Raw genomic sequence first — 55,046 nt, 5'->3', positions numbered from 1 at the left:
GTATTGAGCAGCTGGCGGGTGCTTTGGTCGAGTCTTGCGCCGGCGTTGGCCGGGCGGAAGTCATCGATGGTGGGCTGATCCAGGTAAAAGCCCTGCTTGGCGGTGTCGTAGCGCAGTGCGCTGGTCAAGGTCACATTGCCGACCGGTGCGGGCGCGCCGCCGGCGGTGGCCAGCGCCAGATCGAATGCCATCTTGAGCCGGTCGCCCGGCGGCAGCGACAGCGCCGGATTGCTGAACGTCATCTCGACCAGGCCGCCCAGCGCATCATGCGTCTGCGGGAAGCGACCACCCAGGAACTGCTGCAGGTCGCTGCCCTGCACGCTGATCTGGTGCCCCTGGATCTGCGGCGTCGCCCACGCGCCGGTCGTCGGTAGCGCCAGAGCCAGGGCAAGCAGGGATCCGGCAAGCGAACGCAGTTTCATCGGGTGACTCCGGCAACAGGTGGAGATCACCTTAGTCGGTGCCGGTGAACCGTGGGTTAGCGCAACACCGGATGCAGGGTGGCCGAATAGATCTCACAGTCGTCGCTGCCGCTGCGCGGCTGCAGCCGGTAGGCGCCGGCCAGGCGTTGGGTGCCGGCCTCGGTGCGCACGATCAGCCGCACCGGCACCTCGATCAGGCGCGTGGGCTGCGCGTGGTCCAGTGCGATGGGCGGGTCGTTGTCGATGCGCATCGACTGGATGTTGGTGATGCTGCGCAGCGCCGCATCGTCCGGTACCGGCGCAGGGCGACCACCGCTCCACAGTGCATCGGCATCGCCGCGCGCCGCGCCGGGCAAGGCGCCCAGATACCGCTGCACGGTTGCGCTTGCTTTGGCGAAGCTGGCGCGCGCGGCGGCATCGTCAGGGCTGGCATCGGTTGCGGGTCGTGCGGGCGCATCGCCCTCAGTGGCGACCCCTGGCGTCTTGGTTGCCGCCATGACTTGCGAGGACGCTGCCGCGGCGGTTTCTTCGTCAGCGCTGCGATGACAACTGCAACCGGCGATGGCCGCTGCAAACATGACGATCCCCAACCCACGCATGGCGCATCTCCCGTCCCCGATGTGCGCAGTGTAGCGATCACCGCGGCGTCGGTCTCAGCTGCCGGGAGCCGGCTGCACGCGCTGCAGGCGCTCCAGCAACAACTGCAGTTTTGGCCGCAAGGCCTCCAGCGCATCGCTTGGCTGCGCGCGCGGGCGGGCGGCCAGGTCTTCCAGCAGCTGCGAACCGACGGTCAGTGCGGCACATTCGTCGCTGCTCAGATCGCGTCGCAGGTGCAGTTCCTCGAGCAACCGCATCCAGTCGGCACGCGAGCGCTGTTCGAATTCGATGGTGCAGCGATCGCTGCAGGGGCGGCCATCGCTCTCGATGGGCGTGACCGTAATGCGATAGCGTTTTCGGGACATGGAAAGGGCGTCGTTCCTTGGGCTGACTCCACCATAGGCGCAGCCAGCAACGGCCTCGATAGCGCGGGCCATGACGCAGTGTTCCAGCATGCTCACTGTGCCGGCTGTGGCACGGGTTTGCGCAGCAGCGGCAGCGGATCGTACGCACCGTTGCGCCCATAGACACCATAGTGCAGATGCGGCGGCGTGCCGCGCGCGTTGCCGGTGGTGCCAACCATGCCGAGCCGTGTGCCGGGCTCGACGACATCGCCAACGGCCAGGCCGGCGGCCCAATCGTCCAGGTGCGCATAGTAATGGCGTTCCATCGCCGGCCCGAGCACCCAGACCTGTTTGCCGCCCAGGCCTTGATCGCGGATGGCACTGACCACCCCGCGTGTTGCGGACAGCACCGGCGTGCCGCGCGGCGCGAAGATATCCACGCCGGCATGGCGTCGGTCGCGACCGCGCGGTGCGCCGAAGGTATCGGCGATGCGGCGCGCCTGCACCCCTTCGACCGGTACCGATAACTGCGCCGGTGGCGGCATACGCGACAGCTCCCAGCTGGTGCGCAGTTGTTCGGCAATCGGCAATTGCCATGCCCAGCGCGCCGCCACACCCAGGACGCACAGCAGTGCAATCGACACCAGCAGGCGGCGCAGGCGACGTGCAGGGCTGCGGGCTGCCGATGGCATCGGTGTGGATGGGCGGGGAGACGATGGATCGGTCACATGCACCTGCTGCGTTGCGAATCAGCGTGCAGGGTAGGCAAGTGCCGATGAGCGGCATGTGGGTAGTGAGGCGGGCGGTCACGTGCGCAAAAAAAAGACGGCCCGCAGGCCGCCTTCGTGGCACCGGAGGCATGCTCGATTAGAGCGCGGCGTCCTTCAACTTCTTCAGCAGGCGCGCCTTGACCTTGAAGCTGGCCGGCTTCGCTGCAAAGGTCTGCTCTTCCTTGGTGAACGGGTTGATGCCCTTGCGCTTCGGCTTGGCCGGCACGTGGACGCTGGTCAGCTTCAGCATGCCCGGCAGGGTGAACGAGCCGGCGCCCTTCTTGTTCAGCGACGAATGGGCGGCCGTTTCCAGCGACGCCAGAACAGCGCGAACGTCCTTCGGAGCCAGCTGGGTGGATTCGGCAATGTGCGCGACCAGGCCGGTCTTGCTCAGCGCTTCCTTGATCGGCTTCGGCGCAGCGGACTTGGCAGCAGCGGCCTTGGCCGGCTTTGCGGTCTTGGTCGCGGCGACCTTTTTCACTGCCTTCTTGGGGGCAGCCTTCTTAGCGGCGGTTTTTGCCATGAGTTATGTGTTCCGTGATCGTTGGTGGTGTTGGGTCTGCCGACCCGGTCGGCAACGCGAAATGTAGGGCAACTGCTGCGCGCCGCCAATAGGCAAACGATGAAACAACCGAAAAAAAGCGTCTTTTGACGGGGATTCGTTCACCGCTGGCAGAAAACCCCCGCCAAAGCGCTGTCGAAGCGGCTGCAATGCGCATGGCGATGCGGTGTCTGACGCACAGCAGCAGGTCCTTTGCGCGAAGGCATGTGTGCTTTTTTGCAGCGCGCTCGGTGCCGAGCGTCGCTCACGGTGTGCTGCCGGCGGTGGCGTTCGCTGCCGCGATCAGCGTTGCTGCGTGGCTACGCCTTGCAGGAGACGTCTGGCGTTGCCGGCGGTTGGTACGCGTACCCGAGGCCTTGTTCGATCCGTCGATCCGCTGCGTTCGCGCTGTTGCTGCCATGTGCGCCAGTCACGTGCGCCGGGTTTTTTCCTGCACCTGGCAGGCGCCGATGCGCGACGCGTCGTGACGGTTCCACCGCACAGTCGCCTTGGCACTCCCGCGCGCGGCACGGCCGGCCGCTGCGAGACATTCCTGCTTTGGATGATGTCCCGTCACCGGCCGACTAATCATTGGCCGCCGACAAGCTGCGGCCGCGTTCGGTCGCTGCGGCAATCGCCTGGGCGGTGAGCGCTTCGAACTGGCCGGCCTGAAAAGTCTCGATTGCCGCCTGCGTGGTGCCGTTGGGCGAGGTCACCCGGCGGCGGAGCAGCTCCGGTGCTTCGCCCGATTCGGTCAGCATGCGCGAGGCACCGAGCAGGGTCTGCAGCACCAGTGTGCGTGCGGTCTCGGCTGGCAGGCCTTGCGCACGCGCGGCGGCTTCCATCGCTTCGGCCAGCAGGAACACATAGGCCGGACCGCTGCCGGAGACCGCGGTCACCGCGTCCATCTGCGCTTCGTCGTCGATCCAGACGGTGACACCGGCGCTCTCCAGCAAGCCGGTTGCCTGCGCGCGTTGCTCGTCGGACACGCGGGAATTGGCATACAGCCCGGTGACGCCGGCACCGAGCAGCGCGGGCGTATTGGGCATCGCGCGCACCACCGCAAGGTTGCCGCCGGACCAGCGCTCCAGCTGCGGCGCGGTGATGCCGGCGGCGATGGACAGCAGCAACGGCTGTTGCGCCTGCGCAAGATCGGCCAGCTGCGCGCATACCGCCGGCAGCACCTGCGGCTTGACCGCCAGCACCCAGACGGCTGCGCCCTCCACCGCGCTGCGTGCCTGCTCCACGGCATGCACGCCGAAATCGCGCGCCAGCGCATCGCGCAGTTCGGCCACCGGCTCGGCGACGCGGATGCTGGCAGCGGGGACGCCTTGCCGGATCAGCCCGGCAATCAGGCTGCGCGCCATGTTGCCGCCACCGACGAATGCGGTGAGCGCAGCGGCAGCAGGCAAGGGCGCGGGGGCGGAGGGCAGAGTCATTGCGACACCTTAAATAAGAGGGAGCAGGATAAGAGGGCGCAGCGACGCTGCGCGCGGCTGACCGGAAGGAATGCTCAGGACGCTGCGGCAGCCGATGAAGCGCGTTCGCCGAACAAGGCAGTTCCCACCCGCACCATGGTCGCGCCAGCTGCGATCGCTTCGGCAAAGTCCGAGCTCATGCCCATCGACAATGTATCCACCTGCGGATACCGGCGCTTGAGGTCTTCGAACAGGTTCTGCATGCGGGTAAACGCCGCCGTGCGGCGCGCCTGCTCGGGAAACGGCGCGGGGATCGCCATCAGGCCGCGCAATTGCAGCTGCGGTTGCAGCGCGATGGCCGCGGCCAGGCCGTCGACCGCCTCCGGCGCGCAGCCGTGCTTGCTGTCCTCGTCGTCGATATTGACCTGGATCAGCACATTCAACGGTGCGCGATCGGCCGGCCGGTGCCTGGCCAGCGGCGCGATCAGCTTGGCGCGGTCCACGGTCTGCACCCAGTCGAACCACTGGCTGGCCAGTTCGGCCTTGTTGGATTGCAGGTGGCCGATCAGGTGCCACTCCAGGCCCAGCGCCTGCAGTTGGGCGATCTTGGTTTGCGCTTCCTGCACGTAGTTTTCGCCGAACGCCCGCTGGCCCTGCGCCGCCAGCGCGGCAACCGCATCCGCCGGCCGGGTCTTGGACACTGCCAGCAGGCGCACATCGGCGCGCGCGTGCCGAGCCGCGGCGGCGTGGATGGCATCGAGAATCTGCTGCAGCGACGAAGCCGGCACGTGGCAATCCAGGCGGGAAAGGAACGCTATAGTGCCGCCCCCGGCAGCGTCCTTCCAGCCGGGTTGCCGAATCGGGCCGGCCAATGACGCTGCACTGGCGCGCGGCGGTGCCGGGACCGGCCGTAGGCGTGGCGAGCCGGCAGTCGATGCCCGAGCCGGGCCAGGCAAGGAGCGTGCCCGCACCGTAGCCCCAAACCAACGCCTTCAGGCCCGCCCGATGGTGCCGGCCTGAACCGGGCGCGCGCCGCTTCCCGCCGGCAGCCAGAACGCTATACTGCCGCTTGGGGAGTAACTTCCAATCGCAGCCTAGGGGAAAAGCAGCGCATGGATATCGCTGAACTATTGGCGTTTTCTGTCAAGAACAAGGCATCGGACCTGCATCTGTCGGCTGGCTTGCCGCCGATGATCCGTGTCGATGGCGATGTCCGTCGCATCAATATTCCGGCCCTGGACCACAAGCAGGTGCACGCGCTGGTCTACGACATCATGTCGGACAAGCAGCGTCGCGATTACGAGGAATTCCTCGAGGTCGACTTCTCGTTCGAGATCACGTCGCTGGCGCGCTTCCGCGTCAATGCCTTCAACCAGAACCGCGGCGCCGGTGCGGTGTTCCGTACCATTCCGTCCGAAGTGCTGACGCTGGAGGACCTGGGCTGCCCGCCGATCTTCCGCCAGCTGATCGACCAGCCGCAGGGCCTGATCCTGGTCACCGGCCCGACCGGTTCGGGCAAGTCGACCACGCTCGCCGGCATGATCGACTACATCAACAAGAACGAATACGGCCACATCCTCACCGTCGAGGATCCGATCGAATTCGTGCATACCTCGCAGAAGTGCCTGATCAACCAGCGCGAAGTGCACCGCGACACGCACGGCTTCAACGAGGCGCTGCGCTCGGCGCTGCGCGAAGACCCGGACATCATCCTGGTCGGCGAATTGCGCGACCTGGAAACCATCCGCCTGGCGTTGACCGCCGCCGAAACCGGCCACCTGGTGTTCGGCACCCTGCACACCAGCTCGGCGGCCAAGACCATCGACCGCATCATCGACGTGTTCCCGGCCGGCGAAAAGCCGATGGTGCGCTCGATGCTGTCCGAATCGCTGCGTGCGGTGATTTCGCAGGCGTTGCTCAAGAAAGTGGGCGGCGGGCGCACCGCCGCCTGGGAAATCATGGTCGGCACCCCGGCCATCCGTAACCTGATCCGCGAGGACAAGGTGGCGCAGATGTATTCCTCGATCCAGACCGGCCAGCAATACGGCATGCAGACGCTTGACCAGCATCTGCAGGACCTGGTCAAGCGCAGCCTGATCACGCGCAACCAGGCACGCGAATACGCCAAGGACAAGCGGATCTTCGAGTGATTCGGGAATAGGGAGTCGGGAATGGGGAATCGCAACAGCAGGTTTCCTGACCGGTCCCGGCTCCCGGTTGCTGGCTTTCCCGATTCCCGATTCTCGATTTCCCATTCCCGGCTCCGAAGGAGCACGCCATGAGCACCATCGACTTCACCTCCTTCCTCAAGCTGATGGCGCACCAGAAGGCGTCGGATCTGTTCATCACCTCGGGGATGCCGCCGGCGATCAAGGTGCACGGCAAGATCAGTCCGATCACCCAGACGCCGCTGACCGCGCAACAGAGTCGCGACCTGGTGCTGAACGTGATGACGCCGTCGCAGCGCGAAGAATTCGAAAAGACCCACGAGTGCAATTTCGCCATCGGCGTGTCCGGGGTCGGGCGCTTTCGCGTGAGCTGCTTCTACCAGCGCAACCAGGTCGGCATGGTGCTGCGCCGGATCGAAACGCGCATCCCCACGGTGGAGGAGTTGAGCCTGCCGCCGGTGATCAAGACGCTGGCGATGACCAAGCGCGGGATCATCATCTTCGTCGGTGCCACCGGTACCGGCAAGTCGACCTCGCTGGCGGCGATGATCGGTTACCGCAACCAGAATTCCACCGGGCACATCATCACCATCGAAGACCCGATCGAATTCGTGCACAAGCACGAGGGCTGCATCATCACCCAGCGCGAAGTCGGCATCGATACCGACAGCTGGGAGAACGCGCTGAAAAACACGCTGCGCCAGGCGCCGGACGTGATCATGATCGGCGAGGTGCGCACCCGCGAGGGCATGGATCACGCCGTGGCCTTTGCCGAAACCGGCCACCTGGTGCTGTGCACCCTGCACGCCAACAACGCCAACCAGGCGATGGACCGCATCATCAACTTCTTCCCGGAAGACCGGCGCAACCAGCTGTTGATGGATCTGTCGCTCAATCTCAAGGGCGTGGTCGCGCAGCAGCTGATTCCGACCCCGGATGGTCGCGGCCGGCGTGTGGCGATGGAGATCATGCTGGGCACGCCGCTGGTGCAGGACTACATCCGCGACGGCGAGATCCACAAGCTCAAGGAGATCATGAAAGAGTCCACCAACCTGGGCATGCGCACCTTCGATCAGAGCCTGTTCGAGCTGTACCAGGCCGGCGAAATCAGCTACGAAGACGCGCTGCGCTACGCCGACTCGCAGAACGAGGTGCGCCTGCGCATCAAGCTCTCGCAGGGCGGCGACGCCAAGACCCTTGCCCAGGGCCTGGATGGCGTGGAGATCGCCGAGGTTCGTTGAGCGATTGCAGGTGTGCTGCCGTGGCCGGTGGGAAGCAGGATGGCCTGCGCCGGGCGCGGCGTGTTGCTGACTGCAGCTGTCCGGTGCGCGATGCCAGCGGCGGATGGCGCCGCAGCGACACGGGCGCAGCGGACGGCGCGGACGGTGTGATGTTTCAGATGTAACCAGGTGCGCCGATAGTGTCTAATATCCGCACCCCACCGCAGTGCCCAGCCCGTGAGCCTTCCCGATTCCGATCTCCGTCCGGAGCAAGAGCCGTTGCCCGACGACGGCACAGTGATGACGTCCGGTCCGTTGACGCCGCCACCGGATTCAGCCGGCACCTCGGCCGACGACCACGCATTTCACCACTCGGTGGCAGAGGACGTGCAGGGCATGGTGCTGGCCACACTGGTGGCCTCGCTGGGCCTGGCGATCTTCGCCAAGGGCGGCCTGATGATCGGTGGCATGGCCGGGGTGGCGTTCCTGCTGCACTACGCGCTGCACTGGAATTTCGGCCTGGTGTTCGTGCTGGTCAACCTGCCGTTCTATTGGCTGAGCGTGCGCCGCATGGGCTGGGAGTTCACCTTGAAGACCTTTGCCGCAGTCGGCGCCTGCGGTGCGCTCACCGACCTGCTGCCGCGCTGGGCCGATTACGCACACATCAGCACGCTGTTTTCGGCGATCGTCGGCGGCGCGTTGGCGGGCCTGGGCATCCTGTTCTTCATCCGCCACCGCGGCAGCCTGGGCGGCATCGGCATCCTGGCGGTGTACCTGCAGCGCGAGCGTGGCTGGAGTGCGGGCAAGGTGCAGATGAGTTTCGATGCGATACTCATGCTAGTCGCGTTCTTCGTGCTGACGCCGGACAAGGTACTGTATTCGGCCATTGGCGCGCTGATGCTGAGCCTGGTGCTGATGTTCAACCACCGGCCGCACCGCTACATGGGCGTGTGAGCGCGCAGCGGAATTACACGACCTCCTCGCGCGCCGGGCAGTCTGTGGGCAGGTCCAGTCGCTGCATCAGGCCGCGCGCATCGAACGGTGCGTGCACCTTCATGTCGTTGTCGAAATAGCAGTACACGTCGCGCCGCGCGCGCTTGCTGGCACGCGGTCCGACACGCTGCGCATCGGAGGGCTCACCGCCTGCGGCCCAGGCCGCGATCCGCTCGCCCCAGCGGTCCAGAGCGTGGTCGCTGTAGCCGCTGGCATACAGCTGCGCGTCGCCATGCAGCCGCAGGTAGACAAAGTCGGCAGTGACATCCTCCAGGTACGGAAACTTGCCTGCAGTGTCGGCCACCACCACGCCCACCTTGTGCTTGCGCAGCAGCTTCATGCAGGACGGGTCGCAGAAGCTGGAATGGCGCATTTCCAGCGCATGCCGTAGCGGGCGCTTGCGATCGACGCTCAAGGCCGTGCGCCCATGCATCAAGGTGGTGTCGCGTTTGCGCGCCAGGGCGAGTGCCGCCTCGGTGTCGTGCGGCAGGTTGGAGAGAAATGCATCCAGCACCGCTGCGTCAAAGCGCAGGCTTGGCGGCAATTGCCACAGGATCGGCCCTAGCTTTGGCCCCAGCCGCAGTACGCCGGATGCAAAGAAGTTGGCCAGCGCCTGTTCGCAATCGCGCAGCCGCTTCATATGCGTGACAAACCGCGGTCCTTTGACCGCGAAGACGAAGTCGTCCGGCGTCTCGTCATGCCAGCTCTGGTAGCTCTCCGGCCGCTGCAGCGAATAGAACGAGCCATTGATTTCCACACTGGGAAAACAGCGCCCGGCGTAGGCCAACTCGCGCCGCTGGGCCAGGCCAGTCGGGTAGAACGTGCCGCGCCAGCGTGCATAACGCCAGCCTGAAATGCCGATGCGGATGCTCATGTGCCGACCATGCCGCGACGGGTGTGCAGTGATCGTGGATGCTGCGGCAAGGCCGCGTCATCTAGTGCGCCGCCACCACGCTGGCGCTGTAGCAGTCGCTGCCGTGGCGCACGCCAAGATCGGCGACAAAGTCGAACGTGTAATGCCCGGCGTCATGCCATGGCCATTGCGCCTGCAGCTCGGGGTCGCTGCTCTCGGCGGGCGTCGGGCAGCGTGCATCTGGATCAGGCGAGCGTTGCCGGCCTTGCGCATCCAGGCGCAGGTGCTGCAACTGGGTGTCTACCGCGGCACGCATCGCCGGGTGTTGCGCCAGCCAGTCGTCCGCTTGGCATTCCTCGGGCAAGCGCTCGGCAGCAGCCTTGTGCGGCGCCGCCAGCGTGTGCTGGTAGCGATAGCGGATCTGCAGTACCTGGGTTGGGTGGCGCTCGGCGGGCAGCGGCGACAACGGGCGCGACAGGGCCAACGTGTCCTGGAAATAATCGCCGTCGCGGTAGGCCGCATAGCTGCGTCCATCAATGCGTAGCCAGTACAGCGCTTGGTCGCCACCGCGGCCGTTGATGCTGAATCCAGCGTCCGCTCCTATATCCGCTGGCGTACCTGTGGGCGTGGGGTCGCTGGCCGGCACGGCGGCAATGTCACGGCGCAACTGGTCCAGCACCTGCGTCAGCGAAAGCCCAGGCACCTTGTGCGCGTCTGCCTGCGGCACTGCCGCGGCGAAGGCAATCAGCAACCCGCCAATGCTCAGCGAGCAGCGCAGGCGAGAGGTGTGATGCGGTGTGGCCGCGGCACGGAATGCTGGCGCCTCGCACGCGGCACGCAGGGTGTCGCTCACGCGCTGCGCATCCAGGGCGGCGACAGTGCCTGAATGTCCGCAAATACCGGGCACTCGGGATGGTGCGCGCCGGGCAGGTAGCCCAGGCTCATCAGGAATTCGCCAGTGATCTCGCCGCCGGTGAAGCGGAAGGTCTTCTTGAACAGCTTGACCCAGGCGGCTTTGTCGAGCGGGTGCTGCGCGTCCAGCCATTGCGCGAAGCTGCCGTGCGTGGTGCGCAGCTGCTGGATGACCTGCGCGTTGTGGATGGCCGCCAGCACCTTCAAGCGGTTGCGGATGATGCCGGCATCGCCGAGCAGCCGTGCGATGTCGCTCTCGCCATAGGCCGCCACCGTGTCCACGTCGAAGCCGCCGTAGGCGCGCTGGAAGTTGCCGCGCTTGCGCAGGATGGTTTCCCAGCTCAGCCCGGCCTGATTGATCTCCAGCACCAGGCGCTCGAACAGCTCGGACTCCTCGCGTTGCGGAAAGCCGTACTCGTGATCGTGGTAATGGCCATGGACCGGATGGCCTGGGGCGATGCTGCAATAACCGCTCATGAGATGCCTGTTGTTGATGGACCGGTTGTAGGTGGACCGGCTGTGAGTGGACCAAGGGCCGGCGCTGTGGCCGGGAATCCGATGCACGGCCACAGCGACCGAACAGCGACGCGTGGGTGAATAGATCGACTGCCGTACCGGAGCAGATCGATCGCGGTAAGGCACAGCCTGTAGGGCCGCTGCGCAGCCGCCACCAATCTGAATGGGCCGGCCTTGCCTGCCGGACCATCGGTGGCGTCTGCAAGGTCCAAGTCCATCGGTCACATCGGCAGTCCAATGACGTCCGCGTGCAGCAAGTATGGCAGCGGCTCTGCGCGCGGCGAAGCGAACGGCTAGAATGCGGCCATGTCCGTTTTGCCCACGCCTCTGGCCAACCAACTGCTGATCGCGCTTCCGGCGCTGTCCGATCCCACTTTTTCGCGTAGCGTCGCGCTGATCTGCCAGCACGACGAGAACGGCGCCATGGGCGTGCTGGTCAACCGGCCCTCCGAATACACCCTGGGCGAGGTCCTGTCGCAGATGGGCATCGATACCGTCGACGACCACCTGCGTGAGCAGGTCGTGCTCAGCGGCGGGCCGGTGCACCCGGAACGCGGTTTCGTCATCCACGACGATGCGCGCGACTGGGATTCCAGCCTGGAAGTGGGGCAGGGCGTGTACCTGACCACCTCGCGCGACATTCTCGAAGCCATGGCGGCCGGCGAAGGCCCGCGCAATGCGCTGGTGGCGCTGGGCTGTGCCGGCTGGGGCGCGGGGCAACTGGAATTCGAACTGGGCGAGAACAGCTGGCTGACCGCGCCGTCGGATGCCAATGTGCTGTTCGCCACCGCGCTGGAAGATCGCTGGCAGACCGCTGCCGGGCGCATCGGCGTGGATCTGTTCCGGCTGACGGATTATTCCGGGCATGCCTGAGGCGGGCGCGATCCGCCCCGATGGCACGGTGCTGGGCTTCGACGTGGGGTCGCGCCGGATCGGCGTGGCGGTCGGTACTGCATTGGGCGCCGGTGCGCGTGCAGTGGCGGTCATCCCTGTGCATGCGAATGGCCCGGACTGGGTCGCGCTGGACCGCGTGCACAAGGAATGGCGCCCCGACGGCCTGGTGGTCGGCGACCCGCTGACCCTGGACGACAAGGATCAACCGGCACGCAAGCGCGCACATGCGTTCGCCCGCCAACTGCGCGAGCGCTATGCGCTGCCGGTGGTACTGATCGACGAGCGCTCCAGTTCGGTCGAAGCCGCGCAGCGCTTCGCGCGCGAGCGCGCCGACGGGCGCAAGCGCCGCCGCGATGCCGAGGCGCTGGACGCGATGGCGGCCGCGGTGATCGTCGAACGCTGGTTGGCCGCGCCCGACCAAGCCACCCTTCTTCCCTGACACTCCCGACCTGCGATGACCACCATGCAACTCGATTCGGACGGACGCCTGCGCCACCTGCTCACCCTGGAAGGACTGCCGCGCACCACGCTGCTGCAACTGCTCGATCGTGCCGGCCAGATCCGCGACGCGGCGGTGGGGCGCGTAGGCAAGCGCAGCGTGCTCGCCGGCACCGCGGTGTGCACGCTGTTCTTTGAACCGTCCACGCGCACGCGCAGCTCGTTCCACCTGGCTGCGCAGCGGCTGGGCGCGGACGTGCTCAATTTCGATGCCTCGACCTCCTCGACCCGCAAGGGCGAGACCGCACGCGACACCTTGAAGAACCTCGAGGCGATGGGCGTGCGCGGCTTTGTGGTGCGCCATCCCGACGACGGTGCGGTGGAAGCGCTGGCCGCAGCCGCAGGCGAGGGCACCGCGCTGATCAATGCCGGTGACGGCCGCAGTGCGCATCCCACCCAGGGCCTGCTGGACATGCTGACCCTGCGCCAGGCCAAGGGCACCGATTTTTCCAAGCTCAAGGTGGTGATTGTCGGCGACGTGAAGCACTCGCGCGTGGCGCGCTCAGACCTGCATGCACTGCGCACGCTGGGTGCCGGCGAGATCCGCGTCTGCGGTCCGGCCAGCCTGCTGCCCGACGACGACATGCTGGACGGTTGCGTGGTCGGCCAGGACTTCGACGCCATGCTGGACGGTGCCGACGCCTTGATGATGCTGCGCCTGCAGCGCGAGCGCATGGAAGAAGGCCTGGTGCCGTCGCTGGAGCAGTATCACGCCGACTACGGACTCACCCGCGAGCGCCTGGCACGCGCCGGCCGTGACGCTGCCGTGCTGCATCCGGGCCCGATCAACCGCGGTGTGGAAATCACCGACGAAGTCGCCGACGGCGCGCAATCGTGCGTGCTGCGCCAGGTCGCCAACGGCGTGGCGGTGCGCATGGCCGTACTGGAAACCCTGCTAGGTTGAGCCAGCCCGGCGACGCGACCGCGCATCCACAATGCGGTCGCGGCCGCCGCCGGCCGAGCGTCGTCGCGCAGACGCTCGCAAAGCCCTTGCGATCAGAGCGCACGCGCAGCCTGCTCTTACGATTCCCGACTCCCGACTCCCGACTCCCGACTCCCGAATCCCGAATCCCGAATCCCGAATCCCGGCACCAGGCCATAACATCCACTCGCCTATCGTGACCGCTCCTTTCATCGCAGGAGATCGCAATGGGTATTTCACGTCACGCCACCGCTCACTGGGAAGGCGACCTCAAGACCGGCAAGGGCCAGCTCAGCACACCGCAGAGCGGGCTGATGGACAAGACCCGCTACGCCTTCAGCAGCCGCTTCGGCGACGAGAAGGGCACCAACCCGGAAGAACTGATCGCCGCCGCGCATGCCGGCTGCTTCACCATGGCGCTGTCCGCTCAGCTGAGCGAAGCCGGTTTTCCGCCGACCTCGCTGGACACGCGTGCAGACGTGGACCTGTCGATGGAAGGCGGCCCGCAGCTGTCGCAGATCCGCCTCAAGCTCACCGCCGTGGTGCCGGGGATCGACGAAGCCAAGTTCCGCGAACTGGCCGACGCCGCCAAGAAGAACTGCCCGGTGTCCAAGGCGCTGAGCGCGGTGCCGATCAGCCTGGAAAGCGAGTTTTCCAACCAGGCGTGATGCCTGTGCGTGCGCCGGCGATGGTGGCCGGCGTACGCAGCTGGCGGCGACCTAAATAGGGCTTTGCAGGAGCGGTTCGGTTCAGGGCGGTTTCACTGGCGCAGGCCGAGCATCGGCTGCGTGTCCTCCCTGTGAAGCTGCTGCAATGAAAACTCTCGTGCTTGGTGCTCTGGTGGTGGGTCTGGCCGTTGCAGGCAATGCAACCGCGCAGCGCTATGACGGCGGCTACAACGGACGTGGCAACTACGAGGATGGTCGCTACGAATACGCGCGGGTGGTACGCGTGGACCCGATCATCGTCACCGATACGTACAACGAGCGCAGCAGCGAACGCTGCTACAACCGCCCGGCCGACGGCTACTACACCAGCAACGATGGCTATTACCGCGATGGCGGCAGCTACGGCCAGGCCGGCGTGTCCAATCGTGGGGTGGCCAGCGTGATCGGCGGGATCGCGGGTGCGGTGCTCGGCAGTCAGGTCGGCGGCGGCAATGGCCGCCTGGTCGGTACCGCCGTCGGCACCATGGCCGGTGTCGCGGCAGGCCGTTCGATCTACGAAGCCAATAACCGCAACTACCAGGGCAATGTCAGCGTCTGCGAGCCGGTGTCCTACCGCCGCGAACGCGATCGTGTCGATGGCTACGATGTGACGTACGAATACGCGGGCCGCACCTATCACACGCGTAGCGACTACAACCCGGGCGATCGCATCCGCGTGCGCGTGGACGTGCGTCCCGACTGAGCGCCGCGGCATCGCGCCGTGCTCGGGCGATCTCCATCAGCCGCTTGAATGACGAAAACGCTGTGGGAGGCCACAGCGTTCGTTTCGACCCAGGCGTGCGCAGCCGCAGGATCAGGCGGCGATCACGCCCAATCCAGCGTGCCGCGAATCACCGTCTGCACCTGGCCGCCCGACCACACGTCACCATTGGCATCGATGCGCAATTCCAGCAGGGCGTCGAAGCCGATCTCGCGGCCCTGGCTGACCACATACCGGCGTTCCTTGCCGGGCAATGCGTTGCGACTGTCCAGCCAGGCGGCAAGCACCGCATTGGCCGCGCCGGAGGCGGCATCTTCGAAGCGCCGGCCATTGCCGACGAAGGCGCGCACCGCCAGATCGTAGGCGCCGGGCGCTGCGGCGCCGGCATAGGCGAACACGCCCATGCTGCCGGTGGATTCGGCCAGCGCGGCGATCGCCTCCCAAGCCGGCTGCAGGCCGCGCAGTGCCGCTTCGCTGGCCAGTTCCACCACCCACCAGGTGCGGCCGCCGTCCATCAAGGCGGGCGGCAGCCCGCCGAGGGGCCAGCCGCGCAATGCATCGCGCAGGCGCGGGTCGTCGGCCTGCACCTGCTCGGCCACGCGTGCACGCGGGGTGCGGATGGCGATGCTGCGGTGGCCTGCGATCTGCTCCACGCGCAGCGGCAGCTGGCCGGCGATGCCGTCCTGGATCAGCACGCCGTCGTCGGGCGCGGCCAGGCCGGCCTCCAGCACCGCATGTGCGGTGCCCACGCTGGGGTGGCCGGCAAACGGCACTTCCTTTTGTGGCGAAAACATCCGCAGCCGATAACTGCTGTGCGCGTCCGGCGCCGCAAACACGAAGGTGGTTTCCGGCAGCTTGGTCCAGCGTGCGATGGCCTGCATCGCGGCATCGTCCAGGCCTTCGGCGTCCAGCACCACTGCCAGCGGGTTGCCGCTGCCGGGGCGGGCGGAGAACACATCCAGTTGCAGGAAGCGGCGGGTGGTCATGGTGGCGGATCCGCGAACAGGGCGCGGCAGCTTACCAATCGATGCGGCCTTCGATCACTTGCCGGGTCGTTCCGCCGATCCAGACCTCGCCTTGGTGATCCACCTCCACGTGGACGCGGCCGTCGCGGCCGACCTCGCGGCCCTGGCTGGCGACATAGCGCGACGCCTCGCCCGGTACGCGTCCCTGGCCGTGCAGGCACGCAGCAATGCAGGCGTTGGCGCTGCCGGTGACCGGATCTTCCGCAATGCCGTCGCCGGGGCAGAAGGCGCGTACCACCAGGTCTGCGTCGCCATTGGCCTGCGGCGCGTAGATGGCCAGGCCGGTGGCCGCGCTGGCCTGGGTCAGGCGGGTGATCGCAGACAAATCGGGCTTCGCCTGGCGTACCGCCTGCGCGTCGGCCAGTTCCAGCAGCCACCAGCCGGGGCCGTTGTTCCAGAGGGCGGCCGGGTGGTCGGCCACGCGCAGACCCGCGCAGGCATCGCGTAACGCCGCGGCATGGATCGCGCCTGTCTCGATCGCTTGCGCACGCGGTGCCTGCAGCCGCACCAGCAGGGCGCCATGCCGGTCGATCACCTGCACCGGCAGCACGCCCGCCGCACATTGCTGGCGCATCCGGCCGTCCGGCTTGAACGCCACCAGCCCGTGGGTTGCCGCCGCCCATGCGGCGCCGACGCTGGGGTGGCCGGCGAACGGCAACTCGGCGCGCGGGGTGAAGATGCGGATGTGGTAATCCGCATCGGGCGCGCTGACCGGCAGGAAAAAAATCGTCTCCGACAGGTTCAGCCACGCGGCGATCTGCTGCATCTGCTCCGACGACAACGCCTGCGCGTTGAGCACCACGCCCAACGGATTGCCGTTGCCGTGCTGGCCGCCGAAGACATCCAGTTGCAGGTAGCGGTGCTTGCTCATGGGGCATGGATCTCGGTCGATGGAAGGCGCGTGGATGGTCGCAGCGCAAACCGTTGCGGTGATGGAAGCGGCCGCCGGCATGCTGTGACCGCACGCGGGGTCATGTGGGCGACATTGGCAGTAGAATCGGAGGTTCCGCCCGGCGTACCGGGCGTTTTCCCCCTCATCCTAAACGCCTATCTCCATGTCAGCTCCCCACTCTACCGATCGTTGGATCGTCCTCAAGTTCGGCGGCACCTCGGTGTCGCGTCGTCATCGCTGGGACACGATTGGAAAACTGGCGGGCAAACGGGCCGAGGAAACCGGTGGCCGTGTGCTGGTGGTGGTGTCTGCATTGTCGGGCGTGACCAACGAACTCACCGCGATCGCCGATGGCGCCGCCGACAGCGCCCAGCGCGTGGCCGCGCTGGAGCAGCGTCACCGCCAGTTCCTGGCCGAGCTGGAGCTGGATGCAGATGCGGTGCTGGGCGAGCGCCTGGCCGCCTTGCATGCCTTGGTCGGCGACGCGCGCGCGGCCGCGCGCACGCTGGACTGGCAGGCCGAGGTGCTGGGGCAGGGCGAGTTGCTGTCTTCCACCATCGGTGCGGCGTACCTGCATGCCAGCGGCCTGGACATGGGCTGGCTGGATGCGCGCCAGTGGCTGTCGGCGCTGCCGCCGCAGCCCAATCAGAGCGAATGGTCCAAGCGCCTGTCGGTGTCCTGCCAATGGCAGTCCGACGCCGACTGGCGCGCGCGTTTCGATGCGCAGCCCACCCGCCTGTTGATCACCCAGGGCTTCATTTCGCGGCACGCCGATGGCGGCACCGCGATCCTGGGGCGTGGCGGTTCGGATACCTCGGCGGCGTATTTCGGTGCACTGCTCGGCGCCAGCCGCGTGGAGATCTGGACCGACGTGCCCGGCATGTTCAGCGCCAATCCCAAGGAAGTGCCGGACGCGCGGCTGCTGACCCGCCTGGACTATTACGAAGCGCAGGAAATCGCCACCACCGGCGCCAAGGTGCTGCACCCGCGCTCGATCAAGCCGTGCCGCGATTCCGGTGTGCCGATGGCGATCCTGGATACCGAGCGCCCCGATCTGCCGGGCACCAGCATCGACGGCAATGCCGAGCCGGTGCCGGGCGTCAAGGCGATCAGCCGCCGCAACGGCATCGTGCTGGTGTCGATGGAAGGCATCGGCATGTGGCAGCAGGTCGGCTTCCTGGCCGATGTGTTTACGCTGTTCAAAAAGCACGGCCTGTCGGTGGACCTGATCGGGTCGGCCGAAACCAACGTCACCGTGTCGCTGGACCCGAGCGAGAACCTGGTCAACACCGACGTGCTGGCCGCGTTGTCGGCTGATCTGTCGCAGATCTGCAAGGTCAAGATCATTGTTCCCTGCGCGGCAATCACCCTGGTCGGGCGCGGCATGCGCTCGCTGCTGCACAAGCTTTCCGATGTGTGGGCCACGTTCGGGCAGGAACGCGTGCACATGATTTCGCAGTCGTCCAACGACCTGAATCTGACCTTCGTCATCGACGAAGCCGATGCCGATGGCCTGCTGCCGATCCTGCATGCGGAACTGATCGACAGCGGCGCGATGCCGGTGAGCGAAGGCGAGGTGTTCGGTCCGCGCTGGCGGCAGATCATCGGTTCGGTGCGCCCGCGGCCCACGTCGTGGTGGCATGCCGAGCGCGCGCATCTGCTGACGCTGTCCAGGGCCGGCACGCCGCGTTACGTCTATCACCTGCCCACGGTGCGTGCGCGGGCGCAGGCGCTGGCGCAGATCGCGGCGGTGGATCAGCGTTATTACGCAATCAAGGCCAATGCGCATCCGGCGATCCTGATGGCGCTGGAACAGGCCGGGTTCGGCCTGGAATGCGTCTCGCACGGCGAGCTGCGCCGCGTGTTCGACACCTTGCCCGAGCTGTCGCCGCGGCGCGTGCTGTTCACGCCGAGCTTCGCGCCCAAGGCCGAATACGAAGCCGGATTCGCGCTGGGCGTGACCGTCACCGTAGACAACGTCGAAGCATTGCGGCGCTGGCCGGAGGTGTTCCGTGGCCGCAACGTGTGGTTGCGCATCGACCTGGGGCATGGCGACGGGCATCACGAGAAGGTCAACACCGGCGGCAAGGCGTCCAAGTTCGGCTTGTCGTCCACGCGCGTGGATGAGTTCGTGGAAGTGGCGCGCACGCTCGAGGTCACCATCACCGGCGTGCATGCACACCTGGGCAGTGGCGTGGAGACCGGCGAACACTGGCGGATGATGTACGACGAACTGGCCGGCTTTGCGCGCCGCATCGGCACGGTGGAGACCATCGACATCGGTGGCGGCCTGCCGATTCCCTACAGCGCCGAGGACGAGCCGTTCGACCTGGAGGTGTGGGCCAAGGGCCTGGCCGAGGTCAAGGCGGTGCATCCGGGCTATCGCCTGGCGATCGAGCCGGGCCGCTACCTGGTGGCCGAAGCCGGCGTGCTGCTGGCGCAGGTGACCCAGGTGATCGAAAAGGACGGTGTGCAGCGCGTGGGCCTGGATGCGGGCATGAACACGCTGATCCGCCCCGCCTTATACGACGCCTGGCACGACATCGAAAACCTCAGCCAGCTCGACGCGCCGGCCGATGGCAGCTTCGATATCGTCGGGCCGATCTGCGAATCCTCCGACGTGTTCGGCAAGCGCCGTCGTCTGCCTGCCGCCACCGCGCCGGGCGATGTGATGCTGGTGGCCGATGCCGGTGCCTACGGCTACTCGATGGCCAGCACTTACAACCAGCGCGAATTGCCGCGCGAAGAGGTGATCGATGCGCCCGCAGGCTGAGTTCGTTGCGCTCAGTACGCTGGCCGGTGGCGGTGCGATCGTGTTCGCCACCGCGCTCCAGCAACTGAGCCTGGGCATGCCGTGGAGCGACACCTTCAAATGGGCGCTGCCCGCGTTGGTCGCCGCCGGTATCGGCGCATGGCTGGCCGGGCGTTGGCAACGTCGACGCGATGCGCGGGCTCCGGCACGCCGCAGTGGCGGGATGGCGGTGCGCACGGTGCTGTTGAGCGCGCTGAGCTATGTGCCGGTGGTGGCGCTGTATCTCGCAGTTGCCTTCGCGGTGTCTGGCGACGCAACGGCCGCACGCCTGGATGTGCTGGTGCTGGCGGTGCTATTCGGTTGCCTGCCGTTGCTGTGGGCCGTGGTGCCGTTTTCCATGATTGAATATGTCCTGTGCCGACGTTATCTGCGTCGCGTACGTGTTCCTGCAGGTAGTCCATGAGCGCTTTCGACAAACACCAGATCTCCACCTTCCGTTTCGTGCGTTGCGCACTCGACGCACAGACCGGCGTGGCGACGCTGGTGTATGCCTTCGACCAAGGGCCGGAACTGGTCGAGACCGTCGCGGTGCCGGGTGCACCCTTTGCGCTGGACGGCGCGCATGCCGCTGCGGTGCAACAGGCGCTGCGCCTGCTGCACCTCATCGCCGGCGTCAGCTATTTCAAGGCGGCGGTACCGCCGACCATCCAGATCGACGGTTACGCCATCGACGCGGACACCGCCGCGCTGGTGGAAAGTGTCTACCTGCACGGCCTGGGCGAGTTCGCCTACCGCAATGGCTTGAACCTGCACGGCAGGATCCGCTTCCCGGTGGCCGCACCGGCAACGGCCGATGCGCCGGCGCTGGGCCTGCGCGAGCATGCCCTGGTCGCGATCGGCGGCGGCAAGGATTCGCTGGTCAGCATCGAAGCCCTGCGGCACGCCGGCATCGACCAGACGGTGAGCTGGATCGGCGGCTCGCAGCTGATCCGTGCCTGCGCCGAGCGCACCGGTCTGCCGGTGCTCAATATCGGCCGCGTGCTGGCGCCGGAATTGTTCGAGCTCAATCGCCAGGGCGCGTGGAACGGGCATATCCCGGTCACCGCGGTGAACTCGGCCATCCTGGTGCTGTCCGCCTTGCTCAATGGCGTGGACCAGGTGGTGTTTTCCAACGAGCGTTCGGCCAGTTACGGCAGCCAGATTCCCGGCACCGGCGAGGTCAATCACCAGTGGTCCAAGGGCTGGGCGTTCGAGCAGGCATTCGGCGACTACGTACAGCGGCATGTGGCGGCCGACCTGCGCTATTACTCGTTGCTGCGGCCGTTGTCGGAGCTGGCGGTGGCGCGCCAGTTCGCCAAGACCGACCACTACGACGCGCATTTTTCCAGCTGCAACCGCAACTTCCACATCATGGGCGAGCGCCCGGTGCATCGCTGGTGCGGGGTCTGCCCGAAGTGCCATTTCGTGTTCCTGGCGTTGGCACCGTTCATGCCCAAGACGCGCCTGGTCAACATCTTCGGGCGCAATCTGCTCGACGATGCAGGCCAGGCCGGCGGCTACGATGCGCTGCTGGAATTCCAGGACCACAAGCCGTTCGAATGCGTGGGTGAAGGCCGCGAATCGCGGGCGGCAATGGCGGTGCTGGCCGGCCGTGCCGAATGGAAGGAAGACGCGCTGGTGCTGCGTTTCATCCGCGAGATCCAGCCGCAGCTGGACCAGCAGGAACTGCAGCTGGAGCCGTTGCTGGCCATCGACGGCGAGCACCGGATTCCGTCGGCGCTGTGGGAGCGCGTGCGTGCGAATTTCGCAGCTTGAGGGCAAGGCGGTTGCGTTATGGGGTTGGGGGCGCGAAGGACGCGCCGCGTATCGTGCACTGCGCGCCGCGTTGCCGACGCAAACGCTGACGGTGTTCTGCAACGCCGACGAAGCGCGCGAGCTCGAGACGCTAGCCGATGCTGCGTTGCATGTGGAAACCGATGCCAGCGCGCAGGCGCTGGGCCGGTTCGAGGTGGTGGTGAAGTCGCCCGGCATCAGCCCGTATCGCCCCGAGGCGCACACCGCGGCAACCGTGCACGGCACGCAATTCATCGGCGGCACCGCGTTGTGGTTTGCCGAACATGCGCAGCCTGACGGTTATGTGCCTGGCGCCATCTGCGTCACCGGCACCAAGGGCAAGAGCACCACCACCGCGCTGCTGGCGCATCTGCTGCGTGCGGCCGGCCATCGCACCGCGCTGGTCGGCAACATCGGCCAGCCCTTGCTGGAAGTGCTGGCGCCGCAACCGCCGCCGAGCTATTGGGCGATCGAGCTGTCCAGCTACCAGACCGGTGAAGTGGGGCGCAGCGGCGCGCGTCCGGAATTGGCGCTGGTGCTGAACCTGTTTCCCGAGCATCTGGACTGGCATGGTGATGAAGCGCGCTATGTGCGCGACAAGCTGGCGCTGGTCACCGAAGGCCGCCCGCGCATCGCCTTGCTCAACGCGGCCGACCCGCACCTGACCCAGCTGCAGTTGCCCGACAGCCAGGTGCGCTGGTTCAACCATCCCGATGGCTGGCACCTGCGCGGCGATGTGGTGTATCGCGCCGAGCAGCCGGTGTTCGATACCGCCAACGTGCCGCTGCCGGGCGAACACAATCGGCGCAACCTGTGCGCGGTGCTGGCCGCGGTGGAAGCCTTGGGCCTGGACGCTGCGCCACTGGCGCCGGCCGCAGCGAGCTTCCGCCCGTTGCCGAATCGCCTGCAGCTGCTTGGCAGCGTGGACGGCATCAGCTACGTCAACGACTCGATCAGCACCACGCCGCATGCGTCACTTGCGGCGCTTGCCTGCTTTGCGCAGCGTCGTGTGGCCTTGCTGGTGGGTGGGCACGATCGTGGGCTGGACTGGCAGGAGTTTGCCGCGCAGATGGCGCAGAAAGCGCCGCTGGAAATCGTCACCATGGGAGCGAACGGGCCGCGGATCCATGCGTTGCTGGCCCCGCTGGCCGAGAGCGGCCGCTTCGGCCTGCATGCGGCCGCCGACCTGGAACATGCCGTGCGGCTGGCACGCGAGGCCCTGGGCGAGCAGGGCGGTGTGGTGCTGCTGTCGCCGGGGGCGCCCAGCTTCGGCGCGTACAGCGACTACGTCGCGCGCGGCCGCCATTTTGCGCAGCTGACCGGGTTCGACCCGGCGATGATCAGCGCGATTCCGGGCCTGGGCGTGCAGTAGCGCTGCAATGACCGCGCCGGTCGATGGCGGTCATTCGCCTCGAGTTTTCGATCGCGGCTGCAGGCCGCCGACGCAACCGCTCTGCCGTCGCCGGCGATGACCCGGCCTGCACGGCAACAGCGCCTACACTCGCCGGACCTTCCCGGGAGCAGGCACATGCACAAGCAATGGAGATGGCGTGGCGTTGGGGTGTTCGGTGTCCTGGCGTCGCTGGCGTTGCCCGCCGCCGCTGCGATGCAGGCCAAGCCGCTGGAATGGACGATCGGCAAGGACACCTTCAGCGGCGTGCTGGTCTACGACGATGCCGGTGCCGCCAGGCGCCCAGGCCTGGTGATGGTGCCGAACTGGCGCGGGGTCAACGATTCGGCAGTCACCAAGGCCAGGCAACTGGCCGGCGACGACTATGTGGTGCTGGTTGCCGACGTCTACGGCAAGGGCAGGCGTCCGGCCAACGACAGCGAGGCCGGGCAGTTTGCCGGTGCCCTGAAGAAGGACCCGCAGACGCTGCGCGCCCGCGCGGTGAAGGCGGTGGATGTGCTCAAGGCGCAGGCCGGCAAGGCGCCGCTGGATGCATCGCGGATCGGCGCGGTGGGCTTCTGCTTCGGCGGCACCACGGTGCTGGAACTGGTGCGCGCGGGCGCCCAGCTGGCCGGTGTGGTCAGCCTGCACGGCGGTATCGCCACACCCAGCCCGGCGGCCGCCGGTTCGGCCAGGACACCGCTGCTGGTGCTCAACGGCGCCGACGACAAGAGCGTGACCAAGGCGGACATCGCCGCGTTCGAAACCGAGATGACTGCGGCCGGCGCGGACTGGCAGTTCGTCAACTTCAGTGGGGCCGTTCATTGCTTTGCCGAAGCCGATGCCAACAGCCCGCCGGGCTGCCTGTACAACCCGCGTGCGGCGACGCGTGCATACCGCATGCTGGGCGACTTCTTCGATGAGCGGTTTGGTCGATAGCAGGGAGTGGTGATTCGGGATTCGGGATTCGCAACAGCGTGGTCCCGTTCTTCGAATCTTCCTGTGAGCTAGTGCTCTGGGCTTTAGCCGGGAGTGGTGATTCGGGATTCGGGATTCGCAACGGCGTGGTTCCGTTCTTCGAATCTTCCTGTGAGCTAGTGCTCAGGGCTTTGGGCTGAGCGTCGTTGCGCTATCGCATGCCGGGAGTCGTGAAAGCACAAGCAGCCGATTTTGCGAATCCCCAATCCCAAATGCCCACTTCCGTCCGGGGCGTCCAGCCCCGGATCAGTGCGTGCGTTGCACCGCGTAGCGAGCCAGGCCGCGCAATGCGGCGACCGCCGGGCTGGCGGGCAGGGTGTCCAGCGCCTGTTCGGCGGCGGCTGCGTATTCGGCGGCGCGCTGGCGGCTGTAGTCCAGTCCGCCGGTGGCGTGGATGGCGGCCAACACTTCCGGCATCGCGGCTGCATCGCCTTGCTCGACGATCTGGCGCAGCCGCTCCCGGGTGCCCGCATCCGAGTGCGCCATGGCGTGGATCAGCGGCAGGGTCGCCTTGCCTTCGGCCAGGTCGTCGCCCAGGTTCTTGCCCAGGTCGGCTGCGTCGGCAGCGTAGTCGAGTACGTCATCGGCAATCTGGAAGGCAAAGCCCAACTGCATGCCGTAGTCGTACAGGCGCTGCTGCACCTGCGCGTCCGCGCCCGAGGCCAGCGCGCCCAGGCGGGTGCCGGCGGCGAACAGCACCGCAGTCTTGCGCTCGATCACGCGCAGGTAGGCGGCTTCGTCGGTGTCGGGGTTGTGCACGTGCAGCAGCTGCAGCACCTCGCCTTCGGCGATGCGGTTGGTGGTGTCGGCCAGGATCTGCATGACTTCCATGCGATCCAGCTCCACCATCAACTGGAAGCTGCGCGAATACAGGAAGTCGCCGACCAGCACGCTGGGTGCATTGCCCCACAGCGCATTGGCGGTGCTGCGCCCGCGGCGCAGGTCCGATTCGTCCACCACGTCGTCATGCAACAAGGTGGAGGTGTGGATGAACTCGATGATCGCCGCCAACTGGTGGTGCTCCGGGCCGGAGCCGCCAGCGGCGTGACCGGCCAGCATCACCAGCATCGGACGCAGGCGCTTGCCGCCGGCGGAGATGATGTGATCGGCGATCTGGTTGATCAGCACGACGTCCGAGGCCAGGCGGCGGCGGATCAGCGCGTCGACCGCGGCCATGTCGGGCGCGGCGAGGGACTGGATCTGGGGCAGGCCCAGGACGGTGGGGAGGTCTTCGGCGATGGTCATGCGCAGGCGTTCGTGATGTGCGCCGATTATAGGTGTCTGGGCCAGATCCGTCCCGTCGGCCGTGTCCGGAGGTCTTCACGGCAGCCGCAAACCCTTGCGGCGTCAGCGCCGGGCAGGTTCGGGAGTGCCCGGATTCCGACCTGCCGGCGCGGCATTCCCCGGCCCGGCGCTGCGGGGACCTACAGGCACCGGGGCAGGGCAGGTGCGGTAACATTGGCACCAAGACATTCACCGCCGCGCCCCATCGGCGCCGGCGCACCATCTCGGAAGCATCTATGGCCCGCGGCATCAACAAAGTCATCCTCGTCGGCAACCTCGGCAACGATCCCGACACCAAGTACACCCAGGCCGGCATGGCGATCACGCGCGTGAGTCTGGCCACCACCAGCATGCGCAAGGACCGCGAGGGCAACAACCAGGAGCGCACCGAGTGGCACCGCGTGGTGTTCTTCGGCAAGCTGGGCGAGATCGCCGGCGAGTACCTGCGCAAGGGTTCGCAGGTGTACGTCGAAGGCGAGCTGCGCTACGACAAGTACACCGGCCAGGACGGCGTGGAGAAGTACAGCACCGACATCGTCGCCAACGAGATGCAGATGCTTGGCGGCCGTGGCGAAGGCGGTGGCGGTGGCATGGGCGGCGATCGCCCGCAGCGCAGCCAGGCGCCGCGCCAGCAGCAAGGCGGCGGTGGTCAGGGCGGCGGTCAGGACTATGCCCCGCGTCGTCAGCAGCCGGCCCAGCAGCAGTCGGCACCGCCGATGGACGATTTTGCCGACGACGATATCCCGTTCTGATCGGCAGCCAGCCTGTTTGCCATTCCGGAAGGCCCGCATTGTGCGGGCCTTCTGCGTGCTGGCCATTGGCGGCATCGCTGCACGCCGGCGGTTTCGAAGCTGCTGCACGCGCAGGCTGACCTGGCCGGTACGACGGCACCGCTGACCAATCTCGACCAGGCATGGCTGACACCCCCTCGCAAGCAATCGCCAGGCGGGTGCAAGCGCCGCGCAGCAGGGGTGCGTGCGCCTGGCACCTGCCGATTCGGGCGCGAGACGCGCCCACCCGGCGTAGCGCGCAGTGGTGTTGCCCGCTGCGCTAGGCCGATGTGCGATTCCGCCCATTCTGCTTGGCGCGATACAGCGCCGAATCGGCGTCATGCACGAAGGCATCAGGGCTGAGTGGCACTTCGCCCGGTTCGAACGTCGCTGCGCCGACGCTGACGGTGACGTGCGCGCTGGTCGGGCTGGACATGTGCATCAGGCCGAGCGCGGCGACGGCGCTACGGATTGCATCGGCCAGTCGCAACGCGCCGGCAGCATCTGTCTGCGGCAGGATCATGCCGAACTCTTCGCCGCCGTAACGCGCGGCAATGTCTTCGCTGCGCCGTGAGCAGCCGGCGATTGCGCCCGCGATCAGGCGCAGGCAGGCGTCGCCATTTACATGGCCGTAGGTGTCGTTGTAGAGCTTGAAATGATCGACATCGATCATCAGCACCGACAATGGCGCTTGTCGATGCACCGCCTGCTGCAAGGCGCGCGAGAGCCGGTGATCGAATGCACGCCGGTTGGCAATGCCGGTGAGCGCATCTATCCAGGCTTCGGAGCTGAGTTTTTCCTCGTTGCGGTGCATGCGGCGCAATTGCAGATCCAGCCAGATGCCCACGCCCAGCAGCAGCACGCATCCCAAGGTGGCGATCATGATCCGCTGGCGCGCGGATTGGCGCCAATTGGCCAATGCGTCATCGACCGAGACGCCGGTCAAGACAGTCAGTGGATACGCCTGCGCCGGCGCGAAACTGGAAATACGCTCCACGCCATCGATCGGCGAACGATAGGTCGCAGTGCCGTGCCTGCGTGCGCGCATGGTGACGTAGATCGAGGTGCCGGCGATCGAGGTGCCGATCACGCCCGGTTTGTCGGGCCGGCGCACCAGCACGATGCCATCGTCATTGGTCATGCCGATGGTGCCATTCGGGCCGACCTCGAAGCTGCTGTAGTAGTTCTGGAAATACTTCAGTTGCAGCGTGACCAGGACAACGCCTGCAAATTCGCCGCCGGGCGTGTTGAGGCGCCGGCTCAACGTGAGCACCCAGCTACCATCGGAGCGGCTCTGGACCGGTGGCCCGACCAGCGACAGGGCGTCGCGATGGTCGCGGTGATATTTGAAATAGGCACGATCGGCGTTGTTGTGTGTCCTGGGCGTGCTGCTCAGTGACGAACTCATCCAGGTGCCATCGGCCGCATAGATGAAGATGCCGTGCAACCGGTCCGAGCGACGCGCCTCATGTACCAGAAAGTCATGCATGACCAGTCGCGCACTGGCCGAGCCCTGGTCGTGCTCCACCCGCGACACCAACCCGGACAGCACGGCATCGGCGATGGTCATGGTGTCGCTGGCATGCTGCGCCAGCGAATTGGCGAGATTCAACGATTGCGCTTCGGCGGCATGCAGCGCGCTGGTGCGCTCGTCATGGATGGACCAGTACTCCGAACCAAGCAGCAGCAGGCACGAAATGCTCAGCACAAAGTGCAACGCGATGCGTTGTGCACGTTGCCGCCGTCGCTTGCTGGTCGATGTCACGGAAGGTACCTGTCTGGACAGCAGGAGGTTGCAATTGCCATGCCAGCCTAGCCGTTGGCGCCGCGTGGAATCGCTTGCACCGCGGCGTGCAATGCAGATCTGTGATTGATGCCTCATGCGCTGCGGGAACGCTCAGCTGGCGTGCAACCGCGCCGCTGTCCAGCCTGCTGTTGTCACCGTGCTCGACGATGCGACGAAACACGGCAGCCGACAGCAGCGCCAAAAGCCAGCTCGACTGCATGCGGCTAACGCCCGGCGTGTTATCCCGAACGCCGATCACAACAGGGAGTGCCGTATGCGCGCCATTCGTTTAGCTCATCCTGCAGGTTTGAACGCATTACATGCCGTTGCGCTGCCAGACCCCGGGCAGCCGGCACGCGGTCAGATCAGAGTGCGGCTGCACGCAAGCTCGCTGAATTTCCATGACCTTGGCGTGGTGTCGGGGCAGGCACCGACCGCTGATGGCCGCATCCCCATGTCCGACGGCGCCGGTGTGGTCGAGGCCGTCGGGCCGGAGGTGGATGAGTTCGCCGTCGGCGACCATGTGGTATCCACCTTCTTTCCCGACTGGCTGGATGGCGAGCCGCTACGTGCCGGTTTTGCCACCACGCCTGGCGATGGCGTGGACGGGTATGCGCGTTCCGCAGTCGTGGCCGCTGCGCACGCGTTCACGCATGCGCCGGCCGGCTACAGCCATGCCGAAGCGGCCACCTTGACCACGGCCGGCGTCACGGCATGGCGCGCCCTGGTGGTCAATGGCGGACTCAAGGCCGGCGATAGCGTGCTGGTGCTCGGCACCGGCGGTGTGTCGATCTTTGCATTGCAGTTTGCCAAGGCGATGGGCGCCACCGTCATTGCGACATCGTCGTCCGACGAAAAGCTGGCCAAGGCGCGCGCGCTGGGTGCAGACCACGTGATCAACTATCGGCAGCACGCCGAGTGGTCGGCGCAGGTGCGGGAGATCACCAACGGACGCGGCGTGGATCACGTGGTCGAGGTCGGTGGGCCGGGCACGTTGGCGCAATCGATCCGTGCTGGACGGGTGGGCGGGCATATCGCCTTGATCGGCGTGTTGACCGGTGCCGCCGGTCCGGTGCCGACCGCGGAAATGATGGTCCGGCAGCAGCGCCTGCAAGGGCTGGTGGTCGGCAGCCGCACGCATCAGCAGCAGCTGGTGCGTGCGCTGGACGCCTTGCCGCTGCGCCCGGTGATCGATCGCGCCTTCGCGCTGGACGAGATCGCCGACGCGTTTGCGTTGCAGCAGGCAGGCGGCCACCTGGGCAAGATCGTGCTGGAGTTCTAGGAGCAGTTGCAAACTGCCGCGCTTGCCACCGGGCGGGCGCGGCCGCTGCGCCGAGTCGGCATGTACCACGCCGAGACGCCAGGGCCTGCACGCTGTCCATGCGCGTCTGGCAACTGCGCGCTAGGCGTGGGTTGCCGCTGCAGTTGATCGTTCGCATCCGGATGTTCTCTACCTGGATGTTCTCTACACAGTGCGCCCGGCTGCGCCAGACGCTCATGGTGAAGCGGAAAAATGACGGAGCGCGCGTCGCGTAGAGGCTCTGATCGTCGTCGCCCACGCAGCTGGCAGGGATGCGGGCATCCCTTCCAGCATGTCGAGAAAACATCTTGCATCACCGCAAGCGCTGCAACCCGCTGTCCACACACACGCGCGCTGTCGGTGCGCCTTGATCGATGCGCAGGCCGGCGCGCACCGCATGCCAACAATGATGAGCGCGTTTCATAGGCACATGCCGTCCATGCCGCCAATGCCTGCCTGCAGCGGCTCTAGAATCAAGGCATACCGCCGATTCACCCCCGCACACACGCGCTGCATGCTCACGCGATTGTGACCGGCCGCGCTGCACATTATTTAAGAACTGTATAAGCCAGCATTGTTGGAGATGCCAGCCATGAGAGATATCAAGATGACCCGTCGCGAGGTACTGATCGCTGGCACGGCGTCGGCAGCCAGCGTTGCCGCAACCCAATCGATGGCTGCAACTGCCGCCTCTGCGATGTCGCAGCGGCAGGCAGTCGAGCCTGCCAATGCATCGAGCCAGGTTGCGTTCGAAGTCAACGGCAAGCCGGTGACGCTGACCCTGGACAATCGCACCACCTTGCTGGATGCCCTGCGCGAACACCTGCAGCTGACCGGCACCAAGAAAGGCTGCGACCACGGCCAATGTGGTGCCTGCACCGTGATCGTCGATGGGCAGCGGATGAATTCCTGCCTGTCGCTGGCGGTGATGCACCAGGGCGGCAAGATCACCACCATCGAAGGCCTTGGCACGCCGGACAAGCTGCATCCGATGCAGGCGGCCTTCGTCAAGCACGATGGATACCAGTGCGGCTATTGCACGCCCGGGCAGATCTGTTCGGCAGTGGCGGTGCTGGACGAGGTCAAGCGCGGCATTCCCAGTCATGTCACCGAAGATCTCACCGGCAAGACCCGGCTCACCACGCCGGAACTGCAGGAACGGATGAGTGGCAACATCTGCCGCTGCGGCGCGTATTCCAACATCGTCGATGCGATCAACGAAGTTGCCGGAGAGCGCGCATGAAGGCGTTTAGCTACGAGCGCGCGACCTCGCCCGCCGATGCAGCGGCCAAGGCGGCGCGTCAGCCGGGTGCCAAATTCATCGCAGGCGGCACCAACCTGCTCGATCTGATGAAGCTGCAGATCGAAACGCCCTCGCACCTGATCGACGTCAACGGACTGAGCCTGGACACCATCGAGGAAACGCCGGACGGCGGCCTGCGCATCGGTGCGCTGGTGCGCAATACCGATCTTGCAGCCGACGCCCGCGTGCGTCGCGATTACGCCGTGCTGTCGCGCGCGTTGCTTGCAGGTGCCTCGGGGCAGTTGCGCAACCGCGCCACCACGGCGGGCAACCTGTTGCAACGTACGCGTTGCCCGTATTTCTACGACACCAATCAGCCGTGCAACAAGCGCCTGCCGGGCAGCGGGTGCGCGGCCATCGGCGGCTTCAACCGGCAGTTGGCGGTGATCGGCGTGAGCGAAGAATGCATCGCCACCCATCCCAGCGATATGGCCATTGCGATGCGCGTCCTCGATGCGGTTGTCGAAACCGTGCGCCCGGATGGACAGACGCGTGCGGTGCCGCTGTCCGAGTTCTATCGTGCGCCCGGCAAGACGCCGCACCTGGAAACCGTCCTGGAACGCGGCGAACTGATCACCGCGGTAAGCCTGCCCAAGCCGCTCGGCGGCACGCATGTCTACCGCAAGGTGCGCGACCGCGCCTCGTACGCATTCGCCCTGGTGTCGGTTGCGGCGGTCGTGCAACGCGATGGCAGCGTGCGTGTCGGCGTCGGCGGTGTCGCCCACAAGCCGTGGCGCAGCGAGGCGGCCGAAGCGCAGTCGCGCCAGGGTGCGCGTGCGATTGCCTCCGTGCTGCTCGATGGCGCACAACCCACTGAACACAATGCCTTCAAGCTGCCGCTGGTTGAGCGCACCTTGACCGCGATCCTGGCCGACACGAGGGCCTGATATGAAATTCGACACTCCCGCCAGTACCAACCCCATCGACCAGCTCAAGGTCGTCGGCAAGCCGGTCGATCGTATCGACGGTCCGCTCAAGACCACCGGGCGGGCGCCGTATGCCTACGAGCATCACGACCTGCCTGGACGTGCCGCCTACGGCCATGTCGTCGGTGCCGGCATCTCCAAGGGCAGCATCCGCAGCATCGATCTGAGCGCTGCGCGCAATGCGCCAGGCGTGCTCGGCATCGTCACCGCGCAGAATGCAGGCAAGCTGCAGAAAGGCAAATACAACACCGCCAAGTTGCTGGGCGGCCCGGAGATCCAGCATTACCACCAGGCCATTGCGGTGGTGGTGGCCGAGACCTTCGAACAGGCACGCGCCGCAGGCCAGCTGATCAAGGTCGACTACGGCCGCCATGTCGGTGCCTACGATCTGGAGAAGGCACGCGATGGCGCCAAGGTCACCAAGGAGGGCGGGGCGCCGAACAGCGCAGTCGGCAATTTCGATAGCGCCTTCGCGGCAGCCCCGGTGCAACTGGATGCCGAATACACCACGCCTGACCATTCGCACGCGATGATGGAGCCGCACGCATCGATCGCCATGTGGGAGGGCGACAAGCTCAGGGTGTGGACCTCCAATCAGATGATCGACTGGAGCACGGGCGATCTGGCCAGGACGCTCGGTATCCCGCGCGAAAACGTGCGTCTGATGTCGCCGTATATCGGTGGCGGCTTCGGCGGCAAGCTCTTCCTGCGTGCCGATGCGGTGCTGGCCTCGCTGGCCGCACGCCAGGTCGGACGCCCGGTCAAGGTGATGTTGCCGCGGCCGCTGATCTTCAACAACACCACGCACCGCCCGGCCACCGTGCAGCGCATCCGTATCGGCGCACAGCGCGATGGCAAGATCACCGCGATTGCGCATGAGAGCTGGTCAGGCGACCTGCCTGAGGGCGGGCCTGAGATTGCGGCCGCGCAGACGCAGTTGCTGTATGCCGGTGCCAACCGCCTGGTTGCCACACGCCTGGCCGTGCTCGATCTGCCCGAAGGCAATGCGATGCGTGCGCCTGGCGAAGCGCCGGGGTTGATGGCGCTGGAAGTGGCCATGGACGAAATGGCCGAGAAGCTGGACATGGATCCGGTCAAGTTCCGGATCGTCAACGATACCCAGGTGGATCCGGAAAACCCGCAGCGCCCGTTCTCGCAGCGTCAGTTGGTCAAGTGCCTGGAAGATGGCGCAAAGCGTTTCGACTGGTCCAAGCGCAAGGCCAAGCCGGCCAGCAACCGCGATGGGCGCTGGCTGGTCGGCATGGGCGTGGCGGCAGCGTTCCGCAATGCGCCGGTGATGACCTCCGGCGCGCGCATGCGCCTGGAGCAGGGCGGTCGCGTGGTGGTGGAAACCGACATGACCGATATCGGCACCGGCTCCTACACCATCATTGCGCAGACCGCCGCAGAAATGATGGGCGTGCCGCTGGACTGGGTGGATGTGCGGCTGGGCGATTCCAGTTTTCCTGCCTCGGCTGGCTCCGGTGGGCAGTGGGGTGCGAACAGCTCCACCGCCGGTGTGTACGCTGCAGCGGTGAAGCTGCGCGAGGCCGTCGCCAAGCAGCTGGGGCTGGACCCGGCCAAGGCCGAATTTGCCGACAGCCATGTGCGTGCCGGCAGCAAGCGCATCGCGCTGGGCGATGCGGCCGCCAATGGCGCCTTGGTGGTGGAGGACAAGATCGAGTTCGGCGACCTCTCCAAGACGCATCAGCTGTCAACCTTTGGCGCGCACTTCGTCGAAGTCGGCGTGGATATCGCCACTGCCGAGGTGCGCATCCGACGCATGCTCGCGGTGTGTGCGGCTGGACGCATCCTCAATCCCAAGTCTGCACGTAGCCAGGTCATCGGCGGCATGACGATGGGCGCGGGCGCGGCCCTGATGGAAGAGCTGGCGGTCGACAAGCGGCTGGGCTTTTTCGTCAATCACGATCTGGCCGGTTACGAAGTGCCGGTGCATGCAGACATCCCGCACCAGGAAGTGATCTTTCTCGAAGAGAGCGACCCGATGTCGTCGCCGATGAAGGCCAAGGGTGTCGGCGAGCTGGGCATCTGCGGCGTGGCCGCGGCAATCGCCAATGCGGTCTACAACGCTACCGGTGTGCGCGTCCGTGAGTACCCGGTGACGCTGGACAAGCTGCTTCCGCATCTGCCCGAGCTGTTGCGCGCGTGAGTGCGATGGTGGCCCCGGTCACGCATGCGGCGCCGGCCGAGCCGGCGTGGCCGGCATGGCCAAGCTACGCGTTGCACGATGACCTGCTGCCGACGCTCAGCGCCTGGCATCGGGCGGGCCAGCGCGTGGCCATCGCCACGCTGATCGACGTGCAAGGCTCCTCGCCGCGCCCGTTGGGCAGCGAGATGGCCATCAGTGCCGATGGGCGGGTGGCCGGCTACGTCTCGGGCGGGTGCGTGGAGGCGGCAGTGGCGCACGAAGCCATCGCCGCCTTGCGTGACGGCACCCCGCGCTGGCTGGACTACGGCGAAGGCAGCCAGGTGTTGGATATCCAGCTCAGCTGCGGTGGCCGTATCGGCGTGCTGGTTTGGCCGGTACAGGATCTTGGCGAGCATCTGGCACGCTGGCGCAACGCGCGCCAGCATCGTCGCCCGTTTCATGTCGCGCTGGATCGGACCACCGGCGCGGTCCGTTACCCGGCGAGCACGCAGGATCTGCGTCCCGACGAATTCCTGCGCACCCATCGCCCGCCGCTGCGGCTGGTGCTGGTCGGTGCCGATCCTGCGCTGCTGGTGCTGGTGTCACTCGCCAGCCAGATGGGCATCGAGGTGCGCGTGTTGCGGCCGCATGGTCCCGGCGAGCCGCCGCCCGGACTGGCTGCGGACCATTACGACCGCCGTGCCTTGGGCGAGGCCTTGCAGGATCTGCATCTGGATGCGGACACCGCGCTGTACAGCCTTGCGCACGATGGCGACAGCGATCTGCAGGTCGCCTGTCGTGGACTTGCCTCCGGGGTCGCCTGCATCGGCATTCTGGGCAGTCGCCAGAAGCGTGAGGCACGCCTGCAGGCACTGCGTGCGCTCGGGTATGACGATGCGGCCCTGGCCAGATTGCGGCTGCCGGCGGGCTGGCGCATGGGGCACTCCTCACCGCACACGATTGCATTGGGCATCATTGCCGAAGCCACCCAGGCGGTGGCCGATGGGCAGGCCGCCGCGCTGGTCGGCTGAGGCTTTTGCGGTCAGGCGAGTGGGCAGCAGGGCGCAATCGCGCATCTGCATTGATTTCGATCCGCGGTGGGCTATCGCGTTGGTCTGTTGCTCGTAGCCGAGGTTTTCTGCTGCGGTGCGGCGTCGTGGAAAGCGGATGGTTGATAGGCCCTTTGGGTATGTCTCTACTGCATGCCTTTCGCGGCCGCGATTGACTGCCTCATCCCGCGCTGACAGTAACGCGCTGCGATGTTTATCGTAGCGCTGCCGTGGCCTTGTCTCCCCAATCGGCGAGCTGACATCGCAATGCGATACCCGCCACGCCATTGGTCGGGTGCAGGCGGCGCCATCCAGTGGGAGCCGGAGACTGCGCTGCATTTAGTCACTCCGCGCGCACAGTTGAATCTCTACGCTGGCGCATCTCCAAAACCACGCCACGTCGCCATGACCGAACTACATGATCACGATGACGACGTCGCTTGCGACGCAGCTCGATTGCCGTCGCCCGTCATTGCCGGCCCTTTATCCGCGACTTTGCGCGATGCCGGTTTTGACTGGTCTCCAATGCCGCCGGAATCGTGCCATCGTTCGCCTCGTGCGATGGCAGTTGACGCATGAGCAGCGATCACGTCGCGCTGCTGCTCGCCGCAGGTGCAGGACGCCGGCTAGGGCGTTCCAAACAATTGTTGCTGCGCGACGGTGAACCGTTGTTGCGGCGTTTTGCACGCATCGCGTTGCAGACGGGGCCACGCCGCTGCGTGGTGGTGCTGGGCGCCGATGCCGACGCGCTGAGCGATGTCCTGCAGGGACTGCAGGTGGAGGTGTTGCGCCACGCCGACTGGGCCGCCGGCATGGGCTCCAGCCTGGCGGCGCTGCGCCAGCATGTGCAGGACGATACCTCGCTGCGGCGCAGCCTGATCCTGGGGTGCGATCAGCCCGCGCTGGATGCGCCGCATCTGCGCGCCTTGCTCGAAGAGGCCGACCGTGCCGCCTCCGGGTGCGCCACCAGCGGGTATGCCGGTGTGCGCGGCATTCCCGCAGTGGTCACGCACGCGGCCTGGGCCGACGTGCCGCTGCAGGGCGACAGCGGCCTGCGTGGTTTGTTCGCCGGCCTGGACGTGCAGACCTTGGGCTGCGTCAGCGCCCCGGCGCTTGCGCTGGACGTGGACACGCCCGCCGATCTGGTCGCAGCGCAACAGCGTGGCTGGGTGGATGCGGATTGAGACACCGTGACGGGTGCAGCTGCGCGCTATCCGGCAGCCTGGCGGCAGAGCTGCATCAGGACCACAGCACGATCGCTTCCCTGATCACCAGGACATAGCCCACCACCATTGCGGTCTTGACCGGAAACTCGAACTTCCTGAGCAGATGCATGCGACTCCTCCCTCCCCCGAGGCATTTCTACGAGCGGCCAATTCCCTCGCGCCGTCTGCGCCCGTTGACGGCCACTTGCGACGTCGGTTCGCCGCTCGAGCGCGAATCTAGCGCCCGCCCTGATCGGTGTCACGTAGGAATTTTCCTACCTTCATGCCAGTGTCCGCCCGACGGTATTGGCATAAGCGAAGAAGCATTCTTGCTATGCCGGACGCGGGGCCCCTGGCCACTCTCCCGCGGCCCCTTGAGTAAGGGCGCGCCGGCATCCCCGGCAGGACCATGGCACCCCCAGCGCCGGTGCGCTGCGCCTCCCCGCGCTGCCCACCTCAATCGTTCGATCGCTGCATCTACCGGCCGGAGGCCCTGATGGACGAGTCCCGCTATGTTGTCCGTATTCATCCCGAACAGGGCGGTTGGTGGGTCACCCGGCCGCAATGGTCGCCGCTGCGTTATCTGCGCGAGCAGGGCGCACTGGAAAATGCCGAATTGATGGCCAAGCTGCACTGCCTGACCACCGGTCAGCCCAGCGGCGTGGTGTTGCATACCGCCGAAGGCGATCGCGTGGTGCGTCGCTACGGCTGACCGGTACGGCACCCTGCAAGCAGGGGAAAGGCGGCGCTGACCGTCCGCCCGGGCAGGCGGGGGGGATCGCGCGCACCCGGCAACCTGCGGTTGCGTAAATCCGGCCACTTTGTAGGCACCCCCCGTGGTTGCGAGGATGGCCAGTCGACTGGATGCAGGCGATCGGCCATTCTTGCTGGGATCCGCACGTTGGCGGCTCCCAGTCGAGAGTGTCGCCCCAGTGAACGTTGCCGGTTCTGCCTTGATCCAAAACGATATCGTCGTCTTCGGCCTGATCGCCGCCACCTTGGGCGCGGTGTTCTGGACCTCCTCGCGCGAGCAGGGGCCGTGGCGCCGCTTCTACGCCGTCGTCCCGGCGCTGCTGCTGTGTTACCTGCTCCCAGGCATCTACAACACCGTTGGCCTGATCGACGGTGCCAATACCCGCCTGTACAACCCGATCGCGCGCGACGTGCTGCTGCCGGCCGCGCTGGTCCTGCTCACCTTGAGCGTTGACCTGCGCGCCATCCTGGGGCTGGGGCCCAAGCTGGTCGCCATGTACCTGGGCGCATCGCTGAGCATCATGCTGGGGGCGGTGGTGGCGTTCTGGGTGATGGGCTGGCTGCATCCGGCCACGGTGGCCGGCGATACCTGGGCCGGCATGGCCGCGCTGGCGGGCAGCTGGATCGGCGGCGGGGCCAACATGCTGGCGATGCGCGAGGTCTTCAACGTGGACGCCACCACGTTCGGGCAGTTTGCGGTGGTGGATGTGGGCGTCGGTTATGTGTGGATGGCGGCGCTGATCTTCCTGGCCGGGCGCGCACGCAGCATCGATGCGCGCAGCGGAGCCGATACCCGCGCGCTGGACGCCCTGCAGGCGCGCATGGCGCAGTTTCAGGCCGAACACGCGCGCATTCCCAGCCTGGCCGATCTGATGGTGATCGTGGCGGTGGCGTTCGGCGGGGTCGGGCTGGCGCATGCGCTGGCCACGCCGCTGGCCGCCTGGTGCAAGGCCAACCTGCGCTGGTCCAGCCAGTTCAGCCTGGACACGCCGTTCGTCTGGGTGGTGGTGCTGGCGACCAGCATCGGCCTGCTGCTGAGCTTCACCCGCGCACGGACGCTGGAGGGCGCTGGCGCGTCCAGGATCGGCTCGCTGCTGCTGTACTTCCTGATCGCCTGTATCGGCATGCAGATGGATCTGCTGGCGTTGCTGGACCGGCCATGGCTGTTCCTGCTCGGGCTGATCTGGATCGCGGTGCATATCGGGTTGCTATGGGGCCTGGGCCGCCTGTTGCGGGTGCCGTTCTTTTATTTCGCGATCGGCTCGCAATCCAATATCGGTGGACCGGCCTCGGCGCCGGTGGTGGCCGCCGCGTTCCACCCGGCCCTGGCGCCGGTCGGCGTGCTGCTGGGCACGATGGGCTACGCAACCGGCACGTATCTGGCCTATCTGGTCGGCATCACCCTGCGGGCGATGGCAGGCGCGGGCTGACCGGGCCTGGCGCGCCGTCGAACCGTGTTGCCGGGCGCGCGCGGGCGTTGCCACGCCTCTGCCGCAGTGTCGGATGCACCCGCTGCCTCCAGGCGACAACCGTTCGCCAAGGGGGGGCGGCCACATCGAGTCGGGCACCGGCAGCGCCGGTGCCCGACCACGATTACTGCTGAAGACCGCGGCGCTGCGCTTCCTGCTGTGTGCTCTGCTGCGACTGCTGCTGGTTGTGCTGCTGCAACTGATCGACATTGCCGTGCGCCGGCTCGCTGGCTGCCGAGGCGGTCTGCACATGGCTGCGCAGATGCGCCGGGTCGTCCATCCGGCCCTGCACCGCGATCAGGCTGTCGCCATCGCGGTTGGGCACCAGGTGGTCGATCCGCTGCAGACCGTCGCTGCTGGCACGCGCGGCCACGCTGGCGGCGGTATTGAGAAACGCGGTGTCGTCGCGCAGGCCCAGGCGCTCGCGCTGGCCGTCCAGCCGCACCACCGCATCGTTGAACAACTGGCTGCCGGTACCTTGCGCCTGACTTGGCGATTGCATGTCCTGCGCCTTCATCACCGAGTCCATGCCGTGCAGGTCCAGGCGGTGCTTCAGCATCATGCCTGGCACCAGGCGTTGCCCGAACGACAACGGGTCCGGTTCCGGCAGCTCGATCTGATGGCCGGCCGCATTGGGCATCGCCCATTTCAGCGGAATGCTGTCTTCCTGCAGGTGGGTGAGGATCTCGTTGCGGACGTGGTAGCCGCGGATCAACTCGCTGCTGGCGTAGTCCTTGGCCGCCGAGGCATCCAGGCCCTGACGTTCCAGCGTGCGGTCGTTGACGCCGGCGGCGTTGTAGGTCACGGCGGGGATGTCGTTGACCATCGCCGATGCCGCCGCCAGACCGCCACCGAGCGAGTGTCCGGAGATCACCACCTGGTCGCCGAACGCCTGCTTGGCCTGGCTGCCGAGCTGGATCGCGGACGCGTACTGCGCGTCGTCGAAGCCCAGGCCCTGGCCGAGGTTGTGCTTCCAGTCCTTGCCTTCGTCGGTGCCGCAGAAGCCGAGCACCACCTGGCCCTGGTCGTTGCGGTAGAACGCGGCATCGAAACCGCTCTTGGCGTCGTGCAGCAGGCCGGGGTCGATACCGGCACGCTGCAGCGTGCTGTCGTCCATGCGCGTCCAGCCGTTGGGCAGGGGCGCGAAGGTTTCAGCGCTGCCTTCGCGTCGCTGCGAGGCAGTGGCGTAGAGGTCTTGCAGCACCGCCGGAAACTGGCGGTCTTCCGGCTGCGGTTGCTGTCCACGCATCGACTCTGCGAATGGCGTGGACGAGTGGGTGGAATCTGACGGGCTCATGCGCGGCTCCTTGCGTTCGTCGTGCGAAAAGCCCGCTTAGCGGCTGCTTTCCACGGGAATGTTGTGGGCGCTCAACCATGCGCGCACGTCCGCCCTGACCTGCTGACCGGCGGCATTGAGCAGGCGATCGGGGGTGGTGAAGAAATACGCCTGAAAGGTTTTCTGTTGTGCGTTGCGCAGCGTCGGATCCACGCCGGCCTTGAGCAATTGCAGCACTGCCGGACTCGCCGCGCCGCTTTGGGCGGCCAGGTGCAGTACGCTGTTGCCGGTGTTGTCGACGCGCTGCAGATCGGCGCCGGCATCGATCAACAGCGCGATCTGCGCATCGCGCTTGCTCTGCACGGCGCGGAACAACGGTGTCCAGCCTGCGCGTGCGCTGACCACGTCGATCGGCGCCTTGTGCTGCAGCAGGATCTTCAGGTACTCCGCGTCCTGCGCCATGGCGGCCATGTGCACGACCGTTTCCTGGTCCATGCCCGGCAACGACGGGTCTGCGCCTGCATCGAGCAATGCGGCCAGGGCGCGGGGTTGTTCATTCCAGATCGCCCACTCGAGCAGGGTGACGTTCTGATCGCCGTGTGCGGCGAGGTCGACTGTCGGTGCGAGTGCGCCGATTCGGGCGACGTCACCGTGCGCAATGGCGTTGGCGATATCGGTCAGGCCGGGGTCGCGGAAGGCGACGGTATGGTCGTGCAGCGTAGCTGACATGGTGGTTTGCTCCTTGGCACCGGGCGAGGCGGTGCATGAGACCGCGAAAAACGAGGTCGCAAGAACGAGCAGGGTGGGGAATCGCGGTTGCATCGAAATCTCCTTCTCCTGATCGCATTCCTGGTGGCACTGCGGTGTGTCCTTCCGCAGCCGGGCCGATCCTACCAGCTGCCCAAACGACGCGCGGTAAGATTTCGTGACATGCGCCGGCGCCTGGGTGTCGGCCGTTGAGGCCGCTCGCCGTGGTGGTGTCTGCATGGTGCCGATGCACCACGATGGGCTTTACACGCGGATGCAATCTACAACAGCCAACGGTCACAACGCGGCCGGCATAATGGTGCTTTGCGAACAGATGGGTGCAATGGTCTACGAATTACTGATCAGCGACTGCGATGGCGTGCTTGTCGACAGCGAGATACTGGCCGACCGGGTGATGCGCGAGGCGCTGGCGGCCTTCGTGCCGGCCGAGGCGTTGGAGCATTTGCTCGGGACAACGTTCGGGCAGACCACGCGTGAGGTATTGCTGCGCGTACAGGAACACTTTGCCGTGCAGCTGCCGGAGACCTTGCTGGCCCAGATCCAGGCGCGTAGCGAAGCCTTGATCAAGGCCGAGGTGCAGCCGATCGCCGGCGTGCGCGACGCATTGGAACAGATACCGTTGCCGCTGGCGGTGGCCTCCAACAGCCGCCGCCACAATGTGATCGCCTCGGTCGAACGGGTGGGGCTCACCGCACGTGCGGCGGGGAATGTCTTCGCTGCCGATATGGTGGAGCGTCCCAAGCCGGCGCCGGATGTCTATCTAATGGCTGCACGCACCCTGGGCGTTGCGCCGGAGCGCTGCCTGGTGATCGAAGACAGCCCCACCGGTGCGACTGCCGCGTTGGCGGCCGGCATGCAGGTGCTGGGTTTCACCGGGGCCAGCCATATCCCGCAGGGGCATGCCGACACCTTGCGTCGGCTTGGCGTGCTGGCGGTGTTCGACGATATGCGCGATTTACCGGCGTTGTTCGAGGGGCTTGCGCAAAAACGCGCTGGCTGAGCGCTGCTGACAAGAGATGTTGAATGCGGTGTCGATGGCGGCGAAGTGGCAGCCAGCTCGTTCTTCAACCGCAGTCGGCCAGATCGTGCAATCGACTTGCGATAACAGAGCTGTTGAGCCGTAGCGTGGTTTGAGTGCAGTCAAACGCTCAGGTCAAAGTCCAGGTCAACAGCTCGGTGAGTCGAGGGCGCGGTGTCCTCACCGCTCGCGGGACACGCCGCAAGTACGTCCATGTAGGTTCGGTGGCGGCATCCATGCCGCCACACGGTCCCGCAACCGGCGAGGACAGCGCACCAGACGTTGGTCGGTGGTCGGTTGAAAACCTGCGTGTTGCCAGGCTTACCTCAAGACGCTGGGAAGTCTTGGGTTGCTCTACTGAAGTCTGGCTGTTGCTCGGCGTGCGCCTGAAAGCTGATCGGATGCACCCTGATCCGACCAACGCACGTCATGTCCCGCTCGCAACCACGCACACCGACCCTCTTTACTGGTCCTTGCCCGCCCACCGTCGCGGGACCTTGAGCGGCATGGATGCCGCGCCAGAGCCTACAAGGACGTACTTGCGGCGTGTCCCGCGATGGTGGGCGGGCAAGGGCCCTGCAACCAGGCCGCAGATCACCCGCCCTACAACTGTTCCTTCCGCAAGGCCGTCCATCGGCCGCCCGGCCTTGCGGCGTGTCCCGCAGCGTGGGCGGGCAAGGGCCCTGCAGCCAGGCCGCAGATCACCCGCCCTACAACTGATCCATCGGCAAGGCCATCCATCGGCCGCCCGTGCTTGCGGTGTGTCCGCGCTGATGAGTGCGAGAGGACTCCCTGCGGCCAACCCAAGCCATCAACGCAGCAGGGCGCGATTCGCATCGCGCCCTGCTGCATCCCGACTCGCCACCTGCCCGGTCATCCGGTCAGCAGCAGCGAAACCCGCTCTTGCCGCCGTAACGCGCGTCCTGGCGCTCGCGGAAGAAGGTGGGGTAGTCCATCACCGGCTTGTCAGGGTGTTTTTCCAGCATGTGACGCACATAGTTGTCGTAATCGGGAATGCCGCAGCACAGGCGGGCGGTCTGTATCAGGCGCCGCCAGATGCGGCGATGCACCTGGTACTGGCTGGCAAGAACGAGTTGGGTGCCCATTACAGGTCCGCCATCTGGTGTGGCTGCAAGGCCACGTACGGGGTTTCGCGGTCGCTACGCTGCGGATTGCGGCGCGCAATCACGATCGTCCTGACCGCGTAGACCAGGATCGATCCCACCACGAACAGGAACAGCACCGTCAGCCCGGTGTTGACGTAGGCATTGGTGACGATCTGCTGCATCTGCGCCACCGTCTTGGCCGGCGCGGTGATGGTGTTGCCGGCAATGGCGTCCTGGTACTTGTGCGCCTGCGCCAGGAAGCCCTGCGCCGGGTTGCTGTCGAAGATCTTGATCAGCCCCGCATACGTGGTGCAGATCAGCAGCCACAACGCCGGCACCAGCGTGACCCAGGCGTAGCGGTCGCGCTTCATCTTGAACAGCACCACCGTGCCCAGCATCAGCGCGATCCCGGCCAGCATCTGGTTGGAGATGCCGAACAACGGCCACAGGGTCTGGATGCCGCCGAACGGATCGATCACGCCGGTGTAGAGCAGATAGCCCCACAGCGCCACGCAGCCGGCCGTGGCGATGATGTTGGCGGTCCACGATTCGGTCTTCTTCAGTGCCGGGATGAAGTTGCCCAGCAGGTCCTGCAGCATGAAGCGGCCCGCACGTGTGCCGGCATCCACTGCGGTCAGGATGAACAGCGCTTCGAACAGGATCGCGAAGTGGTACCAGAACGCCATGGTGTCTTCGCCCGGCAGCAGATGGTGCAGGATCTGCGCGATGCCCACCGCCAGGGTGGGCGCACCACCGGCGCGTGCCAGGATGCTGTGCTCGCCGATGTCGCGTGCCGTGGCTTCCAGCACCTCGGGCGTGATCGCAAAGCCCCACTCGGACACCTTGGCCGCAACGGCTACCGTGTCGCTGCCGACCAGCGAGGCCGGGCTGTTCATGGCGAAGTAGATGCCCGGCTCGATGATCGATGCGGCCACCAGCGCCATCACCGCCACGAACGATTCCATCAGCATGCCGCCGTAGCCGATGTAGCGCATGTGGCCTTCGTTGGCGAGCAGCTTGGGCGTGGTGCCCGAGGCGATCAACGCATGGAAGCCGGAGACCGCGCCGCAGGCGATGGTGATGAACAGGAACGGGAAGATGCCGCCTTTCCACACCGGGCCGTCGCCGGTGGACGCGAACTGGGTCAGTGCCGGCATCTTCAGGTCCGGCATGACCACCACAATGCCGATCGCCAGTGCCAGGATCGTGCCGATCTTGAGGAAGGTGGATAGGTAATCGCGCGGTGCCAGCAGCAGCCACACCGGCAACACCGAGGCGACGAAGCCGTAGCCGATCAGCATCCAGGTGATCTGCTTGGCGGTGAAGGTGAATGCCGGGCCCCAGCTCGGATCTGCCGCGACCTTGCCGCCCAGCCAGATCGCACCCAGCAACAGGATCAGGCCGACCACCGAAATCTCGCCGATCTTGCCGACCCGGATGTAGCGCATGTACACGCCCATCATCAGCGCGATCGGCATCGTGGCGATGACGGTGAACATGCCCCACGGGCTTTCGGCCAGCGCCTTGACCACCACCATCGCCAGCACCGCCAGGATGATGATCATGATCAAGAAGGCGCCGAACAGGGCGATGGTGCCGGGCACCTGGCCCATTTCCTCGCGCACCAGATCGCCCAGCGAGCGGCCGTTGCGGCGGCTGGACAGGAACAGCACCACGAAGTCCTGCACCGCGCCGGCAAACACCACGCCGACCACCAGCCACAGCAGGCCGGGCAGGTAGCCCATCTGTGCGGCGAGCACCGGGCCGACCAGGGGCCCGGCGCCGGCGATCGCGGCGAAATGGTGGCCAAACAGCACGTGCTTGTTGGTGGGCACGTAGTCCAGGCCGTCGTTGTTGGCCACCGCCGGCGTGGCGCGGGTCACGTCCAGCTGCATCACCTTGTCGGCGATGAACAGGCTGTAGAAGCGGTAGGCGATCAGATAGATCGACACCGCCGCCACCACGATCCATAGCGCATTGATGTGCTCGCCACGCCGCAGCGCCACGGTACCCAGACAGAACGCGGCCAGCAGCGCCAGCGCGCCCCAGGCCAGCTTCGAGAACCCTTTCATGCATGCCCCTCAGGAACGATTCGCCCAAGGGTCCCCCCGTGCCAGGCTGCGGTCAATGGCAGCGTTCCGCGGCAGGGTAAAACTTTGGTCGTAGAGTATTCGGGTACACGATGCGCTAGCGCCCGCCATAGGAGGCCGACGATTGGAACGATCGGTTGCAGCGGCCGTGGTTGGGCGTTGCAGCAGGCGCACCCATCATTGGCGCACCGACACACGGCACAGGGATCACGCAATGAGCACCACCACCACGACAGCGGCGCATGTGCTGCGCACCATCCGCGGCATGCCGACCTCCGACGGCGCCGGGGTCAAGCTGACCCGCGTCATCGGCACCCAGCAGCTGCCGGATCTGGACCCGTTCCTGATGCTCGACGAGTTCGGCACCGAAAAGGCCGAGGACTACATCGGCGGTTTTCCAAGCCACCCGCACCGCGGCTTCGAGACGGTCACCTACATGCTGGACGGGCGCATGCGCCACAAGGACAACCACGGCAACGAAGGCCTGCTGACCCCGGGCAGCGTGCAGTGGATGACCGCCGGCCGCGGGCTGATCCATTCGGAAATGCCCGAGCAGGAATCCGGGCGCATGCGCGGTTTCCAGCTGTGGGTGAACCTGCCGGCACGCGACAAGATGACCGACCCCAGGTATCAGGAGTACGCACCGGACAGCATCCCGGTCGCGCAGCCGGCGCCCGGTGTCACGGTCAAGGTGATCGCCGGAGCCGTGGGCCAGGTGCGCGGCCCGATCGTGCAACCGGCCACCGAGCCGGTGTACCTGGATATCGCACTGGCACCGGAGGCGTCCTGGGACTATGTGCTGCCCAGCGGCCACAATACGTTTGCCTACGCCTTTGAAGGTGCGGTGACGGTGGGCGAGGGCGATGCCGCGCGTGCGCTGCCTGCGCAGGAACTGGCGGTGCTGGGCGGCGGCGAGCGCCTGACGCTGCGGGCCGGTGCCGACGGCGCGCAGCTGATCCTGGTGGCGGGCCGCCCGCTCAACGAGCCGGTGATGCGGCACGGCCCGTTCGTGATGAATACCAAGCAGGAATTGATGCAGGCCTTCGTCGACTTCCAGGAAGGCCGGTTTTAGCCGGCCGCTCGCGCCACGCGTAGGAGAGCGGCGTGAGTGACCGCCTGCTGGAGGTGGCCGACATCTGCCCGCTCCATCGGCTGCGCACCGACGAGGTGCGCGCCGATACGGCACTGCAGGATGACGGCGACGTGTCGGGGGTTGCAGCAGGCATGTGAAAGCGCAGGCGCGCCGGGCATGCAACGGCGTGTACGCAGCTGGCGCGCCTGCCGGGCCGCGCCAGGTCGGCATGACCTGGCGCTTCACTGCCGGTTGCGTCAGCGCTGCAAGGCCAGGCTGGCGGGCTGCAGATCCATGTTCTGCACCAGCGATTGCATCGAGGCCAGCTCTTCGGTGCTGGCGCCGTCGATCCAGAGCTGTGCATAGCGTTTCTTGCCCAGCTCGACCACGGTGACGCGGCGCGATTCCATGCCCGGCAGCTCGCGGCCGCCCAGGTCGAGCTTGTACCAGTAAAAGTCTTCCTGCTGGATTTGGCCCTTCTCCGCGCGGCGGTCACGCGCCAGCGTCATCGCCGGGTCGCGCGTGGTCAGCATGACGCCCATCACCTGGCGACCGTCTGCAGTCATGGCCTTGCAGAACAGATAGTCCGCACCTGAAAGCTCGCTCCACTGCAGCCCGGAGGCTGGCGGCAACGGTGGGCAGACCGGTGAGGTTTGGGCGTGAACGGTGGCGGCGGCCAACAGCAGGCTCAGGCCGACAAGGCAGGATGCGGACTTCATTCAAGTGTTCCCCGGCGTTGGATGTCTGCGCAGGGACAGCGTTGTTGACCGTGTCGCGGCATCAGCCCGTGCGCTCCCCGCCCGGCTGTGCCCGCACGCAACCTGCCCCCAATCTATGTCGACATGACTACCACAGGTGGGGCTACAAGCTCAAGCGCAATTCGCAGGTTGGGCTGCAATCGGTCGTGCGCGCGGGCACTCCCGTTGCGAGACCTGGGTTGGCAGCGTGGCACTGCCGGGCTGCCGGCTGCGGTCAGGGGTAGTTGACCGGCTTGGGCGCCGGGGTTTCCGGCAGTGGAATGAATTCCTTGTCGTCGCCGGGAATGCGGCCGAAGCGGCCGGCCTGCCAATCGTCCTTGGCCTGCTCGATGCGCTCCCTGGAACTGGAGACGAAGTTCCACCACAGGTGGCGCGGCCCATCCAGCGGCTCGCCGCCGAGCAGCATCGCCTTGAGCGGCGTCCTGGCGCGCAGGCGCCCGCGGCTGCCGGGCGAGGGTACGATCAGGTGGCGCGCGGGCACGTCGGTGCCATCCAGCTGCGCCTCGCCTTCCAGGATGTAGAGCGCACGTTCGGCGTGGCCGGTGTCCAGGTCGATCTCCGCCTCCGGCTGCAGATCCAGCGCGACGTTGAGCGTGCCGCTGAACACCTGTACCGGCGATTCCTCGCCGTACGCGCGGCCGGCGATCACGCGTAGCCAGACACCAGCGCGGCGCTGCTGCGGCAGGCTGGCGGCGGCGTGGTGATGGAAGGCGGGCGCGGTCTCTTCGGCCGAGCGCGGCAGCGCGATCCAGGTCTGCATGCCGTGCAGCGCATGCGTGCGGGCGCGCTCGGGGGCCGGCGTGCGCTCGGAATGGGCGATACCCCGGCCGGCGGTCATCCAGTTGACGTCGCCGGGGCGGATCACCTGGTCAGAGCCCAGGCTGTCGCGGTGGCCGATCTCGCCGGACCACAGGAAGGTCACCGTGGCCAGGCCGATATGCGGATGTGGGCGCACGTCGATGCCGTGATCGGGCTCCAGCACTGCCGGGCCAATATGGTCGACGAACACGAACGGGCCGACGCTGCGCGCCTGCAGCGTGGGCACGGCGCGGCGCACTTCCAGCCCGCCGATGTCATGCACGCGGGGAGCGATCAAGGTGGTCATGGCGGCGGCTCTGATCAAAGTCGAATGGACACCAGCTTTGCATGTGCGCGCGCGGCCTGGCGAGCGCTTCACCAAGACGGATCGTCCCGGAGACAGTCGCTGCGCGGCGTGCTGGCGGCCAGAACGAGCGTGCCGAGATGGGCGGTTGCAGACGACAGAGGCAGGCACGCGCACGGTTGATCGCGATTGGCCGCCGCGCGCTAGAACAGCTGTCCGGAGGCGGCGCTGTGCAGGGCGATTTCGCCGCGCCGCGAGGCCAGCCGATCGGCCAGGCGCGTGGGCTCGGGCAGGCGATAGGCGCGCAACGTACGCAGCGTCCAGTCGAGCGCGCCCTGCATCGAGACGCGATGGCCAGGCGAGACGATCAGCGGATTGCAGCGTGGCTTGCTGCGCAGCGCCCAGCCGATCTGCGTGCCACCCAGCAGGATCGGGCTGTGGTCGCCGCGCTCGGGCCCCGGCGCGACGAAGCTGCCCGCCAGGCGTTGCTTGGCCACGCCGATGCTGGGCAGGCCGGTCACCACGCCAAAGTGCGCAGCGATGCCGAGCTTGCGCGGATGCGCGATGCCCTGGCCGTCGATGAAGACCAGATCCGGCGGGCGCGACAACAGTGCCAGCGCCTGCAATAAGGCCGGCAGCTCACGAAAGCTGAGCAGGCCCGGCACGTACGGCATCGACGTGGGCACCCGCGCGACGTGCGTTTCCAGCGGCATCAGCGTGTCTGCATCCAGCAGCACCGCGGCCGCGCGCGTGGTCTGGCCGTCGTCTTCGAAGCCCACGTCGAAGCCGGCGAACAGTTGCGGTGTTGCGCCGAGCTGGTCCTGCAGCACCACGCGGTGTGCCAGTTGCTGTTGCAACTGTCGCGCCTGGATGACGCTGCCATCCCAACCGGCGAAGACGGGATCGATCGTTTGCATGGCCGCAGCATCGCGCGCTGGCCGTGGCGGTCTCGTGCACGCCTGCGATGCGCTGGCTGCCGTTACAATCGCAGGCTGATCGGCCCCAATCGGAGAACCGTAGTGACCCGTAAACTCGTACTGCTGCGCCATGGCCAGAGCCAATGGAACCTGGACAACCGTTTCACCGGCTGGGTGGATGTGGAACTCACCGAACAAGGCCGCCAGGAAGCCGCTGCGGCCGGCAAGCTGATGAAGGACGAAGGGCTGCAGTTCGATGTGGCGCACACCTCGGTGCTCAAGCGCGCCATCCATACGCTGCAGGGTGCGTTGAAGGAACTGGACCAGGACTGGTTGCCGGTGTCCAAGAGCTGGCGCCTCAACGAGCGCCACTACGGTGGCCTGCAGGGGCTGGACAAGGCCGAGACGGCGGCCAAGCACGGCGAAGAACAGGTCAAGATCTGGCGCCGTTCCTACGACATCCCGCCGCCGGCGATGGACGTCGACGATCCGGGGCATCCGTGTCACGACCGTCGCTACGCCACGCTGGATCGCAATGCATTGCCGGGTACCGAGTCGCTGGCGACCACGCTGGTGCGCGTGCTGCCGTACTGGCACGACGCGATCGCACCGCAGTTGAAGGCTGGGCAGACCGTGCTGGTGACCGCGCACGGCAACTCGCTGCGTGCGCTGTACAAATACCTCAACGATGTCTCCAACGAGCAGATCCTGGAGCTCAACATCCCGACCGGCATCCCGTTGCTGTTCGAGCTGGACGACACCCTGCAGGTGCAAAGCTTCCGCTACCTGGGCGACCCGGAAGCGGCCAAGCGTGCCGCCGACGCGGTGGCCAATCAGGGCAAGGCAAAATAATCGCCGCATCCGCTGGCTGCGCTACGTGCATGGCGCGCAGCGTGGCGTGGAGTTTGCGGCGCGCGCTCGATTGACGCGTGCGGATTCGACACGCATGCGCGCCTGTTGGTGGATCGGGCAGGTGCGCATGCGCGGGTTCTTGCAGGGGAGACATGATGTCCAGCAAGCGGAAAAGGCAACAGATGAGTGCCACCTACTGCCGCGCGTATCTGGTGACGTTGGGGCTGCTGTTGGGCGGTGGCGGCGCTGCGTTCGCGTTGCTGGCCCGGGGCAGTGTGTCCGGTTCGGCGCTGGGCCTGGCGCTGCTGGTCGGCATCGTGGGTGTGGCGCTGCTGGCGTTCGGTTTCTGGGGGCCGTCGCGACGGATGGAGTCCTGGGCGGAGGCGGCGTCCGGGCATGAGGTCGCGCTGGTGCTGATGGTGCTGGCGTATCCGGTGTACCTGTTGATGGCACCGCTGTACGCGCGCAAATGACCACAGTCGATGGCGCTGCTGCGCCGGATTGCCGGGGCGGTTTCTGCGACGGCAACAGCGGTGGCATGCACGTGCCCAGGCCACGTGGAGTGCGTCGTGGGACGTGTGCTCTTCGATAGGGCGCGGCAGCGGACGTCAGGACGTTGCGGTGCCGTTGCAATGATGACGTGGTTGGTGCGTCTGCGCTGATTGCCTACTTTTTTGACTGCGCATGGCGCGGTCGCATGCCTTGGAGAATGGAAAGATGTTGAGCAAATTTGCGCCACTGTCGCTTGCAGTGGCCATCGCGGTGACGCTCTTGGCGTGTGGCCGCTCCGAGGACACCGCCAGGCCGGCACCGGCTGCACCGCCGGCCGCGCCGACCAGGGTCGATGTGTCCAAGCTCGATGCGCCGATCGTGGCCTTCGGCATCAACGACCTGGATCCGGCCATCAACGCGTGCCAGGACCTCAACGGCTTCGTCAACGCCAAGTGGCTCAAGGCCAACCCGGTGCCGTCGGACCGCACCAGCTGGGGCAGTTTCGAGGTGCTGGCCGAGCGTTCGCTGACCATCCAGCACGCGTTGGTGGAGCAACTGGCGCGCGGCAACCTGTCGGCCGGCTCGGTGGACGCCAAGATCGCCGACCTGTGGCGCACCGGCTCGGACGAAGCGGCGATCGACGCCGCCGGCATCACGCCGCTGCAGCCGCAGCTCAAGGCGATCGATGCGCTGACCGATGCGCCGTCCATCGCCGCGTGGTTGCGCGACAGCTATGCCAAGGGCCAGGGCTTCCTGTTCTCGTTCGGCGCCAATGCCGACTACAAGCATTCCGAACAGATGATCGCCTACGCAGGCCAGGGCGGTCTGGGCTTGCCCGAGAAGGGCTATTACACCGATCCGGCTCAGGCCAGGATCCGTGAGCAGTACGTGGCCTACATCGCGCGCGTGCTGGAGTTGTCCGGCGTTCCCGCCGCGCAGGCGGCCACGCAGGCCAAGGCGGTGATGGCGTTCGAAACCCGCCTGGCCGCCGCCTCGCTGTCGCGCATCGAACTGCGCGACCCGGCCAAGCGCTACAACCCGGTCGATGTGGCCGGTGCCAACGCGGTGACACCGCATTTCGACTGGCAGGCGTTCTTCAGCGCACTCAAGGTGCCGGCAGGGACGTTCTCGCTGAGCCAGCCGGGTTACTTCACCGAACTCGATGCGATGCTGGCCGATACGCCGGTGGAAACCTGGAAGGCCTACCTGCGTTTCCACAGTGTGGACGAGGCGGCACCGTATCTGGCCAAGCCGTTCGAGCAGGCCAACTTCGATTTCTATGCCAAGACCCTGCGTGGCCAGCAGGACATGCTGCCGCGCTGGAAGCGCACCTTGAATGCGGTCAACGAGGCGATGGGCGAGGCACTGGGCCAGCTCTACGTGCAGTCCGCATTCCCGGCCGAGTCCAAGCAGCAGATGCAGCAGCTGGTGCAGAACCTCTCGGTGGCGCTCAAGGCACGGCTGGAACAGCTCGACTGGATGAGCGCGGAAACCAAGCAGCGCGCGCTGGAGAAGTGGGCCAGTTTCACGCCCAAGATCGGCTACCCGGATCAGTGGCGCGACTGGTCGGGCCTGGAGACCCGCGGTGACGGATTCCTGGCCAACATGCAGGCCGCGCAGGCATTCAACTATCGCTACATGCTGGACAAGATCGGCAAGCCGGTCGACAAGCGCGAGTGGCATATGACCCCGCAGACGGTCAATGCGTACTACAACGCCACCCGCAACGAGATCGTGTTCCCGGCGGCAATCCTGCAGCCGCCGTTCTTCGACCCCAAGGCCGACCCGGCATTGAATTACGGCGGGATCGGCGCGGTGATCGGGCACGAGATGATGCATGGCTACGACGACTCGGGCAGCCAGTTCGATGCCAAGGGCAACTTCGATACCTGGTGGACCGATGCGGACCGCAAGCTGTTCACCCAGCGCACCGACCAGCTGGTGGCGCAGTTCGACGGCTATGAGGCGATTCCTGGCGTCAACGTCAAAGGCAAGCTGACCCTGGGCGAGAACATCGGCGATCTCGGTGGCCTGACCGTGGCCTATGACGCGCTGCAGATGGCATTGAAGGAACAGCCCGGCGCCAACAAGGACATCGACGGTTATACGCAGGACCAGCGCTTCTTCATGAACTGGGCCACGGTGTGGCGCCGCAACTTCACCGACGGCGAATTGCGCGTGCGCCTGAACACCGACCCGCATGCGCCGGCCAATTTCCGCGCCAATGGTGCGCCGTCGAACATGCCGGCATTTGCGCAGGCGTTCCAGTGCAAGCCGGGCGATGCGATGGTGCGTGGCGACAAGGATCGCGTTGCGATCTGGTAAGCGGCATCGCATCCGGCGCGGACTGTTGCGACAGTCCGCGCCGGGAAACCCGCTGTTTTTGCGCGTTTGTCGAGCTCGCTTGTGCGCTTGCGTCTGCACATCGACATGCAGGTGCAGCGTCTAGACTGCCGCGCTCTGCAACACGGGGGCGGCAGTGACGAGGCGAAAAATCATCAAATGGGTGGGCATCGGTGTACTGGTGCTCCTGTTGGGCAGCGTGCTGTCGCTGTACGGCTACGGACGCTTTGCCGATCGTCAGCGTGGTGCGGTGAGCCACACGCTGCCTGCCACGGCGATCGCCACGCCGATCGATCAGGTGGTGGCGCCGCTGCAGCAGGCACATGCCGGTCAGACCGGCATGGTGATCCTGCCCGACAATGTCGATGCGTTCGCGGTGCGTGCGCTCACCGCGCGTGCGGCCGGGCGCAGCCTGGATCTGCAGTACTACATCTGGCATGCCGACTTCACCGGCAACCTGCTGCACAACGAGCTGCTGCATGCGGCCGATCGCGGCGTGCGCGTGCGCCTGCTGCTGGACGACATGAACATCCACGGCAGCGATTCGGTGCTGGCGGCGCTGGACAGCCACCCGATGATCGAGATCCGTCTGTTCAATCCCACCCGTGCGCGCGAAGGCACGCTGATGCGCGGGGTGGAGATGGTGCTGCGCATGTTCAGCATCAACCGGCGCATGCACAACAAGGCCTGGATTGCCGATGGCCGGATGGCGGTGGTGGGTGGCCGCAATGTGGGCGATGAATACTTCGATGCGGCGCGCGACACCAATTTCATGGACATGGACGCGGCATTGATGGGGCCGGCCGTGGGCCAGGCCGAGCAAGTCTTCGATGCGTACTGGAACAGCCCCAATGCCCTGCCGCTGGCTGCGCTGGTGACCGCCAAGCCGCAGGCACTGGATGCCTTGCGCGGCAGCCTGGATGCGGGCCTGGAGTCGGCACGCGCGCATCCGTATGTGCAGCGGCTGCGCCAGTCACCCAGCGTGCAGGCGTTAACGCAGGGCCAGCGCCAGGTGCAGTGGCTGGACCAGGCGCGCATCGTTTCCGACCCGCCGGAAAAGGCCGAGGGCGCACCGCCGCAGGCGGACTGGATGACGCCGGTGTTGATCGGCGAGATGGCGCATGCGCAGCGCGAACTGAAGGTGATCTCGCCGTACTTCGTGCCGGGCGAGGACGGCATGCGCTGGATCGGCGCATTGCGTCGGCGCAATGTGCGCGTGAGCGTGTTGACCAACTCACTGGCAGCAAACGATGTGGTTGCCGTGCACAGCGGCTATGCCGATTACCGGGTGCCCCTGCTCATGCAAGGCGTGCGCCTGCACGAGCTCAAGCCGATGGGCAAGCCGGACGGCAGCCTGTTCGGCTCCAGCGGGGCCAGCCTGCACACCAAGGCGTTCGTGGTGGACGACAGCAGCGGCTTCATCGGCTCGTTCAATCTGGATCCGCGCTCGATGAACCTCAATACCGAGATGGGCCTGCTGTTCAACGACCGCGCAGTGGCCGCGCAGCTGGAGCAGGTCTACAACCGCAAGATCGGCGCGCCGGTGAGTTACCGCGTGACCCTGGAGCAGGGCGCGCTGCGCTGGCACGACGATGCGGCGCAACCGCCCGAGGTGTGGTCGCAAGAGCCGGCCGCGAGCGTGTGGCGGCGTGGCGCGGCGGCGGTGATGGGCTGGTTGCCGCTGGAGTCGCAGTTGTAATTGCGCCGTTTGCGCGTGCGGCGCGCTACTGCAGCTGCGTCACGATCTCGCGCGCCATCGCGCCCAGCGGCAGGATGCGGTCGGCGCCGCCGCGTTTGATCGCTTCCTTGGGCATGCCGAACACGATGCTGGTGTGTTCGTCCTGCGCCACCGTGCGCGCGCCGGCCTGGCGCATTTCCAGCAGCCCGGCGGCGCCGTCGTCGCCCATGCCGGTCATGATGATGCCCAGCGCGTTGCTGCCGGCCGCACGCGCGGCCGAGCGGAACAGCACATCCACCGACGGACGGTGCCGGTTGACCGGCGGGCCTTCCATCACTTCGACAAAATATTGCGCGCCACTGCGGCGCAGCAGCAGATGCTTGCCACCGGGCGCGATCAGCGCGCGGCCGGGCATCACCCGGTCGTTGTTGGCGGCCTCTTTCACTGCGATCTGGCACAAGCCATTCAGACGCGCGGCGAAGGCGGCGGTGAATTTCTCCGGCATGTGCTGCACGATCACGATGCCGGGACAGACGCGCGGCAACGCGGTCAGCACTTCTTCAAGCGCCTGGGTGCCGCCGGTGGAGGTGCCGATGGCGACGATGCGCTCGGTGGTCTGCGCCAGCGCGCGCCCGCTTTGCGCCGGCAGGATCACATCGGCGGTGTGCTTGACCTCCGCTTCCAGCGGCGCTGCGGCAACCCGTGCGGCCAGCCGCTTGACGTTGGCGCGTGCGGCGCTGCGCACGGTATTGACCAGTTCGTCGGCCGAGTCGGTGAGGAACTGCTTCAGCCCCAGGCGCGGTTTGGTCACCACGGCCACCGCACCGGCGGCCAGGGCATCCATGGTGACGCGTGCGCCTTTTTCGGTGAGCGTGGAACAGATCACCACCGGGGTGGGGCGTTCGCTCATGATCTTGCGCAGAAAGGTGATGCCGTCCATGCGCGGCATTTCCACATCCAGCACGATCACGTCCGGCCATTGCTTGCGCATCTTCTCGATCGCCAGCAGCGGGTCGGCCGCGGTGGCGATGACCTCGATGTCGGGCGCGTCGTTGAGCACGCCCACCAGCACCTGGCGCACCACCGCCGAGTCGTCGACGACCATGGCCTTGATGGCGTCGGTGCGGGCAATGGGGCTGGCGGCAGGGCGGTTGAAGGCGGTCGACACGGCGGATCCTTGGCTCAGGCCTTGCGGAAGATCGAGGGTGCCACCTGGACCAGATCGATGTCGAGTTCGCTCAGGCTCTCCGAATGACCGATGCAGAAATAGCCGCCCGATTTGAGGTTGGACAGCACACGCAGGATGACCTCGCGCTTGGTCTGGCCATTGAAATAGATCATCACATTGCGCAGGAAGATCGCATCGAAGCTGCCCAGCATCGGCAAGGCCGTATTGAGGTTGGCATGCACGAACTTGACCCGGTCGCGCAGGCGCCGTTCCACCAGCAAGGTGCCGTCGTATTCGCCCTGGCCACGCAGGCAATAGCGCTTGAGATAGGGCTGCGGAATGCCGTCGATGCGCTGCAGGGCGTAATGCCCGGTGCGCGCCTTGGCCAGCACGCGGGTGCTGATGTCGCTGCCGACCACTTCGAACGGCCGTCCCTGCAAGGCGTCGTCCAGCACCATCGCCATGCTGTAGGCCTCTTCGCCGCTGGAGCTGGCCGCGCTCCAGCAGCGGAACGGCAGGCCGCCGCGATGTTCGCCGGCCAGCTTGCGCAGCAGCTCGAAGTGCTTGGGCTCGCGGAAGAAGTAGGTTTCGTTGGTGGTCAGCAGGTCGATCGCGGTCTGGATCTCGGCGCGGTCCTGGCGGCTTTCCAGCAACTGCAGGTACTGCGTGTAGGTGCTGAACTGGTGTTCGCGCAGGCGCTTGCCCAGCCGGCCGCACAACATGGCTTTCTTGCCGGTGGAAATGCTGATGCCCGCCGCTTCGAAGATGAAGCGCTGGAAGCGGCCGAACTCCTGTTCGGTGATGGCGGTGGCTGTGCTCATGGTCAGGCGACATCTGCATCGCTGGGCAGTGCGTTGCCGCACAGGCGTGCGATGCGCACGGCGTGTTCGCGCCACCATTCCGACAGCATCGGCCCGGGCATCGGCGAGCCCATCAGGTAGCCCTGTGCCAGGTCGCAGCCCAGCTCGCGCAGCAGGCGCCAGTCCTCCGGCGTTTCCACCCCTTCGGCCACGGCGGTGAGTTCGAGCCGGTGGGCCAGTTCCAGC

Annotated in this window: 53 protein-coding genes (2 of these 53 cut by a window edge); 29 read left to right on the top strand and 24 right to left on the bottom strand. The window is 66.5% G+C overall.

Annotation, left to right across the window (positions count from 1 at the left end; genetic code table 11):
* From CPBF1521_RS16415 to CPBF1521_RS16385, 7 genes are all read right to left on the bottom strand, one after another.
* Nucleotides 1–422: the 5' portion of a YceB family lipoprotein gene (locus CPBF1521_RS16415; protein ID WP_115677638.1), read on the bottom strand. Its footprint begins 175 nt before the window's first position; the window shows 422 of its 597 coding nt (coding positions 1–422); the start codon lies at nucleotides 420–422; its stop codon lies beyond the left edge, outside the window.
* A 56-nt stretch (nucleotides 423–478) separates the two neighbouring features.
* Complete coding sequence (locus CPBF1521_RS16410) at nucleotides 479–1,021, bottom strand: hypothetical protein (protein ID WP_328589316.1); 543 nt, start codon at nucleotides 1,019–1,021, stop codon at nucleotides 479–481.
* Nucleotides 1,022–1,075: 54 nt separating this feature from the next.
* Nucleotides 1,076–1,384, bottom strand: a complete 309-nt coding sequence (locus tag CPBF1521_RS16405) for a DUF3861 family protein (RefSeq protein WP_104583084.1) — start codon at nucleotides 1,382–1,384, stop codon at nucleotides 1,076–1,078.
* Between the two features lie 92 nt (nucleotides 1,385–1,476).
* Entirely contained in the window at nucleotides 1,477–2,055 is a 579-nt protein-coding gene (locus CPBF1521_RS16400; RefSeq protein ID WP_115677637.1) for a M23 family metallopeptidase, read from the bottom strand.
* Between the two features lie 175 nt (nucleotides 2,056–2,230).
* Nucleotides 2,231–2,656, bottom strand: coding sequence for an HU family DNA-binding protein (locus CPBF1521_RS16395; protein ID WP_104583086.1), 426 nt, complete (start codon nucleotides 2,654–2,656; stop codon nucleotides 2,231–2,233).
* A 602-nt stretch (nucleotides 2,657–3,258) separates the two neighbouring features.
* Entirely contained in the window at nucleotides 3,259–4,113 is an 855-nt protein-coding gene (proC, locus tag CPBF1521_RS16390; RefSeq protein WP_115677636.1) for a pyrroline-5-carboxylate reductase, read from the bottom strand.
* 74 nt (nucleotides 4,114–4,187) lie between these two features.
* The gene (locus CPBF1521_RS16385) at nucleotides 4,188–4,880 is read right to left on the bottom strand and encodes a YggS family pyridoxal phosphate-dependent enzyme (RefSeq protein WP_115677635.1); all 693 of its coding nucleotides are present in this window, start codon (nucleotides 4,878–4,880) and stop codon (nucleotides 4,188–4,190) included.
* Nucleotides 4,881–5,204: 324 nt separating this feature from the next.
* Here CPBF1521_RS16385 and CPBF1521_RS16380 point away from each other — a divergent pair, with 324 nt between their 5' ends.
* From CPBF1521_RS16380 to CPBF1521_RS16365, 3 genes are all read left to right on the top strand, one after another.
* On the top strand, nucleotides 5,205–6,242 hold the full coding sequence (locus CPBF1521_RS16380) for a type IV pilus twitching motility protein PilT (protein WP_104583089.1): 1,038 nt from the start codon (nucleotides 5,205–5,207) through the stop codon (nucleotides 6,240–6,242).
* A 128-nt stretch (nucleotides 6,243–6,370) separates the two neighbouring features.
* Nucleotides 6,371–7,501, top strand: coding sequence for a PilT/PilU family type 4a pilus ATPase (locus tag CPBF1521_RS16370; RefSeq protein WP_016902355.1), 1,131 nt, complete (start codon nucleotides 6,371–6,373; stop codon nucleotides 7,499–7,501).
* Nucleotides 7,502–7,759: 258 nt separating this feature from the next.
* Nucleotides 7,760–8,434: a YitT family protein gene (locus tag CPBF1521_RS16365; protein WP_166763425.1), complete on the top strand. Its 675-nt coding sequence runs from the start codon at nucleotides 7,760–7,762 to the stop codon at nucleotides 8,432–8,434.
* 13 nt (nucleotides 8,435–8,447) lie between these two features.
* Here CPBF1521_RS16365 and CPBF1521_RS16360 read toward each other — a convergent pair whose 3' ends face one another.
* The 3 genes from CPBF1521_RS16360 to CPBF1521_RS16350 form a co-directional block, all read right to left on the bottom strand.
* Nucleotides 8,448–9,347: a DUF72 domain-containing protein gene (locus CPBF1521_RS16360; protein WP_115677634.1), complete on the bottom strand. Its 900-nt coding sequence runs from the start codon at nucleotides 9,345–9,347 to the stop codon at nucleotides 8,448–8,450.
* A 61-nt stretch (nucleotides 9,348–9,408) separates the two neighbouring features.
* Nucleotides 9,409–10,179, bottom strand: coding sequence for a hypothetical protein (locus tag CPBF1521_RS16355; RefSeq protein ID WP_235858472.1), 771 nt, complete (start codon nucleotides 10,177–10,179; stop codon nucleotides 9,409–9,411).
* Nucleotides 10,176–10,715, bottom strand: coding sequence for a DNA-3-methyladenine glycosylase I (locus tag CPBF1521_RS16350; protein ID WP_104648127.1), 540 nt, complete (start codon nucleotides 10,713–10,715; stop codon nucleotides 10,176–10,178). The genes CPBF1521_RS16355 and CPBF1521_RS16350 overlap by 4 nt, the downstream gene beginning before the upstream one ends.
* 345 nt (nucleotides 10,716–11,060) lie before the next feature.
* Here CPBF1521_RS16350 and CPBF1521_RS16345 point away from each other — a divergent pair, with 345 nt between their 5' ends.
* The 5 genes from CPBF1521_RS16345 (at nucleotide 11,061) to CPBF1521_RS16320 (ending at nucleotide 14,478) form a co-directional block, all read left to right on the top strand.
* Nucleotides 11,061–11,627 carry a YqgE/AlgH family protein gene (locus tag CPBF1521_RS16345; protein ID WP_115677633.1) on the top strand — a complete coding sequence of 189 codons (567 nt, stop codon included), beginning with the start codon at nucleotides 11,061–11,063 and terminating at the stop codon, nucleotides 11,625–11,627.
* Nucleotides 11,620–12,087 carry a Holliday junction resolvase RuvX gene (ruvX, locus tag CPBF1521_RS16340; protein ID WP_104583092.1) on the top strand — a complete coding sequence of 156 codons (468 nt, stop codon included), beginning with the start codon at nucleotides 11,620–11,622 and terminating at the stop codon, nucleotides 12,085–12,087. The genes CPBF1521_RS16345 and ruvX overlap by 8 nt, the downstream gene beginning before the upstream one ends.
* Nucleotides 12,088–12,102: 15 nt before the next feature.
* Nucleotides 12,103–13,050, top strand: a complete 948-nt coding sequence (locus CPBF1521_RS16335) for an aspartate carbamoyltransferase catalytic subunit (protein WP_104583093.1) — start codon at nucleotides 12,103–12,105, stop codon at nucleotides 13,048–13,050.
* Nucleotides 13,051–13,295: 245 nt separating this feature from the next.
* Nucleotides 13,296–13,736: an OsmC family protein gene (locus tag CPBF1521_RS16325; protein WP_104648124.1), complete on the top strand. Its 441-nt coding sequence runs from the start codon at nucleotides 13,296–13,298 to the stop codon at nucleotides 13,734–13,736.
* 145 nt (nucleotides 13,737–13,881) lie between these two features.
* Nucleotides 13,882–14,478 (top strand): glycine zipper 2TM domain-containing protein, encoded by a 597-nt coding sequence (locus CPBF1521_RS16320; protein ID WP_164739147.1) that lies wholly within the window; start codon nucleotides 13,882–13,884, stop codon nucleotides 14,476–14,478.
* Between the two features lie 122 nt (nucleotides 14,479–14,600).
* Here CPBF1521_RS16320 and CPBF1521_RS16315 read toward each other — a convergent pair whose 3' ends face one another.
* Together CPBF1521_RS16315 and CPBF1521_RS16310 are read right to left on the bottom strand one after the other, a co-directional pair.
* The gene (locus CPBF1521_RS16315) at nucleotides 14,601–15,482 is read right to left on the bottom strand and encodes a PhzF family phenazine biosynthesis protein (protein ID WP_115677631.1); all 882 of its coding nucleotides are present in this window, start codon (nucleotides 15,480–15,482) and stop codon (nucleotides 14,601–14,603) included.
* A gap of 31 nt (nucleotides 15,483–15,513) precedes the next feature.
* Nucleotides 15,514–16,392: a PhzF family phenazine biosynthesis protein gene (locus CPBF1521_RS16310; protein WP_115677630.1), complete on the bottom strand. Its 879-nt coding sequence runs from the start codon at nucleotides 16,390–16,392 to the stop codon at nucleotides 15,514–15,516.
* Nucleotides 16,393–16,576: 184 nt separating this feature from the next.
* Here CPBF1521_RS16310 and CPBF1521_RS16305 point away from each other — a divergent pair, with 184 nt between their 5' ends.
* The 5 genes from CPBF1521_RS16305 to CPBF1521_RS16285 all read left to right on the top strand — a co-directional run bounded on the left by CPBF1521_RS16305 (nucleotide 16,577) and on the right by CPBF1521_RS16285 (nucleotide 23,327).
* Nucleotides 16,577–19,186, top strand: coding sequence for a bifunctional aspartate kinase/diaminopimelate decarboxylase (locus CPBF1521_RS16305; protein ID WP_115677629.1), 2,610 nt, complete (start codon nucleotides 16,577–16,579; stop codon nucleotides 19,184–19,186).
* The gene (locus CPBF1521_RS16300) at nucleotides 19,170–19,628 is read left to right on the top strand and encodes a hypothetical protein (protein WP_115677628.1); all 459 of its coding nucleotides are present in this window, start codon (nucleotides 19,170–19,172) and stop codon (nucleotides 19,626–19,628) included. Before CPBF1521_RS16305 ends, CPBF1521_RS16300 begins: the two co-directional genes overlap by 17 nt.
* Complete coding sequence (gene murL, locus CPBF1521_RS16295) at nucleotides 19,625–20,980, top strand: UDP-N-acetyl-alpha-D-muramoyl-L-alanyl-L-glutamate epimerase (RefSeq protein WP_115677627.1); 1,356 nt, start codon at nucleotides 19,625–19,627, stop codon at nucleotides 20,978–20,980. Before CPBF1521_RS16300 ends, murL begins: the two co-directional genes overlap by 4 nt.
* Entirely contained in the window at nucleotides 20,961–22,370 is a 1,410-nt protein-coding gene (gene murD, locus CPBF1521_RS16290; protein WP_115677626.1) for a UDP-N-acetylmuramoyl-L-alanine--D-glutamate ligase, read from the top strand. Before murL ends, murD begins: the two co-directional genes overlap by 20 nt.
* A gap of 156 nt (nucleotides 22,371–22,526) precedes the next feature.
* A complete protein-coding gene (locus CPBF1521_RS16285; protein ID WP_181901262.1) occupies nucleotides 22,527–23,327 on the top strand; it encodes a dienelactone hydrolase family protein in 801 nt (266 codons plus the stop codon).
* Nucleotides 23,328–23,612: 285 nt separating this feature from the next.
* Here the strand turns inward: CPBF1521_RS16285 and CPBF1521_RS16280 are convergent, their stop codons facing one another.
* Nucleotides 23,613–24,611, bottom strand: coding sequence for a polyprenyl synthetase family protein (locus CPBF1521_RS16280; RefSeq protein ID WP_115677625.1), 999 nt, complete (start codon nucleotides 24,609–24,611; stop codon nucleotides 23,613–23,615).
* Between the two features lie 275 nt (nucleotides 24,612–24,886).
* Between CPBF1521_RS16280 and CPBF1521_RS16275 the strand changes: the two genes are divergently transcribed.
* Nucleotides 24,887–25,402, top strand: coding sequence for a single-stranded DNA-binding protein (locus CPBF1521_RS16275; protein WP_104648114.1), 516 nt, complete (start codon nucleotides 24,887–24,889; stop codon nucleotides 25,400–25,402).
* A gap of 298 nt (nucleotides 25,403–25,700) precedes the next feature.
* Here the strand turns inward: CPBF1521_RS16275 and CPBF1521_RS16270 are convergent, their stop codons facing one another.
* The gene (locus CPBF1521_RS16270; protein ID WP_104583105.1) at nucleotides 25,701–27,185 is read right to left on the bottom strand and encodes a sensor domain-containing diguanylate cyclase; all 1,485 of its coding nucleotides are present in this window, start codon (nucleotides 27,183–27,185) and stop codon (nucleotides 25,701–25,703) included.
* A gap of 295 nt (nucleotides 27,186–27,480) precedes the next feature.
* On the opposite strand from CPBF1521_RS16270, the gene CPBF1521_RS16265 reads away from it, so the two are divergent.
* From CPBF1521_RS16265 to CPBF1521_RS16230, 8 genes are all read left to right on the top strand, one after another.
* Nucleotides 27,481–28,488, top strand: a complete 1,008-nt coding sequence (locus CPBF1521_RS16265) for a zinc-dependent alcohol dehydrogenase family protein (RefSeq protein WP_104583106.1) — start codon at nucleotides 27,481–27,483, stop codon at nucleotides 28,486–28,488.
* A 610-nt stretch (nucleotides 28,489–29,098) separates the two neighbouring features.
* A complete protein-coding gene (gene paoA, locus CPBF1521_RS16260) occupies nucleotides 29,099–29,749 on the top strand; it encodes an aldehyde dehydrogenase iron-sulfur subunit PaoA (RefSeq protein WP_164739730.1) in 651 nt (216 codons plus the stop codon).
* The gene (locus CPBF1521_RS16255; protein WP_039526229.1) at nucleotides 29,746–30,696 is read left to right on the top strand and encodes an FAD binding domain-containing protein; all 951 of its coding nucleotides are present in this window, start codon (nucleotides 29,746–29,748) and stop codon (nucleotides 30,694–30,696) included. Before paoA ends, CPBF1521_RS16255 begins: the two co-directional genes overlap by 4 nt.
* A 1-nt stretch (nucleotide 30,697) precedes the next feature.
* Nucleotides 30,698–32,905 carry an aldehyde oxidoreductase molybdenum-binding subunit PaoC gene (paoC, locus tag CPBF1521_RS16250; RefSeq protein WP_115677623.1) on the top strand — a complete coding sequence of 736 codons (2,208 nt, stop codon included), beginning with the start codon at nucleotides 30,698–30,700 and terminating at the stop codon, nucleotides 32,903–32,905.
* Nucleotides 32,902–33,915: an XdhC family protein gene (locus tag CPBF1521_RS16245; protein WP_181901261.1), complete on the top strand. Its 1,014-nt coding sequence runs from the start codon at nucleotides 32,902–32,904 to the stop codon at nucleotides 33,913–33,915. The genes paoC and CPBF1521_RS16245 overlap by 4 nt, the downstream gene beginning before the upstream one ends.
* 593 nt (nucleotides 33,916–34,508) lie before the next feature.
* Nucleotides 34,509–35,117 (top strand): nucleotidyltransferase family protein, encoded by a 609-nt coding sequence (locus CPBF1521_RS16240; protein ID WP_115677621.1) that lies wholly within the window; start codon nucleotides 34,509–34,511, stop codon nucleotides 35,115–35,117.
* 517 nt (nucleotides 35,118–35,634) lie between these two features.
* Nucleotides 35,635–35,850, top strand: a complete 216-nt coding sequence (locus tag CPBF1521_RS16235; protein WP_104583112.1) for a hypothetical protein — start codon at nucleotides 35,635–35,637, stop codon at nucleotides 35,848–35,850.
* Nucleotides 35,851–36,070: 220 nt separating this feature from the next.
* A complete protein-coding gene (locus CPBF1521_RS16230) occupies nucleotides 36,071–37,321 on the top strand; it encodes a DUF819 family protein (RefSeq protein WP_104648107.1) in 1,251 nt (416 codons plus the stop codon).
* A 163-nt stretch (nucleotides 37,322–37,484) separates the two neighbouring features.
* On the opposite strand, the gene CPBF1521_RS16225 is transcribed toward CPBF1521_RS16230, so the two are convergent.
* Nucleotides 37,485–38,657 (bottom strand): Tle-like phospholipase domain-containing protein, encoded by a 1,173-nt coding sequence (locus CPBF1521_RS16225; RefSeq protein ID WP_115677620.1) that lies wholly within the window; start codon nucleotides 38,655–38,657, stop codon nucleotides 37,485–37,487.
* Between the two features lie 36 nt (nucleotides 38,658–38,693).
* Nucleotides 38,694–39,458, bottom strand: coding sequence for an ankyrin repeat domain-containing protein (locus CPBF1521_RS16220; RefSeq protein WP_181901279.1), 765 nt, complete (start codon nucleotides 39,456–39,458; stop codon nucleotides 38,694–38,696).
* A 241-nt stretch (nucleotides 39,459–39,699) separates the two neighbouring features.
* On the opposite strand from CPBF1521_RS16220, the gene CPBF1521_RS16215 reads away from it, so the two are divergent.
* Nucleotides 39,700–40,404: an HAD family hydrolase gene (locus tag CPBF1521_RS16215; protein ID WP_181901260.1), complete on the top strand. Its 705-nt coding sequence runs from the start codon at nucleotides 39,700–39,702 to the stop codon at nucleotides 40,402–40,404.
* Nucleotides 40,405–41,303: 899 nt separating this feature from the next.
* On the opposite strand, the gene CPBF1521_RS16205 is transcribed toward CPBF1521_RS16215, so the two are convergent.
* Together CPBF1521_RS16205 and CPBF1521_RS16200 are read right to left on the bottom strand one after the other, a co-directional pair.
* Nucleotides 41,304–41,528, bottom strand: a complete 225-nt coding sequence (locus tag CPBF1521_RS16205; RefSeq protein WP_016904074.1) for a YbdD/YjiX family protein — start codon at nucleotides 41,526–41,528, stop codon at nucleotides 41,304–41,306.
* Nucleotides 41,528–43,600 (bottom strand): carbon starvation CstA family protein, encoded by a 2,073-nt coding sequence (locus tag CPBF1521_RS16200; RefSeq protein ID WP_104648104.1) that lies wholly within the window; start codon nucleotides 43,598–43,600, stop codon nucleotides 41,528–41,530. Before CPBF1521_RS16200 ends, CPBF1521_RS16205 begins: the two co-directional genes overlap by 1 nt.
* A gap of 232 nt (nucleotides 43,601–43,832) precedes the next feature.
* On the opposite strand from CPBF1521_RS16200, the gene CPBF1521_RS16195 reads away from it, so the two are divergent.
* Both CPBF1521_RS16195 and CPBF1521_RS21730 read left to right on the top strand, forming a co-directional pair.
* A complete protein-coding gene (locus CPBF1521_RS16195) occupies nucleotides 43,833–44,690 on the top strand; it encodes a pirin family protein (RefSeq protein ID WP_104583116.1) in 858 nt (285 codons plus the stop codon).
* Between the two features lie 32 nt (nucleotides 44,691–44,722).
* Nucleotides 44,723–44,848, top strand: a complete 126-nt coding sequence (locus CPBF1521_RS21730; RefSeq protein WP_268980816.1) for a hypothetical protein — start codon at nucleotides 44,723–44,725, stop codon at nucleotides 44,846–44,848.
* Nucleotides 44,849–44,947: 99 nt separating this feature from the next.
* Here CPBF1521_RS21730 and CPBF1521_RS16185 read toward each other — a convergent pair whose 3' ends face one another.
* The 3 genes from CPBF1521_RS16185 to nfi form a co-directional block, all read right to left on the bottom strand.
* Nucleotides 44,948–45,409, bottom strand: a complete 462-nt coding sequence (locus tag CPBF1521_RS16185; protein WP_104648103.1) for a hypothetical protein — start codon at nucleotides 45,407–45,409, stop codon at nucleotides 44,948–44,950.
* A 253-nt stretch (nucleotides 45,410–45,662) separates the two neighbouring features.
* Nucleotides 45,663–46,553, bottom strand: a complete 891-nt coding sequence (locus CPBF1521_RS16180; RefSeq protein WP_115677619.1) for a pirin family protein — start codon at nucleotides 46,551–46,553, stop codon at nucleotides 45,663–45,665.
* A gap of 200 nt (nucleotides 46,554–46,753) precedes the next feature.
* A complete protein-coding gene (gene nfi, locus CPBF1521_RS16175) occupies nucleotides 46,754–47,467 on the bottom strand; it encodes a deoxyribonuclease V (RefSeq protein WP_115677618.1) in 714 nt (237 codons plus the stop codon).
* A gap of 102 nt (nucleotides 47,468–47,569) precedes the next feature.
* Here nfi and gpmA point away from each other — a divergent pair, with 102 nt between their 5' ends.
* The 4 genes from gpmA (at nucleotide 47,570) to CPBF1521_RS16155 (ending at nucleotide 52,853) form a co-directional block, all read left to right on the top strand.
* Nucleotides 47,570–48,319, top strand: a complete 750-nt coding sequence (gpmA, locus tag CPBF1521_RS16170) for a 2,3-diphosphoglycerate-dependent phosphoglycerate mutase (protein ID WP_115047490.1) — start codon at nucleotides 47,570–47,572, stop codon at nucleotides 48,317–48,319.
* Between the two features lie 155 nt (nucleotides 48,320–48,474).
* Nucleotides 48,475–48,792, top strand: coding sequence for a hypothetical protein (locus tag CPBF1521_RS16165; RefSeq protein ID WP_104583146.1), 318 nt, complete (start codon nucleotides 48,475–48,477; stop codon nucleotides 48,790–48,792).
* 244 nt (nucleotides 48,793–49,036) lie between these two features.
* Entirely contained in the window at nucleotides 49,037–51,136 is a 2,100-nt protein-coding gene (locus CPBF1521_RS16160; RefSeq protein WP_115677750.1) for a M13 family metallopeptidase, read from the top strand.
* 154 nt (nucleotides 51,137–51,290) lie between these two features.
* Complete coding sequence (locus tag CPBF1521_RS16155; protein WP_115677617.1) at nucleotides 51,291–52,853, top strand: phospholipase D family protein; 1,563 nt, start codon at nucleotides 51,291–51,293, stop codon at nucleotides 52,851–52,853.
* A 25-nt stretch (nucleotides 52,854–52,878) separates the two neighbouring features.
* On the opposite strand, the gene CPBF1521_RS16150 is transcribed toward CPBF1521_RS16155, so the two are convergent.
* The 3 genes in view from CPBF1521_RS16150 to CPBF1521_RS16140 are tightly spaced (at most 2 nt apart) and all read right to left on the bottom strand, a layout consistent with a single transcriptional unit that may run on beyond the window.
* Complete coding sequence (locus tag CPBF1521_RS16150) at nucleotides 52,879–54,018, bottom strand: protein-glutamate methylesterase/protein-glutamine glutaminase (protein WP_164739168.1); 1,140 nt, start codon at nucleotides 54,016–54,018, stop codon at nucleotides 52,879–52,881.
* Nucleotides 54,015–54,821 carry a CheR family methyltransferase gene (locus tag CPBF1521_RS16145; protein WP_115677616.1) on the bottom strand — a complete coding sequence of 269 codons (807 nt, stop codon included), beginning with the start codon at nucleotides 54,819–54,821 and terminating at the stop codon, nucleotides 54,015–54,017. The genes CPBF1521_RS16150 and CPBF1521_RS16145 overlap by 4 nt, the downstream gene beginning before the upstream one ends.
* 2 nt (nucleotides 54,822–54,823) lie before the next feature.
* Nucleotides 54,824–55,046, bottom strand: partial view of an EAL domain-containing response regulator gene (locus CPBF1521_RS16140; RefSeq protein WP_104648097.1) — the 3' portion only. The gene runs 1,061 nt beyond the window's last position; 223 of the gene's 1,284 nt are visible here — the last part of the coding sequence; its start codon lies off the right edge, out of view — the gene reads right to left on this strand; it ends in the stop codon at nucleotides 54,824–54,826.

Source organism: Xanthomonas euroxanthea (assembly GCF_900476395.1).
Lineage (GTDB): Bacteria > Pseudomonadota > Gammaproteobacteria > Xanthomonadales > Xanthomonadaceae > Xanthomonas > Xanthomonas euroxanthea.
Note: the sequence above shows the minus strand (reverse complement) of the source record. Positions and strands in the feature narration are given on the sequence as shown.

What these genes read in the sequence shown, in the direction of transcription:
- CPBF1521_RS16300 (WP_115677628.1), top strand. Translation starts at nt 19,170, where the DNA reads ATGCGCCCGCAGGCTGAGTTCGTTGCGCTCAGTACGCTGGCCGGTGGC.
- CPBF1521_RS16255 (WP_039526229.1), top strand. Translation starts at nt 29,746, where the DNA reads ATGAAGGCGTTTAGCTACGAGCGCGCGACCTCGCCCGCCGATGCAGCG.
- CPBF1521_RS16240 (WP_115677621.1), top strand. Translation starts at nt 34,509, where the DNA reads ATGAGCAGCGATCACGTCGCGCTGCTGCTCGCCGCAGGTGCAGGACGC.
- CPBF1521_RS16165 (WP_104583146.1), top strand. Translation starts at nt 48,475, where the DNA reads ATGTCCAGCAAGCGGAAAAGGCAACAGATGAGTGCCACCTACTGCCGC.
- CPBF1521_RS16395 (WP_104583086.1), bottom strand. Translation starts at nt 2,656, where the DNA reads ATGGCAAAAACCGCCGCTAAGAAGGCTGCCCCCAAGAAGGCAGTGAAA.
- CPBF1521_RS16185 (WP_104648103.1), bottom strand. Translation starts at nt 45,409, where the DNA reads ATGAAGTCCGCATCCTGCCTTGTCGGCCTGAGCCTGCTGTTGGCCGCC.
- CPBF1521_RS16360 (WP_115677634.1), bottom strand. Translation starts at nt 9,347, where the DNA reads ATGAGCATCCGCATCGGCATTTCAGGCTGGCGTTATGCACGCTGGCGC.
- CPBF1521_RS16325 (WP_104648124.1), top strand. Translation starts at nt 13,296, where the DNA reads ATGGGTATTTCACGTCACGCCACCGCTCACTGGGAAGGCGACCTCAAG.
- CPBF1521_RS16410 (WP_328589316.1), bottom strand. Translation starts at nt 1,021, where the DNA reads ATGCGTGGGTTGGGGATCGTCATGTTTGCAGCGGCCATCGCCGGTTGC.
- CPBF1521_RS16335 (WP_104583093.1), top strand. Translation starts at nt 12,103, where the DNA reads ATGACCACCATGCAACTCGATTCGGACGGACGCCTGCGCCACCTGCTC.
- CPBF1521_RS16265 (WP_104583106.1), top strand. Translation starts at nt 27,481, where the DNA reads ATGCGCGCCATTCGTTTAGCTCATCCTGCAGGTTTGAACGCATTACAT.
- CPBF1521_RS16145 (WP_115677616.1), bottom strand. Translation starts at nt 54,821, where the DNA reads ATGAGCACAGCCACCGCCATCACCGAACAGGAGTTCGGCCGCTTCCAG.
- CPBF1521_RS16180 (WP_115677619.1), bottom strand. Translation starts at nt 46,553, where the DNA reads ATGACCACCTTGATCGCTCCCCGCGTGCATGACATCGGCGGGCTGGAA.
- ruvX (WP_104583092.1), top strand. Translation starts at nt 11,620, where the DNA reads ATGCCTGAGGCGGGCGCGATCCGCCCCGATGGCACGGTGCTGGGCTTC.
- CPBF1521_RS16400 (WP_115677637.1), bottom strand. Translation starts at nt 2,055, where the DNA reads ATGCCATCGGCAGCCCGCAGCCCTGCACGTCGCCTGCGCCGCCTGCTG.
- CPBF1521_RS16320 (WP_164739147.1), top strand. Translation starts at nt 13,882, where the DNA reads ATGAAAACTCTCGTGCTTGGTGCTCTGGTGGTGGGTCTGGCCGTTGCA.
- CPBF1521_RS16205 (WP_016904074.1), bottom strand. Translation starts at nt 41,528, where the DNA reads ATGGGCACCCAACTCGTTCTTGCCAGCCAGTACCAGGTGCATCGCCGC.
- CPBF1521_RS16275 (WP_104648114.1), top strand. Translation starts at nt 24,887, where the DNA reads ATGGCCCGCGGCATCAACAAAGTCATCCTCGTCGGCAACCTCGGCAAC.
- CPBF1521_RS16220 (WP_181901279.1), bottom strand. Translation starts at nt 39,458, where the DNA reads ATGCAACCGCGATTCCCCACCCTGCTCGTTCTTGCGACCTCGTTTTTC.
- CPBF1521_RS16405 (WP_104583084.1), bottom strand. Translation starts at nt 1,384, where the DNA reads ATGTCCCGAAAACGCTATCGCATTACGGTCACGCCCATCGAGAGCGAT.
- CPBF1521_RS16310 (WP_115677630.1), bottom strand. Translation starts at nt 16,392, where the DNA reads ATGAGCAAGCACCGCTACCTGCAACTGGATGTCTTCGGCGGCCAGCAC.
- murL (WP_115677627.1), top strand. Translation starts at nt 19,625, where the DNA reads ATGAGCGCTTTCGACAAACACCAGATCTCCACCTTCCGTTTCGTGCGT.
- CPBF1521_RS16160 (WP_115677750.1), top strand. Translation starts at nt 49,037, where the DNA reads ATGTTGAGCAAATTTGCGCCACTGTCGCTTGCAGTGGCCATCGCGGTG.
- CPBF1521_RS16280 (WP_115677625.1), bottom strand. Translation starts at nt 24,611, where the DNA reads ATGACCATCGCCGAAGACCTCCCCACCGTCCTGGGCCTGCCCCAGATC.
- CPBF1521_RS16305 (WP_115677629.1), top strand. Translation starts at nt 16,577, where the DNA reads ATGTCAGCTCCCCACTCTACCGATCGTTGGATCGTCCTCAAGTTCGGC.
- CPBF1521_RS16370 (WP_016902355.1), top strand. Translation starts at nt 6,371, where the DNA reads ATGAGCACCATCGACTTCACCTCCTTCCTCAAGCTGATGGCGCACCAG.
- CPBF1521_RS16225 (WP_115677620.1), bottom strand. Translation starts at nt 38,657, where the DNA reads ATGAGCCCGTCAGATTCCACCCACTCGTCCACGCCATTCGCAGAGTCG.
- CPBF1521_RS16380 (WP_104583089.1), top strand. Translation starts at nt 5,205, where the DNA reads ATGGATATCGCTGAACTATTGGCGTTTTCTGTCAAGAACAAGGCATCG.
- CPBF1521_RS16345 (WP_115677633.1), top strand. Translation starts at nt 11,061, where the DNA reads ATGTCCGTTTTGCCCACGCCTCTGGCCAACCAACTGCTGATCGCGCTT.
- paoA (WP_164739730.1), top strand. Translation starts at nt 29,099, where the DNA reads ATGAGAGATATCAAGATGACCCGTCGCGAGGTACTGATCGCTGGCACG.
- CPBF1521_RS16215 (WP_181901260.1), top strand. Translation starts at nt 39,700, where the DNA reads ATGGTGCTTTGCGAACAGATGGGTGCAATGGTCTACGAATTACTGATC.
- CPBF1521_RS16195 (WP_104583116.1), top strand. Translation starts at nt 43,833, where the DNA reads ATGAGCACCACCACCACGACAGCGGCGCATGTGCTGCGCACCATCCGC.
- CPBF1521_RS16285 (WP_181901262.1), top strand. Translation starts at nt 22,527, where the DNA reads ATGCACAAGCAATGGAGATGGCGTGGCGTTGGGGTGTTCGGTGTCCTG.
- nfi (WP_115677618.1), bottom strand. Translation starts at nt 47,467, where the DNA reads ATGCAAACGATCGATCCCGTCTTCGCCGGTTGGGATGGCAGCGTCATC.
- paoC (WP_115677623.1), top strand. Translation starts at nt 30,698, where the DNA reads ATGAAATTCGACACTCCCGCCAGTACCAACCCCATCGACCAGCTCAAG.
- CPBF1521_RS16235 (WP_104583112.1), top strand. Translation starts at nt 35,635, where the DNA reads ATGGACGAGTCCCGCTATGTTGTCCGTATTCATCCCGAACAGGGCGGT.
- proC (WP_115677636.1), bottom strand. Translation starts at nt 4,113, where the DNA reads ATGACTCTGCCCTCCGCCCCCGCGCCCTTGCCTGCTGCCGCTGCGCTC.
- CPBF1521_RS16315 (WP_115677631.1), bottom strand. Translation starts at nt 15,482, where the DNA reads ATGACCACCCGCCGCTTCCTGCAACTGGATGTGTTCTCCGCCCGCCCC.
- CPBF1521_RS16350 (WP_104648127.1), bottom strand. Translation starts at nt 10,715, where the DNA reads ATGAGCGGTTATTGCAGCATCGCCCCAGGCCATCCGGTCCATGGCCAT.
- CPBF1521_RS16200 (WP_104648104.1), bottom strand. Translation starts at nt 43,600, where the DNA reads ATGAAAGGGTTCTCGAAGCTGGCCTGGGGCGCGCTGGCGCTGCTGGCC.